We start from the raw sequence: 57,671 nt of genomic DNA, 5'->3' as shown, positions 1-57,671 counted from the left end.
GCTTTGCGCAAATACCTTTCCAACATCACGGATATTTTATTATATGAAAATATCCTGATCTGTTTCCTGATATTTGCGCAAAGTATTTAAAGCGGACTCTTAGAAATCCACTTTTTTCCGCCAGCGCCATACCAGCACCACCGCCAGCACTGCCGTAAGGAAATCCGAGATTGCCTGAGAAGCCAGAACGCCATAATACCCTGCCACCTTAAGAGCGATCATCAGTACAACCGCAAAGACCACTCCCTGTCTGCTCACTGATAACAGAAAAGCTCCCATAGCCTGTCCTGCAGACTGAAACGTACAGGTGCTGATCAGCACGATTCCCATACACAACATTCCCGCCAGCTGCAGCCGAAGCATCAGCGCGCCATTTTCCACAACGGAAGGATCGCTCATAAAGATCTTTACCATCTGCGGGGCAAAAAATCCAAGTACCGCCATCAGTACAAGCGCCATTCCTCCCTCAAGAAGATATGCAAACTTCAAAGTTGCTTTCAACCTTGTGCGGTTTCTCGCGCCGTAATTGTATCCGGTCAGCGGCTGTCCACCAAAGGCAAAACCAACCAGGACCAACGCAGCGATCATATTAATTTTCATAACGATTCCCATAGCTGCAACCTTATCGTCACCAAATCCCAGCAACGCGCGGTTTGTCAACGCAATTCCGATGCTCTGCATCAGATTAGTAACAGAAGCCGGAATACCAATGGCAAAAACCGCTCCTATCTCCGACCTGGAAATGTGAAATCCCCTGGGATCCACAGAAAGATTTTTGCTCTTTTTAATAAGAAACCATACAAAGAAAATATCGGTACAAACATTTCCGATCACGGTCGCTGTAGCTGCGCCGGCCGCACCCCAGCCCAGTACAAAGATCATGATCGGATCCAGAATAATGTTTACAACTGCGCCAAGTACAGAACCAACCATCGAAGCCGTCGCAAATCCTTCTGTTCGTAACTGATTGGACGGTGTCAGCGCAACAATGATAAACGGCGCCCCCAGTGCAATACAGGTATAATACTGTGACGCATACTCCCAGGTGGCCTCGCTTGCACCCAGAAGTCCCAATACCAGACTTCTGAAGATCATCAGTACAGCCGCAACTGCAACACCGCTGACGATCGCGCCATAAAAGCTGAATACGCTGATCCGCTTTGCGTCCTCGTATCTTTTTTCTCCAAAAAGCCTGGAAATAAAAGAACTGCCGCCAAGTCCGAAAATATCTCCCAGCGCGATCATCAGGGTAAAGATCGGTGATCCAAGGGCAACCCCCGCCACCAGATCCGTATTGCCGGTTCCTGCGATAAAATACGTATCTACCATATTATAAACAAGCGAGATAACCATACTGAACACAACCGGAAGTGCCAGCTTAAAATATGCCTTTGGTATAGGATACTTTTCAAAAATTTCTTCCTGCATCTTATTCCCTCTATTTCTGTCTGATCACCATTTTACAGATCGGATTTCCCATAGAAGAAAACTTCTCCTCATATTCCGTCATGACATTTCCCTTCACCAACTCCTCATCATGATGAAGATCAAAGGTACACACCTCCAGATTCCAATCGGAATCCCTAACCTCTTCCAGGGAAAACTCAAACAGACCACGGTTATCTGTCTTAAACTCTACAGTTCCTTCTTTTTTCAAAATCTTCTCATATCTTGCCAGAAATTCCCTGGACGTAAGTCTTCTCTTTGCATGACGCGCCTTCGGCCACGGATCCGAAAAATTCAGATAGATCCCATCAACCTCATCCTTCTCAAAAATCTCCGGCAGCAATCTTGCATCCACCCGGATAAAAACAAGATTGGAAAACTCCTCTCCTGCCGCTTCCAGTTCCTCTCTCTTCTGCAGCGCCCGAAGAAGCACACTGTCATACATCTCAATTCCCACAAAATTTCTCTCCGGATGAAGTCTTGCCATATCCATCAGAAAACGCCCCTTCCCCATACCAACTTCCAGAAAAAGCGGTCTCTTCACTCCAAAAACCTCATTCCACTTTCCTTTAAACCTCTCCGGCTCATCAATTACCCACTCACAATCCAAAATAGCATCCTTAGCACCCGGAATATTTCGTAATCTCATAAACAACCTCCAATAATCTTTCCATAATAATGTCTCAATGATTCTTATCAAACAACATTCCAATACTCAACTATACATGTAACCCCCACCCCGCCGCAAGCAAAAAATAAAAAAATCCTCAACCAAGCAACAGCAAAAACGCCTCGCCGTCCACCCCAACACCACCGCATCCTCTCAAACCCAACCAACCAGGCGACAGCAACGCGCCTCGCCGTCCACTTCCAACACCATCCGCATCCTCTCAAACCCAACCAACCAGGCGACAGCAACGCGCCTCGCCGTCCGCATCCACATACATCGGCTCAACCTCACACATCCAACACCGCAGCATACATACACAAGTCAACAACCTCACACCGCCACAACCAAGAACTCCTAAAAAAAGCCCGAGGGGTGTGCAGAGGGGCCGTGGCTTTACGGCCCCTTTGCGGTTTTCATTTTTTCCCAAAACTCAATCATCGTCTAATAAACAAATTTCTTTTTTTCGTCTCTTTTTGAACATATTTATTCAATAATTGCAAAAAATTTAACAATTTTTTAGTTGTTTTTACCATAAAAAAGGTGTATCATATAAAAATCAATTATAAACAATAAACAAACAAGGAGGGCGTTATGGAACAAATCCTAAATAAGCTTTCGGAAATCGAAGCTACAGCCAATGCCATCATGCAGGACGCTGCGCGACAGAAACAGGCTCTCTCGGAAGAAGCAGAAAAACAGACGAAGGAATTCGACGCTTCACTTGAAAAAGAAACCAGCGACGAGATCCGGAAGATCCGTGAAGATCTGGCCCGCGAGAAAGACGCCCGGATCAATGAGCTTCGTGCAGAAACCGAAGACCAGCTATCCAGGTTGGATGCCTATTACGAAGCCCATCACGAAAGTCTTTGCAGTGAGCTGTTTCAGAAAATAACAGGCATCACCGAAACCTGAAGGGAAAGGAAGTGATTCAATGGGCTCTGTCCTCTCATACAGCGGACTCTCCACCAAGATCCGCGCCATGCAGAGCAGGCTTGTGACAGATGAGCAGCTGGAAGAAATCGTTCAGCTTCCCAATGTCCCCCAGGTAACAGCCTACCTGAAACGGACTCCCGAATATCAGAATATCTGGTCCGGTCTCGATGAAAATGATCTTCACCGCGGACAGATAGAAAAACTCCTGAAGAAATCCATCTTCCTGAATTTTTCAAGGCTTTACCACTTTGCAAATCAGGAACAGCGAACGTTCCTGTCGCTTTACTCGAAGCGTTATGAGATCCGCGTCCTGAAAGAAATCATGACGAATCTCTTTGACCACCGGGACACCGATCCCGTGGATATTTCTCCCTACCGCGATTTTTTCAGACATCATTCCAAGCTGGACATTGACAGGCTTACCGCCTGCACCAATATGGATGAATTCATTGCGGCACTGAAGGGAAATGATTTTTTTATTCCGCTGTCTCAGGTCAACGAACGTGGAAATGCCACGCTTTTTGACTTCGGCATGGCACTTGACCTTTCGTATTTTTCACAGATCTGGAATGTGCGGAAGAAGCTTTTCAAAGGTAACGATCTGAAACAGATCACCAAGGCTTACGGTGAAAAATTCGATATGCTGAACCTGCAGTTCATCCAGCGCTCCAAACGCTGCTTTCAGATGGAACCGGCTGCTATTTACGCATTGCTGGTCCCCATGAACTACAAGCTCCGCAAAGAGGAGATCACCACCCTTGTGGAGGCCCCTACACCAGAAGAGTTCCGTCGTATCTTCAATGGAACTTATTATGGTAAGAAATACGAACAGCTGACCGTCGCCAGTCTGGAAGAATTTTATAACTATATTCTTCGCAGCATACTGGAACAGGAAGCACGCAAGGATCCCTATTCCGTAGCAGTCATCTATTCCTATTTATATCACAAAGAACATGAAGTCAACCGTCTGACCATTGCCCTTGAATGCGTGCGCTATGGCGTGGACCCAGAACAATCCCTGCGTTATATACGCAACGGTTAATAACCAGGAGGTAGCAACGTGATTGAAAAAATGAATTTTCTGAGCATCACCGGTCCCAAGGCAGATATCGACCGGGTTGTAAACACCTACCTGTGCAAGTACGAGATCCATCTGGAAAACGCTCTCTCAGAGCTGACCACAGTAGAAAGTCTGACGCCTTTCCTGGATGTCAACCCCTACAGAGATGCCTTAAATTCCATCAATACCATTTATGAGGAGCTGAAAACTCCTCCGTCCACTTCTAACAGAAGCCCGGGTATTGAAACAGCACTTTCCACAGTAAAGGAGATCCGCTCCCAGGCGGATCAGCTCCAGAAGGAACAGTCCGAACTGGAAGAAAAATGTTCCTCTCTGGAAGAATCACTGCGGATCATACGTCCCTTCCGAAATATTGATTATGATATTTCATCCATACTTCATTTGAAGTATATCCATTTTCATTTCGGACGTATCGAGAAACAGTATTATGAGAAATTCAAGAAATATATTTACGACAATCTGAACACGATCTTCCTTAAATGCGATGAAGATGACCAATACGTCTGGGGCGTTTACTTCGTACCGAAGCATGATGCGCACAAAATTGATGCCGCCTACTCTTCTATGCACTTTGAAAAGATCTTTGTGCCGGATAATTATACCGGAACTGCCCAGCAGGCATTTTCAAGCGTAAGCAAACAATACGAGGATGCTCTGAAGCATCTGGAAGCACAGAAACAGAAATACCAGAGATTTCTTGCGGATCAGGCAGAAACCATCGTTACCGCCAGAAACACACTTCTTCAGTTTTCCAGAAATTTCGATGTCCGGAAAGCGGCAGCCTGCACCGGAAAGCATGAGAATTTCTATATTCTCTGCGGATGGATGACAGAAGCCGACACCAGAGCTTTTCAAGCCGATATCTCATCCGACGAAAAAATCTTCTGCCTGGTAGACGGAGAAGATACCAATACGCCGGAGCACGACCAGAACCATCAGCCGCCGACCAAGCTGAAAAACCCGAAGCTTTTCAAGCCCTTTGAAATGTATGTAAAAATGTACGGACTTCCCGCCTATGGCGAGATGGACCCTACCTGGTTTGTTGCCATCACCTACTCCTTTATTTTCGGAGCCATGTTCGGTGATGCAGGACAGGGACTCCTGCTCTTTATCGGAGGATTGCTCCTGTACAAGCTGAAGCATATCGATCTTGCCGGAATCATCAGCTGCGCCGGAGTCTTTTCCACATTTTTCGGTCTGATGTTCGGAAGTATCTTTGGATTTGAGGATGTCATACCTGCTCTGTGGCTACGGCCTGTAGACAGTATGACGACCATACCTTTTATCGGAAAACTGAATACCGTATTTATCGTTGCCATCGGCTTCGGCATGGGAATCATCCTCCTGTGTATGGTTTTCAACATCATCAATTCCTTTAAGACGCATGATGTTGAAAAAACCTGGTTTGACACCAACGCTGTGGCAGGACTTGTATTTTATGGCTCCGCAGTTCTCTGCATCGGACTCTTTGTATCCGGGCATGCAGTTCCGGGTGGTGCAGTCCTTGCCATTATGTTTGGTTTACCGCTGCTTCTTATTTTCTTCAAGGAGCCTCTTACAAACCTGGTAGAAAAAAAGGCCGAGGTTATGCCAAAAGAAAAAGGCATGTTTATCGTACAGGGTATCTTTGAACTGTTCGAGGTTATCCTGAGCTACTTTTCCAATACACTCTCCTTCGTGCGTATCGGTGCTTTTGCAGTCAGCCACGCAGCTATGATGGAGGTTGTACTTATGCTTGCAGGCGCGGAGAACGGCAGTCCGAACTGGATCGTCATCATTCTCGGAAACCTGTTCGTATGCGCTATGGAGGGCCTGATCGTAGGTATCCAGGTACTCCGTCTGGAATATTACGAAATGTTCAGCCGTTTTTACAAGGGTAGCGGACGGAAATTCGAGCCGTTCTGTTCAAAAAACAAATAAAATGCCAGAGTCGGAACGCATTCTGATCCGGGCATTCAATTAAACGAATATTAAGGAGGTCATCATCATGACAGTCATTACACAGATCACAATCGCAGTTGCACTTGTACTCAGCATCATTCTTCCATTTGGTTATTATCTTCTCGGCGAAAAAAGCCGCGGCCGCTACAAAACAGCTCTTGGTGTCAACGCCTTTTTCTTCTTCGGGATCATGCTTGTTGCCATTGCAGTAACATTTGCAGGCGGAGCTTCCGTACAGGCTGCTACAGGCGCTGACGCAGGCCTTGCAACAGGTATGGGTTACATCGCAGCAGCACTTGTTACCGGACTTTCCTGTATCGGTGGTGGTATTGCCGTTGCCAGTGCGGCAAGCGCAGCACTTGGAGCAATCAGTGAGGATCAGAGCATCCTTGGTAAATCTCTTATCTTCGTAGGTCTTGCCGAAGGTGTTGCTCTTTATGGACTGATCATCTCCTTCATGATCCTGGGTAAACTTTGATATGAAAATGTATCTGATCAGTGACAATATTGATACTCTGACAGGAATGAGACTGGCCGGTGTAGAGGGTGTGATCGTTCATGAGCACGACGAGCTGAAGGAAGCTCTGGAGCGCACCATCGCAGACAAAGAGATCGGAATCATACTCCTGACCGAAAAATTCGGTCGGGAGTTTCCTGAGATCATTGATGATGTCAAGCTTCATCACAAAACACCTCTCATCATTGAAATTCCTGACAGACATGGTACCGGCCGCAGACCTGATTTCATTACATCTTATGTAAACGAGGCCATCGGATTAAAATTATAGGCAGGTGATATTATGACAATTGAAGAGAAGCTTAAACACTTCTATGACACCTCCGTGGACGAAGCACGCCATCAGGCGGAAAAAGATGTCCGGGAACACAAGGAAGCCCTGGATGCCGCACTGGAGGAACATAAAAAAATGTCTCTGGGAAATGCTGCCAGTTCCCGCAAAGCCGAGATCGCAAACGCAAAGCGTGAGATCAACAAGGCACTTTCCGCAGAGCAGCTTCACATCCGGCGAAACTGGACTGCCAGACAGAGCCGCTTAAAAGAAAAACTTTTTGCAGATGTCCGGGTACAGATCCTGAAATTCATGGAATCTCCCCGCTATGAAGAATATCTTTGTACAAAGATCGAGGAAGCTGTCTGCTTCGCGGAACACGATGAGATCCAGATCTATCTTTCAAAAGAAGATGAACCCCGTCTGAAATCTCTCACTGTAAAGACCGGTTTCCCGCTGAAGGTTTCCGATGAATCCTTTATCGGCGGGATCAAGGCGATAATCCCTGAAAAAAATATCCTCATCGACAATTCCTTTGAGGAAGGCTATCAAGCAGCTTACAGAGAATTCAAATTTGACGGAGGTCCAGCACATGAGTAAAACAGGTATTATCTACGGTGTTAACGGTCCTGTTATCTACCTCAAGGGCGACACCGGCTTCAAGATCTCCGAGATGGTCTATGTAGGCCCCGAAAAACTGGTTGGAGAAGTCATCGGTCTTAAGAAACATATGACGACCATACAGGTTTTTGAGGAAACTACAGGGCTGAAACCCGGAGAAACTGTTATCGGAACAGGAGACGCTATTTCCGTTCTCCTTGGTCCGGGAATCATCCACAATATTTTTGATGGTATCCAGAGACCTCTGGCAGAGATTGCCCAGGCCTCTGGAAAATATATTTCCCGTGGTGTCAGCGTTGACTCTCTTGACACAGAAAAAAAATGGGAAACCCACATTACCGTAAAGGAAGGTGACGTCATCGGTGCAGGCACGGTTATTGCCGAGACACAGGAAACCGCCTCCATCCTTCACAAATCCATGGTTCCGCCTACGATCACACACGGAACCGTTATCCATGCAGCTCCTGACGGTGCCTATACCGTTCTGGAGCCCATTGTTACCATCCGCCTTGATGACGGAACTGAAAAAGAACTGGCACTTGCCCAGAAATGGCCGATCCGTGTTCCACGACCGACCTACAAGCGTTTCCCGGCCAGCGTTCCGCTCCTTACCGGTCAGCGAATCCTGGATACCCTTTTCCCTATTGCCAAGGGAGGCACTGCCGCAGTTCCCGGCGGATTCGGAACAGGAAAAACCATGACACAGCACCAGATCGCCAAGTGGTCTGACGCAGATATCATCATCTATATCGGCTGCGGCGAGCGTGGAAACGAGATGACACAGGTTCTTGAGGACTTCAGCAAGCTGATCGACCCGAAATCCGGAAATCTGATGATGGACCGTACCACACTGATCGCCAACACCTCCAACATGCCGGTTGCAGCCCGTGAGGCTTCCATCTACACAGGTGTTACACTTGCGGAATATTACCGTGATATGGGTTATGATGTAGCGATCATGGCAGACTCCACATCCCGATGGGCCGAGGCTCTCCGTGAGCTTTCCGGACGTCTGGAGGAGATGCCTGCAGAGGAAGGCTTCCCTGCATATCTGGCAAGTAAGCTTTCCGCCTTCTATGAGCGCGCGGGAATGATGCAGAACCTGAACGGAACAGAGGGTTCCGTATCCATTATCGGTGCAGTTTCCCCTCAGGGTGGTGATTTCTCCGAGCCGGTCACACAGAATACCAAACGTTTTGTCCGCTGTTTCTGGGGACTGGACAAGGCTCTTGCCTATGCCCGTCACTTCCCTGCCATCCAGTGGCTGACCAGCTACAGCGAATATCTGGAGGACCTGACTCCCTGGTACAGAGAGCATGTCTCCCCGAAATTTGTCTACGACAGAAACCAGATCATGGCGATCCTCAATCAGGAAAGTTCTCTTATGGAAATCGTAAAACTGATCGGAAGCGACGTTCTTCCGGATGACCAGAAACTGACACTGGAGATTGCCAGGGTTATCCGTCTGGGCTTCCTGCAGCAGAACGCTTTTCACCAGGAGGACACCAGTGTCCCAATGGAAAAACAGTTCCTGATGATGGAAACCATCCTTTATCTCTACGAGAAATGCCGTGCCCTTGTAAACCGTGGCATGCCGGTTTCCGTACTGAAAGAGGATAATATCTTCGAACGTATCATCGCCATCAAATACGAAGTTCCAAACAAAGAACTGGAACGTTTTGATGAGTATCATAAAGATATCGACCGCTTCTACGACAACGTACTGGAAAGAAACGGTTAAAGGAGGGATCAGTTTATGGCAATCGAATATCTTGGCCTGAGTGAAATAAACGGCCCTCTTGTTGTCCTTGAGGGTGTCAAAAACGCATCTTACGAGGAGATCGTGGAATTCCACATGGAAGACGGCACACAGAAGATCGGCCGTATCGTGGAAATCTATGAGGACAAGGCTGTTATCCAGGTTTTTGAGGGAACTGATAATATGTCCCTCGGCAATACACACACACGTCTTACCGGACATCCTATGGAGATCGGGCTTTCCCCGGAGATCCTGGGACGTACCTTCAACGGTATCGGCCAGCCCATTGACGGACTTGGCGAGATCACACCGGAAGTCAGCCTGAATATCAACGGACTTCCGCTGAACCCGGTAACCCGTGAATATCCGCGAAACTATATCAACACCGGCATCTCCGCCATCGACGGACTGACCACCCTGATCCGCGGCCAGAAGCTGCCGATCTTTTCCGGAAACGGTCTTCCTCATGACAAGCTGGCTGCACAGATCGTTCAGCAGGCTTCCCTTGGCGCAGACTCCGATGAGAAATTCGCTATTGTTTTTGCAGCAATGGGCGTTAAATACGACGTAGCCGAATTCTTCCGCAGGACCTTCGAGGAAAGCGGTGCTTCCGACCACGTTGTAATGTTTCTGAACCTTGCCAACGATCCGGTTGTAGAGCGTCTTCTGACACCGAAGATCGCCCTCACAGCCGCTGAATATCTTGCTTTTGAAAAAGGCATGCACATCCTGGTTATCCTGACTGACATCACCTCCTTCTGCGAGGCTATGCGAGAGGTTTCCTCCTCAAAAGGTGAGATTCCTTCCCGAAAAGGTTATCCGGGATATCTGTACAGTGAACTGGCAACTCTTTACGAGCGTGCGGGAATCGTCCGTGGAGGCACCGGTTCTGTAACCCAGATCCCGATCCTGACCATGCCAAACGACGACATCACCCACCCGATTCCTGACCTTACCGGATATATCACCGAGGGCCAGATCGTACTGGACCGTCAGCTTCATGGACAGGCGATCTACCCGCCGATCAACGTTCTGCCGTCCCTGTCCCGTCTGATGAAGGACGGTATCGGTGAAGGCTTCACACGTGCCGATCATCAGGATGTTGCCAACCAGCTCTTCTCCTGCTACGCAAAGGTAGGCGATGCAAGAGCTCTGGCATCCGTTATCGGTGAGGATGAGCTTTCTCCGCTGGATAAGCAGTACCTTGTATTCGGAAAAGCCTTCGAGGCAGAGTTTGTAGGACAGTCAGAAACAGAGAATCGAAGCATCATCGAAACTCTGGATAAGGGCTGGGAGCTTCTTGGCCTTCTTCCAAGAGAAGAGCTCGACCGTATCGATACCAAAGTTCTGGATCAGTATTACAGAGAAACCGTCCGTTAGTGAGGTGATTTTATGGATCCGAATACCTTTCCCACCAAGGGAAATCTCATACTTGCAAAAAACTCTCTGGCTCTTTCCAAACAGGGCTATGAGCTTATGGACAAAAAGCGTAATATCCTGATCCGTGAAATGATGGAGCTGATCGACCAGGCAAAGGATATCCAGACCCAGATCGATGAGACTTTCCGCACTGCCTACGCTGCTTTGCAGAAAGCAAACATGGAGATCGGAATCGCTTTTGTAGATCAGATCTCCCATACCGTTCCTGTGGAAAATTCCATCCGGATCAAGACCAGGAGTGTCATGGGAACTGAGATCCCGCTTGTGGAATACGATAAAAAAGCCGGCAATACTCCTACCTACGCCTACTACAGCACCAAGCTGTCCCTGGACGAGGCCAAAGCCGCCTTCGAGCGTGTAAAGGAGCTGTCTATCCAGCTCTCCATGATCGAAAACGCCGCCATCCGTCTTGCCACCAACATCAAAAAAACCCAGAAGCGTGCCAATGCGCTGAAAAACATCACCATCCCCAGATACGAAACTCTCACCCGAGATATCACCAATGCTCTGGAAGAAAAAGAGCGTGAAGAGTTTACACGTCTGAAGGTGATCAAACGTATGAAACAAAATAGTTAAAAAAATCCTCCGCAGATCTTTCCGGTTCTGCGGAGGATTTTTTGGTTATCCACATTTATCCACACCTGAAAATGACTTTTCAACACCTTGCAGTGATCGTTTTAACTGGGCACTGTTCTTTTTTATCCTCATTTCCATACATCCGATAGTCCCCTTTTTAAATAGATTAGTTTTTCAAGAATTCATTTACTATTATCTGATTATTTGTTTTTATTCTTTTATATTATGTCTTTTTTGCAATAAATTTTATGATATTTAGAATTTAAAAATGTCAATAGTTTTAAAAACTTTTTTCCCATTTTTTACAATTTTATCATTTTACACAAAACATATGTTTAAATTTATTTATGTAAATCAGGTCATCCACATGGTTATCCTTGTGGATAATGTGGATAAATTTGTGCATAACTTGATTATTGGCGGATTTGCGGATTTTTGTCATGTGGAAAACTTTTTGGAAAGTTTTTCACTTATCCACCATGGTTCGACAAGTTTTGTGCATATTGCCAGAACGACCTTTTCAGGGCTGATATTGCCCGTATCCGCACGCACCTGTCTAATGTTGCCAATCCTCTCCGATTTTATATCAAGCCTTTCTTTTTGCAGCTTTTTATGGTGTTTCTCCTGCGTGCGGTCTTGACATCAGCACTGTTTTTTGTTAATGTGAAAACACTAAAACAACGTGTGGATTTTTCAGTTTTGAACTTTTTTCGCCACACAATCTGTCCGATTCGAGAAGACAGATTGTGTGGCTTTTATTATGCACAAAAAACACGCTCTGTTTTCCGCACCTGATATTCTTACGATTCTGATATAAAGGGGGATTTTTCATGAACAGCACATTTATGAAGGAAAAGCCTGTCGGCCCGCTGCTGGCATCCATGGCGCTGCCTATGGTCTTTTCCATGCTTGTAAACTCACTATACAACATTGTGGACAGCTTCTTCGTGGCACAGATCAGCGAGCAGGCCATGACCGCCCTGTCCCTTGTCTATCCGGTCCAGAACATGATCAACGCCATTGCCATTGGCTTCGGAATCGGAATCAACGCCAGAGTTTCCTATCACCTTGGCGCAGGCGACAAAAAAATGGCAGACACTGCCGCAACCCACGGATTTTTTCTGTCTGTGATCCACGGGATCCTGATGACCGTGATCAGCATCGCTGTTATGCCCGTATTCCTTCAGATGTTCACCCAGGATGAAACCGTGATCCGGATGGGGCTGGAGTATTCTACCATCGTTTTCCTGTTTTCCACAGTAATTGCCATCAGCCTTTTCTTCGAAAAACTTTTCCAGGCTGTAGGACGGATGAAAGTATCCATGCTCGCCCTGCTGGTGGGATGTATCAGCAACATCATCCTGGACCCGTTCCTGATCTGGGGAATCGGCTTTTTCCCGAAGCTGGGTATCCGGGGCGCAGCTCTGGCTACTGGCATCGGCCAGGTGCTCACCATTGCGGTCTATATGGTCTTTTATATCCTGAAGCCTATTCCTGTACGTGTAACGCCCAAAGCCCTGAAAACAAGCAAAGAAACGGATCTGAGCCTGTATGCCATCGGTGTTCCCGCGATCCTAAACCTGGCACTGCCATCGTTTCTGATCTCTTTTCTGAACTCCGTGCTGGCCGCTTACTCGGACAGCTATGTGGTGATCCTTGGCATTTATTACAAACTGCAGACCTTCCTGTATCTCCCGGCCAACGGAATCATCCAGGGAATGCGCCCGCTGATCGGTTATAACTTCGGTGCCCGCGAGATGAAGCGTGTGAAAAAAATCTTCCGGCTCACCCTGGAATCCAGCTGTGTGATCATGCTCTTTGGAACCGTTATCTGCCTCCTGGCATCCGGACAGCTTATGGGACTTTTCACAACTACCCCGGAAACCATTGTCGCTGGCTCCAGAGCACTGAAGATCATCAGCGCCGGCTTTCTTGTTTCTGCTGTATCCGTTACCACTTCCGGTGCCATGGAAGGCCTTGGAAAAGGCACGCAGTCCCTTGTAATTTCCCTTTTCCGCTATGTGGTCGTTATCATGCCCACCGCATATCTTCTGTCCCATTTTATGGGTCCTGATGGCGTATGGAACGCATTCTGGATCACAGAGGTGTTTACAGCCATCGTTTCTGTCATGATTTATCACAAAACGTTGAAAAAAGCCTGAGAATGCAAATGTCCGGCCCACCGGCCTGTTTGCAGCCACCTGCAGGTTTACGTCCCGAAAGCACAAAAAGCTTCGATCCACTCTCTGAGCACATCGCTCATCGATGAGAGTTAGATCGAAGCTTTCTTTATTAACCAAATCAGGAAAATCCCATGAGTGATCCCTGATATCCTCTTGACTCAAACGGATATCCGTGATCTGCGTTCATTTAATTCGCGGAAATTTCCTCTGTATCTCTTACAGCAGTCCCTTCTCACGGATCAGCTTTAAAGCGCCTTCATCGGCCACTACCGTCACATCCGGGTGAAGCTGCAGGATAGATGCCGGCACGTTGGGCGTAATCGGTCCGTAGAGAGATTTGTAAAGAGCATCTGCCTTTGCCTCTCCGGTAGCGACCAGAAGGATTTTCTTTGCAGTCATGATGTTTTTGATACCCATGGTATATGCCTGCTTCGGCACATCATCCATAGTCTCAAAGAATCTTGCATTTGCCTTGATGGTGCTCTCCGTAAGGTCTACGCAGTGAGTCTCCTTCTCAAATGCTGCACCCGGCTCGTTGAAGCCGATGTGACCGTTTCCGCCGATTCCAAGCAGCTGCATATCGATACCACCCACGCTGCGGATGATCTCATTGTAATCCGCACAGGCTTTCTCACTGTCCTCTTCCAGTCCGTTTGGCACATAGGTTCTTGCCTTATCGATATTTACATGGTCAAACAGATTTGTGTTCATAAAATAACGATAGCTCTGATCGTTATCTCCGGAAAGTCCTTTGTATTCATCAAGATTTACGGATGTGATCTGCGAAAAGTCCAGATCTCCTTTTTTGTACCACTCGATCAGCTGCTTGTACATTCCCACCGGTGTGGAGCCTGTAGCAAGTCCGAGAACGGCATTTGGCTTCATGATGATCTGTGCAGACATGATATTCGCTGCTTTTCTGCTTACGTCATAGTAATCTTTTCCTGTATAAATGATCATAATCTTTTCCCTTCTCCTTATGGTAAAAAAGAACAACCGGATAACTAAGATTCACATATCTCCTGCTTTTCCTGTTGTTCTTTTTTATTATTGATTCGTTTTTTTACTCAGCCATCTCTACTTCGAGAACATAATCTACCGGGTCCGGAAGTACCGGGTCAGGTCCCAGATCAACGAATGCGATATCCGGGTAATCGCTGTGCATCCATGCGTTGGAGATCGGCACCTCATGTCCGTCATCCAGCGCACGCACCTTCACGATCTTATCCTTATCAAATCCCAGAAGCGGAAGTGGTCCCAGTGTATTCTCATAAATATGCACATAGTATTTGTTTCCGTTTCTGGTGATACGTCCGTAATCCGGCTTCGGAATGTTTTCAGCCGGTACACAGCCGTAGATACTGTCATGATTCTTATCCATCCAGCGGCCGATCTCAGCCAGGATCGCAGATGATTCCTTCGGGAATTTACCTTTGGCATCCGGTCCTACGTTCAGGATCATATTTCCGCCCTTGGAAACACACTCTACCAGCTTCTTGATCAGCATGGAAGCCGGTTTGTAATAATGATCGTTTGCACAGTATCCCCAGTTGTTGTTCATGGTGAAGCATGCTTCCCAGACCATCGGGTTGCCTTCCTTATCGCAGATTCCTTCCGGCGGGATGATCTGCTCAGGGCTTACGAAATCGCCATGGTACGGTGTCGGATCACACTCATACAGGGATCCTCTTCCCTCTCCGCTGGCTTCCAGACGGTTATCGATGATAACCTGCGGCTGTAAGCTGCGCACCATGTTGATCAGCTTGGTTGCGCCCCATTTTTCCCCTCTCATATCGTCGTAGGAGAAATCAAACCAGATGATATCGATCTGTCCGTAGTTTGTACAGATCTCTTCTACCTGATTATACAGATATTCTGTATAACGTGAGAAATCACGGTTCTCATTTCCGCACTCTTTGTGGTTTCTCATCGGATGAATACGGTCTCCGTAATGCGGATAATCCGGATGATGCCAGTCAAGTAGTGTGAAATAGATTCCAACCTTAAGGCCTTCCTCACGAAGTGCCTCTACATACTCCTTGATCAGGTCTCTTCCTGCCGGTGTATTTGTTACCTTGTAATCTGTGTATTTACTGTCAAATAAGCAGAAGCCGTCGTGATGCTTCGCTGTCAGGACTACATATTTCATACCTGCAGCCTTGGCCTCTTTTGCCCACTGCTTCGGATTGTAGTCTCTTGCATCAAATTCTTTCATAAACGGAAGATATTCTTCCTCAGGTATTTCCTCTACGCTTCGTACCCACTCGCCTCTTGCAGGGATAGAATATAATCCCCAGTGGATAAACATTCCAAAGCGGGCATCCTGGTACCACTCCATACGTTTTTCATATTCTTTTCTGTCAAACTGATACATGATTTTTTCCTCCTGTTTAGATTAAAAGCATCAGCCTTTGATAGCTCCGGAAAGCATACCTTTTTCAATCTGTTTATGGAACACGATGTAAATGATAAGCATCGGAATTACGGACATTACTACATATGCAAACTGACTTCCGATCTCCTGTGTATGCGCGGAAGAGAAGTTCAGCATCGCACGTGAAACTGTGAAATATTTGGTATCTGTCATCAGGATCATGGAGAATACAAGTTCACTGTATCCATAGATGAATACGAAGATCGCCTCTGTTGCGATGATCGGCTTGCAAACAGGGAAAAGGATCTTCCACAGCAGCTGCCAGTTGTTACATCCATCAATGATCGCCGCCTCATCCAGGTTCCTGGAGATTCCATCCATGAATCCTGTATAAAGGAATATCGCCTGGGACATACCAAACGCAACATAGATCAGGATCAGGAAGAACAGGTTGTTCTTTGCATTTAATGCTGTTGCAATGTTGTTGATCGGGATCAGTGTACAGTGAACCGGAACCATTACTCCGATCATGAAGAATACATATACCCATTTCAGGAATTTGTAATCTTTTCTTGATAAGATGTATGCTGCCATCATTCCGACTACAGTATTAAATACAGTTGTCAGAGTCGCTACAACCAGGGAGTTCTTGATGGTATTCAATGCATCCGCTGTTTTGTTTGCGCTGATATAGTTCTGGAACATAATCTTCTTAGGGAAGCTTAACAGGTTCAGGTAAATCTCTGAGTTTGTTTTGAAGGAAGCCATTACGGTCACTACTACCGGAAACAGTGTAACAACTGTCCACAGGATCGCGATAATGTACAGCGCTATCTTTCCTCCATGCATTTTCTGTTTATTAGCTGTTTTTTCCATATCGTCTCTTCTCCTTCCGCCTACATTGCAAGATCTTTATCTTCACGGAACAAATGATTGGTCACAAGACTCAGCACAACACCCAGCACTAACAGAATAACGCCGTATGCACTGCTTCGTCCGAACAGCTTATAGGAGAATCCCTGTGTATAAAGCATGATTGAAGGTGTGGAGCTGATATCGTTCGGGCCTCCTCTTGTCATTGCCCAGATGATATCGAATACTTTCAGACATCCTGTAATACACAAAATAGAGAATACCTTGAAGGAGTTTTTCATCAGAGGAAGGATGATATAGCGGATCCTCTGCCATCCTGTAGCACCATCCAGCGCTGCAGCCTCATTTAACTCATCAGGGATCGCCACCAGACCAGCTGCAAAGATCAGCATGTTATATCCGGCATACATCCATTCGTTTACCAGAACAACGATCCAGACGTTTACAGTCTTTATCGTCAGCACATCAGGGATCGTACCATGAAGGCCGAAAATATTTTCAATGGTATTAAAGATACCAAAGTTCGGATTTAACATAAATGTCCACATCAGGGCTACTGCTGTTGTTCCTAACATATTCGGAAGGAAGTAGCAGGTTCTGAAGAATCCGGTTCCCTTGATCTTTGCAGTTACCAGCATTGCGAGACCAAATGAAAGCGGCATCAGGATAACGAAACCACCGATCATAAAGTACACACTGTTGAGCATTGCATTCCAGAACAGCTTATCTGAAAAAATCTTCTGATAGTTCTCAAGTCCTACCCATTGCTTTGCCGCACCAAACATACCGTTCCATTTACGGAATGATAAGCCTACGGTATCAAAAACAGGGTAGATGACAAAAATAACAGTTATTAAAATTGCCGGAAGAAGGAACGCTAAAGAAAGCGTAAGATCTTTTTTATCCAGCTTCTGTTTTACCTTTGGTACAGATTTACCTGCCATATGTATACCTCCGTAATAAACAAGGGGAAGCAGATGATGCTTCCCCCTGTTTCTCTTATCCACACATCATGCGTTCAGTCAAAATTCTCTTTATTCGTAAGCAGACATTTTGTCAACGATATCGTCTCCAACTTCCTGTGCACTTGCGCCTGTCGCTAATGCCTGAAGAGAATTACGGATTGTATCCATAGCTGCTGTGTTGCTGTCATATGTAGGAATCTCAAGTTTAGACTCTGTATTCTCAGCCATGATCGCATTTACATCGTCAAGCAGATAGTTACCTGTATCAATCGTAACCTTCTCAGCATATGTTGTCGGGCTGGATTTGCACATTTCGTTGATGGAATCTACACTTGTAAGGTATTTGATGAATTTAACAGTTGCTGCGATTTCCTCATCGCTCTTGTTTAATGTAGTGATGTAGTATGTATCAGAACCGCCGCCCATCTCTACAGTCTTGTTTGCTTCGTCGATATAAGGAATTCTTGTAACACCGATCTTCTGAGCATCGAAGAGAGTTGTATCGGAGTCATTCTGGAAGTTACCGCAGTTCCATGTTCCGTCAACTGTGAATGCAGCTTTTCCTGCCTCGAACATATTTCTCTCTGTGTTGAAGTCTGTGCTGAGGATTCCGTCTCCCCAGTATCCTGCATCGATCATATCTTTCATCTTCTGATAGATTGCAACCATCTTCTCGCCGTTGTAAGCTTCTTTGTCGCTTGCAAGATCATCTGCGATGCTTGTTCCGTAAGCTTTCAGAGCAAGAGCACTCATCAGATGCTCGAAGTGATAGTTATCTTTGTCAGAGTAGTTGAATGGCTGGATTCCTGCATCTTTTAATTTTGCGCAGGCATCAACAAGATCATCCCAGGACTCCGGAACATCTACGCCAACCTGATCAAGGTAATCTTTGTTGTAGTAGAGGCAGAGCTGATAAGCGGACCACGGAATACCATAGGTTCCTTCAATGCCGTCAAACTGTGTTGTCTCCCATGCAAAATCCTGAACTCCCTCTTTCCATTCCGGATACTGTTCAAAGTATGGTGTCAGATCCAGTATATATCCTGCATCTACATACTCTCTTGTACGGCTTCCGCCATACTGAAGGAATGCGTTCGGTACATTACCGGAAGCGAAATCTGTTGTAAGCTTCTCTTCGTAATCAGACTCTGTAGAAATACTCTCATCTGTTACATGGATCTTTCCTTCGTTCTCTTTGTTGAACTCATCAAGTGCTTTGTAATACCATTTAGCCTGTCCGTCTGTATCAGATCCGTTGTTAAATCTGAATGCTACACGAAGCTCAACGTTTTCAAAATCCATATTGTCTACATCGTAGTTTGTGTCACCCTTTGCAAATACGGCGCTTCCTGTTACGCCTACTGTTGACATTGCTGTTACACCGGCGAGACACAGTGTTGCAACTTTTTTCATTCGTTTCTTCATGAATAAATCCTCCCTTAATATGATTTTTTATTATATAGTTTTCCCATTGATGTTCATAAATTGATCAATCGATGATCGCCTCAAAGATCGGCTCTTCTTCCTCAAGCTCCAGGCATACACAGTAGTTCTTTGCCCCCTGAAGCTTCTCCGGAAGCTCTACCTCTATCATCGAGTTTCCTTCACAGCACTTTAATGCGCGGCACGGAAGCTTTTCTCCTGTGCTTACCACATATGCACCCTTTAACTGATTACCGATGTTCAGCAGTTCAACTCGATATCTCGGTGCAAGGACGTGTACGTAAAGCTTATGTGGTCTCTTTGTAAATTCAATGCTCGGGATCTCATACGGATAGATACCAACATTCTTGGTTCCGTAAATTGCTTCCGCATTCTCAGTCACGTATTTACCAACCTCATTCATAACCTCGACACAAGCTTCCGGAACAGTTCCGTCTGCCATTGGTCCTACGTTCAGCAGGTAATTTCCGCCTCTGCCGACGATCTTGAGAAGAAGGTTCAGGATATCATCCGGATTCTTCCAGTTTGTATCGTATTTATTATAACCCCATGTATCATTTACAGTTGCCGGTACTTCCCAGTCACCGTCGTATGGAAGACGTGGGATAAAGTTATCACCGGTGGTCATGTAATCGCCCTTCTGGTGTCCGATACGTCCGCTGATGATGCAATCAGGCTTAATACCCTTAACCCAGTCTCTTAATTCCTGAGCTTCGTCTGCGGTCATTCCCATCGGAGTATCAAACCAGATCAGGGAAATATTATCGTAATTCTCAAGAAGCTCTTTTAACTGCGGTTTGCATTTCTCATCGAAGTATGTACGGAATTCCGGCTTCCATTCGTTCTTGTCTTCGTAATCCTTCTTATAGGCATTGTCATCATCCCAGTCCTGAGCCTGTGAATAATAGATACCCATTGTCATGTCATATTTCTTACAAGCATCGGAAAGCTCTCTTAAGATATCTCTTCCTGCAGCCTTCACTACATTAAAATCACTGACCTTGGAATCGTACATTGCGAATCCCTCGTGATGCTTGGAAGTAAGAACGATATATTTAACACCCCACTGTTCTTTCGCTCTTTTCACAAACATGTCCGCGTCAAATTTGTCCGGATGGAACTCATCTTTCAGCTTTCTGTAATCTTCCTTGTCAATGTTGAGATTGTTCTCGATCCACTCTGCGATACGGTCTGTCTTGGTGACCTCACCGGTCTTCGGATCTTTCCACTCTCCTGCAAGGATGGAATAAAGTCCCCAATGGATGAATAATCCGTATTTGGCATCTTTATACCACTGCTGCTTTGTGTCTGCCATAACCTTCTCCTTGTTTCGTATAGCTGATTTTCTTGTTACGTAAAACGTTTCGTTTTTTGTTAAGACTATCTTACCGCATCCGAAGCAGCTTTTCAAGTAAAATCATAGGGCAAAATCATTTTTCCTATTTTTTACAATTATTCCGTCTTGTTTTTGTGTACTTTTTCGTATCAGGTTTTGTTAAACGTTTCATTTTTATCAATTTTATGTACAATACGCTCGTTTTTTCTGATACTTTATGTGTAAAAAATGCCTTGTGTGTTGAGGCATTTTCTTTTTCATGATATAATATGAAAATACTATATTATCTGTAAATGCATCAGAACCGGAGGCTTTACATGAACGTTACGATCAATGATATCGCCCGTGCGACAGGCCTGTCCACCGCAACGATCTCCAAATATATAAACCACAAAAAAATACGGGAAGAAAATCGTATCCTTATAGAAAAGGCAATTCAGGAGCTTGGATATACCCCAAACCGGAATGCCCAGCTTCTTCGTGCCAAAAACACACATACCATCGGTATCCTGATCTCAGATCTTGGTAATTATTTCTGGGGCGAGCTTGTCAATTCCATTATCAAGCATTTCACGGATCATGGCTATACAGTTATTGTCTGTTCTTTCTTTTTTGAACATCAGAAGGAGATCGATACGATACAGGATATTATCTCCCAGCACTTTGACGGAGTTATCATGCTCCCATCCTGCTGGCATGATGATCTGTACCAGCTTTTGCAAAATGCCGGCATACCGGTTGTAATGCTCGATCAGATTCCTGCTTCCATGAGACATTTTCCTGTAGACTGTGTTATTTCTGATAATTACAAAGGCGGTGCACTGCTGGCAGAGCACCTTTTGGAAAAAGGCCACACAAAGGTCTGGATCATGGAACAGTATCTGGACGCCTACACCATCGAGCAGCGGATTCAGGGCTTTGTGGATGTATACCAGAAAAATGGCATTGACCTTCTGAAACAGCAGGATTCTTTTCCCCCTGTTTCTTTTGGTTCCACTGCAGAAACCATCACCCAGAGCAACCTGCATTTCCAGAAGCTTATTGATTCTTCCGATCCCCCTACTGCTGTTTTTTTTGACTGCTATCTCTCCGCAATGGGTGGTTTAAGCGCTGCCAGCCAGGCACGGATTTCCGTTCCTCAGGATATTTCCTTTGTGTGCTTTGATGATGATCCGCTTTTCAAGACCATGAGTGCGACTATGACCTGTGTCTCACAGGATCTGACAAGCATGGGGAAACATGCTGTGGAATTACTTTTAAAAAGAATCCATGGAGACTATACGGATTTTCCAAAAATAGACATGCTGGATATTGTATTCCACCCGCGGCGCTCTGTAAAAGACCTGTCCGGGCACAACAGTACAGCATCCGGAAAGGATTGATTTATGAGTGCAACCATCAAGGACATTGCCAAAGAAACCGGTCTGGCACTGGCCACCATTTCAAAATATATCAACGGCGGAACTGTACGGCCGCAAAACAAAAAGCAGATCGACGAAGCGATCCGGAAACTGAATTACGTTCCACGAAACACGGCCCGGGGACTTCGTTCCTCCAAGACATACCGTATCGGTCTGATATCCGCTCCTCCCAATAATCCGCATAATGCTTTTCTTCTGAGCAAAATAGAAAACACCATGCGTGCTCACGGTTATTCTCTCACATTTATGAGCGGCGACAAATATAAGGATCATGTCAATAAATTTATCCCCCATATGCTCCACTCAGGGATCGACGGTCTTATCATTTCTTCTTTCTGTCTGAGCAAGGACATCTGTTCTGCCGTGGAACATACCAAGATCCCTGTTGTGGAGCTGGAAGAGCATAGTCATTTCCACCGTACAGACTGTGTACAGACCAGCTGTACCTCCGGAGCCTATGAGATCGTGGAGCATCTGATAAAAATGGGGCATCAGAAGATCGCCCTTGTCACCGGTCCTCCTGCATCCTATACTGCATGCGAACGAAAAAAAGGATATCTCCGGGCACTGGAAGACTACAATATTCCTGTTAACCCCGATTATATCATCGCTGGAAATTACGCAAACGACCTTGGATATCAGGCAATACAGAAATTATGGAATCTTCCGGAACGTCCGACTGCCGTATTTTCTGCGAACTATACACTATGCCTCGGTATTTATGAAGCGATCTACAGCCTTGGCATCCGTATCCCGGAAGACCTGTCTGTTGTCTCCTTTGATGATTTTGAACTGTCCATGCTGCTTTCTCCTCAGCTGACCGCTGTCCGTCAGCCGCTGGCAGATCTGGCAGAGCAGGCCTGTGATCTGCTGCTTCGCAGAATGAATGGAGACTACTGCGATTTTCCAAGGACGATCCGCCTGAAGCCGGAATGCATTTACCGGGATTCTGTGCGTAATCTCTATTCTGATGGTAAGTAATGCAAAACAACTTTTATTACGGCAATTTTGGGAAGCACAACAGGCATTCTCATTCCGATCTGCCTTCATATTCTGAGCATCTGAACCACTGCAATAATTTCACAGCTTTCCCAGGGGCACAGACCGTCACCGACACAGTCGATGATACGGTCTGTGTTCCTTCTGTATATATCCGATATATCTGTCACATCAGTCTCAACAGCATATCTCCGGTTCCCACATTGTATCCACTGGTTGCATAAATCCCATTCAGGCTTTTGTTTGTCACAATGATCAGCGGAAGCTTATCCGGATCTACGTACATTCTTCTTCCCAGTGTATTGATGATCTCTGAAAAATCATCATATAAGATCTGGACATTTCCAAGCTTGCCAAGTGCTCTTGAAAGGGTAGGTGTCTCCAGCGCTTTTTTGCTTTTTACTACAAAAATGATTCTCTTCGCATATCGGGAAAAGGCTTCTTCCTGCTCCATCATCTCATTTAAGATATGCTCCGTCGGTTCTTTCTCCTCTTCCAGAAACGCCAGGATATGCTTCCCATCTGCCGTCAGTTCTGACGCCTTCACGGTGCTTCCATCCTCTTTTCTGAGAGTAAATTCCGGTATGGAAATATTCTCCAGCATGTCTTCCAGGTTTGCATTTCGAAATGCCAGCTCCACCCTCTTCATTTCTCCGATCTGAACCTCAAAATAATACTCCGCTGCAAATATATTTCCATTTGGCAATCTGTTTGAGGTAAGGATCCTGTAATTTCCCGCTTCCAGCGGCAGCTTCATCACCTGATCTCTGAAATTTTCGGCTTCCAGCTTCCGTGTGATATATTTTCCGGCTTCCAGTTTTGCGATGCTCCAGTTCTGGAAATATTTCCACTGTGTATCCGCACTTGCCTTCAGAAGGATCGATGCCTTTTTCTCCGTTTCCGCAGATACCGGGATGAATTTTCCGTTTTTCATATACTCCATGGAACGGTCATGAGGGTTCAGGCGTGCCGGAATTCCCAGCGTTCTCGCCATTGCCACAAAAAGGATCTTCTTTGACAGAAGACTTCCTGTTCCCGTTTTCAGACATCCAGACGGCGTAGTGATCACACTGCTGCGTTCTTTCTCCGGGCTGGAAACGATCTTATCCTCAATCCACTTCCAGATCTTCGCCGGCTCCTTTTGTAGCATATTTTTTTCTTCTTCCGACAGCTGCTCAAGAATCGCTTTTCTGTATTTCTGCAAAACTTCATCGTCAACTCTCGGGTTCAGTACATATGGTACAAAAATATCTGCATCCATGTTTTTTTCATACGATAATGCAAATTTCAGGTGCTCCTCCAGAACCTGGCTGATACAGTCTGTTCTGTCTTTCTCTGTAAGGACTTCAAGGAGTTTTTTTCTCATTGAAGAATCTCCAGTTTCTTTTTCCAGGAATTTCCGACACTCCAGATTGCTCAGGTTTCTTACCTTCTGTTCCCTGTAAGCGTTTGCCTCTGCCAGACGTCTGCTACCTCTTTCCTTCTGCTCCGGTGTTGGCATATCTTTATTTACAGGTGCATCATGAGGTGCGATCATATCGATCTCCGTCCACTCCTCATAAAAAATACCCTTTTCCTTTCCTACGGGCATCAGACAGATCTCACAACAATCCTCTGTTTTTGTATCCATGCTGTTTTCTGCATGCAGCCATTCTCCCTCTGCATACATCCTTGCAGAAATATGGATACTTCCAAGCCCTGTTGTCAGGCGGACTTTTCCCAGGCTGTCGGTTTTCAGTTCTGCAATCGAGGAATATTCTGAATAATTCAGCACCTCAAAAGAAACTTCTGCACCTTCTGCCGGTTTTCCATGTGAATCCTTTACGGACACAGTGATCTCTTTTGTCAGTGCATATCGTTTCAGCTCGTTGAGCATAGTCACCATACCATCTTTGCCGATCACTTCTCCCTCCGGGATCATGGTATCAAAAACTCTTGAATGGACCATCATGGCCCTTGAGGAAGCGTTGGTAAACCATCCCTTATTCAAGATCTCCTCCGGCTCACAGGCTCCCAGAAAATACCAGCTTCCATCGCACCAGATTTCCACCCAGGCATGATTGTCATCACAATGAGACCACTTTGGTGCATATACCTGACGGGCAGGTACACCAACACTTCTCAGTGCATTAACGGTAAATACAGATTCCTCTCCGCATCTTCCGTTTCCTCTGCGGTATACGGCAAGTGCAGACAGGGTACGATCATCTGTACAATGATAGGTAGCCTCCTGTGCACACCAGTAGTTCACCTCCAGGGCAGCTTCCCGGAAACTCATTCCCTCAGTTCTCTCTCCGATCTCCCTGCGGAAAAATGTACGGCAGGGTGCGATCTCCTCCTCATTTACTCTGTGAAACAGCACATAATTCAAAAAGATTTCCTCCGGCAGCTCTGCCACCCCGGAGTTTTCCTTCCATAAATATACGCCATTCTCCGCATAATCCAGGAATACTTCAAACGCGTAATTTCCGATATCACTGTACGGCATGAACGCATATAAATATTTGCACGCCAGAGCCACTTCGTCTGTGCATTCCGCAAGCTTTTTATCAATCTCCGCAAAAACCTGCGGTAACCCCATCATCTGCTCCCGATATTTTTTTTCGATCCGATCACGGTTTTCTTTCAGAAAAATCTTCCCCTCAGCCATTATAATTCCTCCAGAACTTTCTTTGCAGCACGAACATTTTCAATATCTGTACGCCATATCTCATATTCACTGAATGTCGGAAGTCCCATATTGACACCTTCCTTGCGAAACTGCATCGCACTGTCCGTTACAACCTTGCCGCTCATATGATAAGCCTTGATCCCGGTAAGGGGATAAAGCTGGCGGATCACTTCCGCACCGACGCCACTCCCCGCCTGGATGGTGATACGTCCCTGACTCCTGGTTTCCAGTTCCTTCAGAAGCTCCGCACCCTGAAGGCAGGTATTCTTCTGTCCGGAGGTAAGGATCGTATCGATTCCCAGAGAGATCGCCTGTTCCATAGCCTCGATCGGATCTGCGCACACATCAAAAGCCCTGTGCAGCGTAACAGACATATCTCCCGCAGCATCCATCAGTTCTTTCATCTGTTCCATATTCAAGGTGCCATCCGGTTTCAGGATACCTACCACGACACCCTCCGCTCCCATTTTGCGAAAATCCTTTACGGCATTCCTTATCATAGAAAATTCCGCATCTGTATAACAGAAATCTCCAAACCGCGGACGGATCAGCGCATGGATCCTGATATCTGAACGCTTCCTTATTTCCTCAAAAAGCCATGGGCCGGGAGTTGTTCCCCCGATGATCAGATTGCTGCAAAGCTCCAATCTGTCCGCACCACCCTCGGCTGCTGCCATGGCGGATTCCACAGAATCCACACAGGTTTCCAGAATATAGTCTTTCATGTAAAAATCCCCCTTTGTTACTGTCTACTCAGAGTAATTTCACTCCGGTATTCCTCAGTATGTTCACAATGGTATCATCCGGAAATTCATCGGTAATGATCCCGCTGATATCATCAAAATGTGTATATTTATAAGATTCGTTAAAATAAAACTTCTCTCTCTCCATAACCACATATTTATGTCTGCTGCTCTGCACTGCCGCCTTCTTGGTCAATCCATCCTCCACTCCGGATGTAGTAACTGCAAAATCTGTCATATCCACGCCACAGCTTCCCAAAAATGCCCGGTCAAAGCTGTACTGCTTGATCACCTCAATGGCCGCAGCTCCCATAAATCCATTCACCGAACGGTACATAGTCCCCCCTGTGCCTATGGCCGTGATGGACGGATTCGCAGCAAGGATCTGCAAGATATCGATCATATTGCTGACAACCACAACATGCATGCCCGACGAAGCGATAAGCCTTGCCAGCTCTATATTTGTAGTGGAAACATCCAGAAAGATCGTTTCGTTATTTTTGATCAGCTTGAAGGCTTTCGCAGCGATCACTTTCTTCTTATCAAGATTGTACATACGCCTGTCTACTACGTTTCTCTCCAGAGGATACTCCTGTGACAGGATCGCTCCGCCGTAAGTCCTCTTTAATCTGCCTGCATTTTCAAGGATCTTGAGATCCTTGCGGATACAGTCCTCCGTAACCTGAAACATCTCGCTTAATTCTTTGACCCTGACTTTTCCTTTTTCGCGGAGACATTTCTCTATTGCATTCTGTCGTTCTTCTGTAAACATGGTCCTATCTCCTCATTCCTGATTTTTCTGTGATAAAAGTTCCAGAAATCAATACTCCGCAAAACAATATCCGGCGCATTGATCCCTGGAAAGCCTGTGATTTCAGTATAACAGTTTGATATCTTACTGTCAATTATTTTGTATTATTTTTTATTGTTTTATCGTATTTTGATCAAATCAAGTAATTCCACTGGTTCAATTGCGAATCTCCGCTTGCCCCCTGTTCCGGGAATCCCTTACAAAGCTGCAAATATCCCCCTGACTCAAAGCCACATGTTCCCTTGCGGAATTATAAAAGTCAATAAACATTGAAAATATTGAATAAATTATGAGGACTTGTCTGTACTCTTCCCGAAACAGACAAGTCCCCACAGTTCCATAACAAATATCCAGTTATGAGCAGATAAAATCAGATTTTTACTATCTGCACATATATTCATCCAGCTCTCCGATAAATTTCTCCGGCATCTTTCTCTCAAATGGGAAAACCTCCGCATTCCCCAGTTCATCTGCAATACATCCCAGAAGGATCGCACTTCTCTCCAACGACCAGGCAGACAGCAGATCAATCGTATCATAACGGGTATGCATGCCAAAACCATCCCGGTTCAGAGTCATGGCCGGAATTCCCTTCCATGCAAAAGAATTGGAATCACTTCCCCAGATCTGATTCTTCACAGACGCTCCGATCCCTGCTCCGTCAGCGATCTCAAGAAGCTTATCACAAACAGAAGCCTCTCCCGTCACTCCCAGAACATTTCCTCCGATCAGCTGCCCGGCCAGATCTACATTCATATTAAAACGATGCGCTCCAAGCTCACTCTCATGAACTCTGATATAATCCCGGCTGCCCAGCAAACCCTTCTCCTCAGCACCAAACCACACAAATTCCATAGTCCTGCGCGGTCTATACTGCTGAAAATATCTGCAAAGCTCCATGATGATCGCTGCCCCAGCCATATTATCATAGGCCCCCGGTCCCTCCGGTACCGAATCATAATGCGCCGTAAGCGTTAAAATCTCATCTTTCTTATCCGTACCTTCAATCCTCGCCACTACATTTCGGGATGTACAGGCCGTCACTTCCTGTTCTACAGCCAGACAAACCACAGCTGCACCCTCCGTCACCAGCTCCACCGCATCTTTATAATGAAGATTCGCACCCGGGATCCTACCACTATATTTTTCCTGCATCTCGTGAATATCCTCTGAAGACTCCGACAATCCTTCTATCTCTCCTTCTGCATTTCCCGGAAAGATCATCGGCAGGCTACGCTGACAGGGAACCCTGTCCACTCCTTCATCCAGCGGAGAACCCTCCACACTGATAAAACCAACAGCTCCGGCGCTCACCAGTCTCTGATACACATCACCACTCACCCGGCCATTCACCATAACGATCTTACCCTTCGCCCGGGAAAGACTGACAGCATCCCCATTCTCCACATACAAAAAATCCGCTTTCAGACCTTCTGCCCCAGTATTTCCACATCTTCCATACCCGGTCACCACATACTCCTTCTGATAAGGCTCCACAACCTTAAGCACCGCTCTATTGATCCGAAAACCCCAAAAATCAAACTCCTCCATCCGATTCTTCACTCCGAAGCTGTCCAAAGTATCCCGGATCATCTTCGCCGCCTTCACTTCCCCCGCAGTACCCGCTTCTCTGACAAAATCAAACCCCGTCAAAAACTCCATCTGCCGCCTGCCACTGATTTCCTTCGTATTCATAACCCCACAACCTTTCTGAATTTTTTTCGAGTCCCCACCCACTGCTTATTGCTTTTCGCAACCCGCAGGAGACTTACTTGATTCGGTTAAATTATACACTATTTTTCTGCAAAAAAACTGCCTGCAGCTATTTTTCAGCCAACCCAACCAAAAAATCTCCGCAGACAGTTTATATTTCATATCAGTAAATCATTTATATCTATATCCTAAGCCACAAACGAACCAACCGCAGCCGGAGCCCGGTAATCATAGTCGGAAACCTTAATCCCTGTAGCTGCTGTACTGGCGTGAACGATCTTGCCATCACCAATATAAAGAGCCACATGATCAATACCACCATCACCATAAAAAACCAGATCACCAGCCTCAATATCCGAAACATCCTTCTTCTCGGAAGCCGCACACTGAGCCGCAGCAACACGAGGAAGCTCATACCCAAACTCCGCAAACACTGACATCACAAACCCCGAACAATCCGCCCCGTTAGTCAGACTAGTACCACCATAAACATAAGGATTCCCCACAAACTGCAGCGCAAAATCCACAATCCCCTGCCGCATCTCCAGACGCGCCTCCTCAGCAGCCTTCCGCTCCTCTTCCGCCTTACGCGCAGCCTCAGCAGCCGCTTCAGCCTCAAGCCTCTCCTGTGCGATCACCTCAGCCTCAGCCTTCGCCTCCTGATACCCCTGAACCTCAGAAACCGTCTTATCCGCCAGAGCACTGGCAAAAGCAGAAATAGAATCCGCACCATCCGAAAAATCATCCTCAATAGAAAGCTCCTCCACATCTCCATCAGACACAGCACTGACACCATCCACATCCGCAAAAACAACAGAAGGAACCACACCCACAAGAACAGCACTCAGAACAACAGCAGCAAATTTCTTATAAAACATAAACAATAAAACTCCTCTCAGAAAACCACGCAGCAGCACCCACCCATTCAGGCAGACATTCACAATCCACTTCGCCACGCTCCTCATTCGCCATTTTGTTACATTTTTATTAAATTTGTTACGCAAGTGTGTATCCTACCATAAAAACCCCCACCTGTCAAACCCCTTTCACAAAACCTTCACACACCAATCAGCCATCCAACACAGCGACGATGCCCCAGCCATCACCTTCACCACAGGAAACTCAACCTTTCTCCCAGCCATCCAGCACAGCGACGATGGCTTCCACAAGAAACTCATCCCTTCCTCCCAGCCATCCAGCGCAGCGACGATGGCACATCCCTCACCTTCAGGCCACAGGAAACTCAGCCTTTCCTCCCAGCCATCCAGCGCAGCGCTGATGGCTCATCCAACTCCCGGGAATCCACTCAATCCTCCAGCCCTCATCAATCCCCACTTCCGCCAGTCGCCCCACACACCCATCACTACCTCCCGCCCGGAATCGAACAGCCGGGGAGACGGGTGCCGGTTGGCTACGACTCTGCAGGAGGGGAGCTGATTCTTGGCTGGCGGAAATCTGCGTTGTTTTTAAAAAGTCCGCTGTCTGAGCGGCAGCAAGCCGCGAGTTCGGACTTTTTAAAAACGGTTTTAGCAGAATTCCGGCAGCCTAGAAGCCAGCCCCCGACGAAGCCCGGAGCCAACCGGCACCCGTCTCCCCGGCGTCCGTCATCCGCCATCCGCCCTCCACCCTCCACCACAAAAAAAGAGCGCCCCGCAGCCCATCCAGACCACAAAGAACGCTCTCCTAATTCCATCAGCTTACAATCATACACAATCACCTACGATCAGCATACAATAATCCCATACGATTGCATCAAATATAACTCATAAACCCCTTCCCAACAACCTCACTACTCTTAGTAACCATCAAAAACGCCTGCGGATCCACCTCATCAATAAACCTCTGCAGCAACACCGCCTGCCTAACATCAACAACCGTCAAAATAATCTTCTTATCCTTATGCGAATAAACCCCCTCCCCATGATAAACCGTAGCACTCCGCTCCAACCCATTCATAATAAACTCACAGATCTCATCCGGCTTACTGGAAATGATCGTAAAATACTTATTCAGCTTCATCCTCTCAATAGACTTATCGATCATCAACGTCTTAGCCATAAGCCCCAGCACAGAACAAAGCCCCGTAGTAAGATCAAACACCATAAACGAAACAACAACGATCACACAATCCACCACAAACAACGCACCCGAAATATTCATCGTAGAATACTTCTTAATGATCATCGCCACAATATCCGTGCCACCACCCGAAGCATTCTCAAAAAACAGCAGCGCCGCAGCCAACGCCGGCAAAATGATCGCAAAACAAAGCTCCAGCATAATATTCCCCGTCAGCGCCCTGTCCATAGGAAAAGCCTTCTCAAACACATTCAGAAGCAAAGAAGAAACAACCGTAACATAAGCCGTCTTCACTCCAAAATCTCTGCCAAGAATAACAAACCCGATCACCAGCAAAATAAGATTGATCACCAGGTTGATCTGCGCAGACGTCATCGGAATAAAATGCGAAAACACAACCGCCATACCCGAAACACCACCAAAGGAAAAATTATTCGGAAACTTAAACACATAAATCCCCACATCCATCAGAACAACAGCAAATGTGATAATGATATACTCCATCACACGCTTCGGTATCAGATTTTTCATTAAAAAATATCCTCCTGATCTCCTCAAAAAATTTTCACTGGGAACTACCGGTCAAAGCCGACAATCCCCTCATCCTCTTCGTTTATCATACCTTATATCACAGAAAATGAAAATAAAAAAAGACAGAGAAAAATACATTTCCCTGTCTCTTATGTCAGCGATCACGATCGCCCACAGCTTACAGCCCGAAAAACCTCTCCAGAAATTCCGCCACACCATCATGATCATTATCTCCGGTCACCTCATTGGCGGCATCCTTTACATACTGTTTGGAGTTGCCCATGGCAACACCAATGCCCGCCCCCTCCAGCATTTCCAGATCATTCTCATTATCTCCGAAAGCGATCACATGCATCCGGTCAATACCAAGCTTTGTGCGAAGCATGGCAAGACCCACACCCTTATCCACGCCTGCTGCATTAAACTCCGCATTACCGCTGATAGAAGTAGTCACTGCCACATCATCCAGATCCTTCCATTTCTCACGAAGTGCCCTGCTGGTCTCCATATCATCAAAATAAATATTGATCTTCTCTGCCTGATCCAGAATATCTTTCTGATGATAAAAATCCTTAACATATACATGTCTGCTGAGAAAATAATCTACAAAAGTTTTTTCCAGCAGATCTTTATCCACTACAGATGCCACATAATCTCTGGCATCCGCATCAGAATAGGCAATTCCGTTTGCATAAGCCTCTGCGATCCAGCCTTTTGCGCCGCTGTTTTCCACATCCTTCAGAATTTTACTTACCATTCCTTTTGGCATGGTTTTTCGCCAGATCATCTCATTTTTATCGTAATCCCAGACAACACAGCCGTTTTCCACGATTCCCCATTTCACACCCCGGAGCACAGAAAACTCCCGGGGGATCAGCTCTCTGGTCCTTCCGGTTGCAGGCACCACATAATGTCCGTCATCGATCAGACGCTGCAGAACATTTCTGTTCCTTTCAGAAATCTTATTCTCACTGTTCAGAAGAGTTCCGTCCATATCCACTGCAATGATATATTTTTCCATAAATTCCTCCTGTTTGTCTTCTCCTCACAGGCAAAAAGCGCATCTGCACTGCACCCGGATATCCTTTGGCAGTACAGATACGCACAAATACTCATACCTGCTCTCTGTAAAGCGGAGACTTTTCTTCCACTTTACTACTACATATACAACAGCTCAGGAATTACCGGATCCTCATCATAAACGCCTCGTACGGTCTTAAGTCCGCTTTGATCCCTGTTCTGTCCTTATAGTTTGCAATCTTAATATCCTCTTTATCGGACACATATTTTGCAAGACCTTCTGTACTTACCGTATCCTCAGAAAGGTTTGCCACCACGATCCACTGCTCTTTGTCGGAAGTTCTTAAATATGCAAAGATCTTCTCGTCTTCCGGAAGAAGGAGCTGATAGTCACCTTCTGTAAGAAGTTCTTCCTCATGACGAAGACAGATCAGATCCTTATAATAATAAAACACGGAATCATTTTTTTCCAGAGCTTTTTTTACATTGATCTCCTGGTAACGATCAGAAAGGCGGAACCATGGCTTACCGGTTGTAAATCCTGCATTTTCGCTGTCATCCCACTGCATAGGAACCCTGGCATTGTCACGACTCTTGTTCCATACTGCCTTGCGGAAATCATCCTCAGAAATGGTTTTGTTCTTAACGACAAGATCCTGATATGCATTACGAACCTCGATATCCTCGTACTCCTCCAGCGGGAACTGCACGTTTGTCATACCGATCTCCTCTCCCTGATATACATAAGGAGTTCCCTGCATACCATGGAGAACGGTAGCATAAGCCTTTGCACATTCCTCGCGGTAAGTAGTGTCATTTCCCCATCTGGAGATCACACGTGGCTGGTCATGATTTTCAAAATACAGAGCATTCCAGCCCTTGTTATAAAGCTTGTTCTGCCACTCACTCATAACACGTTTCAGATCACGGAGATCAAAAGGCTTCAATTCCCACTTTCGGTTTACAGAGCCCGGAATACGGTCGATGTTCATATGCTCAAATGTGAAGATCATATTCAGTTCCTCACGCTCCGGATCTGTAAACAGTCTTGCAACCTCCGGTGTGGAGCCCGGCGCCTCACCTACCGTCATACAGTCATATTTTGAAAGCACCTCCCGGTTCATCTCATGGATAAACTCATGAAGTCTTGGTCCGTTGCTGTGATATTTTCCTGTATAATACTTGCGACCATCCGTTTTCGGGTAATCCGGGAAGGACTGATCCTTGGAGATAGATGCGATCACATCCATGCGCCATCCGTCAGCACCTTTGTCCATCCAGAATTTCATCAGATCATAGATTTCCTTACGGACGATTTCATTTTCCCAATTGAGATCCGGCTGTTTTCTGCTGTAAAAATGAAGGTAATACTGGCCGCGCTCTTCATCATATTCCCAGGCACTTCCACAGAAGCTGGAGCCCCAGTTGTTTGGCTCACTGCCGTCTGCTTTTGGATCCTTCCAGATATAATAATCACTGTATTTGCTGTCTTTTGATTTCCGGCTTTCCACAAACCATGCATGCTCATCGGAAGTATGGTTGACAACAAGATCCAGAATGATCTTGATACCATGCTCATGAGCTTTTCCGATCAGCTCATCCATGTCCTCGTTACTTCCGAAGCCCGCGTAGATCTTCCGATAATCACTGATATCGTAACCGTTGTCGTCCTGTGGGGAGTCAAAAACAGGGCTGAGCCAGATCACATCGATCCCAAGGTTCTGAAGGTAGGGGAGCTTTTCAATAATACCCTTGAGATCGCCGAAGCCGTCCCCGTTGGAGTCCTTAAAGCTTCTTGGATAAATCTGATATACAACGGAATTCTTCCACCAATCTTTCATTTCTTATGTCTCCTTTATTTTGCATTGAGCAGATATTTATAATCCGTATTTGCCGCTTATTTATATCCCGCCAGATACTCTTCAACTGCCCTTTTTGCAGTCAGTTATTTCAATATAACTTTTTTTCAGGTTTTTTATAGGCGGACCACCTGGGGTCCGCCTTTTCATAGTTCTGATCTTTATCCTTAAGGTTTATGCAATTCCAAGAAGAGAAAGAAGGATGCTCAGGATGATAACACCGATGATCAGAACTGTGATGCTGATATTTTTCTTTTTCAGCAGATAGTAACACAGAAGAGTCAGTCCAAGGGGAACAATGCCGATAAAGATCTGGTCCAACATGTTCTGTAGATTCAGAACAGATTCACCCTTCATGGTGAGTTCATAAGTGGAGTTAAAGGTTACCATGCTGGCAGTCATACCGCCGACCATGATCAGACCTACAATGCTGGCAGCCTTTGTCAGGATGTTCATAAGACCGCTTGCATAAACCTTCTGGATGTATTCGGAACCAAGCTTGTAGCCCAGGAATGTTCCGTAATATTTCACAAGAATAGACGGAATGTTGAAAAGAAGCAGGAACACGATCGGTGCCAGAACGTTTCCGGATGCACCAAGTCCTACTGCGATTCCGGCTGCGATTACACGGAGAACGCCCCAGAAAATGGAATCACCGATACCGGCCAGAGGTCCCATCAGGGAAGATTTCACCGCATTGATGGAGCTTGCATCAAAATCCTTCTGCTCGCTGTTTTTCTTCTCCATGGATGCCACAAGACCCATGATGAATGTAGATAAGGTGATGGTTGTATTGAAGTAAGACATACTTCTTGTGAGGGCAGCTTTTTTGCCTTCCTCATCGTTTTTGTAAAATTTATTGATAAAAGGCATCAGGGAATAGCAGAAGCCGGAAGCTCCCTGTTTTGCCGGGCTTACTGCCGCATACAGAGTAAAGGAACGCCAGAACGCTTTTCTCAGCATTTTTCTTTCATCTGCAGGAATGGATTTCGTTAAATTACTCATGAGAAAAATTCCTCCTCTTCTTCGTCAAGATATTCGTCAGCGCTACCGGCCGGTGAAACTGCTACTCTCTGTGCTGCAAGCTGATTCAGCTTGTAATCGTTCATACCAATGGAAATGGCAATGATCACACCGATCACGGCAAGGGCGATCAGCGGAAGGTTTAAGTATGCTGCAAGGACAAAGCCCAGGAAATAAAACATACAGATCTTGTTATCCCAGAGCATCTTCATCAACATTGCCATACCTACTGCCGGAAGAAGTCCGCCGCAAACTGTCAGACCATTCATAACAACATCCGGGATGGCATCCAGAAGTGCACTGACTGCATCAGATCCGAACAGGATCCCGAAAAATGCGAACAAGGAATATAAAAACCAGTTTACAGCCCAGAGTCCGTAATGAAGGGCGATAATCTGTTTCTCCTTGCCCTCTGCTGCCAGACGGTCGAAAGTTTTTGCAAACATACCTACAATAAAGATGTAGAGAACGGTCTTGATCTGAAGACCAAGGATACCAATTGGAAGTGCCAGTGTCAGGGCTACCTCAGAACCTTTGCCCAGCATGATGGCAAAAGCAGTTCCTACGGCTGTGGCGATTCCGGGTTCTGCCGCGGAAGCACCTCCGATGTTTACAACTCCCATAAATACAGCTTCCAATGAAGCTCCGATGATAACTCCTGTGTGAAGATCTCCAAGGAACAGACCTACCAGTGGCCCGATGACGATCGGACGGTTCAGCATAGTAAATCCGACCAGCTCTGCACCGCCGACACAGATAAATACAGCAAGTGCTACAAGAAATGCGTTTAACATTTTTTCTTTCCTCCCTTTTTTGTGCTACGTTTTATTTATTCAGTGGATGTCAGTCAAGCTTGTCCAGTATATCCTTCACAAGCTTCTGCTCATCATTGGGTACCTGCTGCATACAGGTCTTCGGATCAAGAGCCACCAGCTCTTTCAGTGCCTGCTGTTCTGCTTTTGTCAGCATGATAGTCGGGGTCAGGACAAGCTTCTCGGAAACATCGATCCCATCAAAACGTCCTGTATTTCCTACATTGAGGAATCCGATCTCACCAACACTTTGTCTTATCTTCAGAGCATCCTTTACCGTTCTTGTCAGAACCAGAATACGCATCCTGGATGCCTTCGGATTGTTTAAGATACGAATGACTTCATCCACCGGTTTGATCAGCGATTTGATTCCGCCCGGTACGGCCATTTTCAATGCCATCTTCTGGGTGTTATCGTTAGCTGCCTCGTCATTAGCTACCACGATTCCCTGTACAGCCAGCTGTTTGGTCCAGGTCATGGCAACCTGTCCGTGGATCAGACGGTCATCTACACGAAGTGCGGTGATCTTTGCTGTGGAATTGTCATAGGACTGGGGAGCCAGAGCTTTTTTCGGTGCGGATTTTTTTGCATACGATGCAGCACCTTCTGAAATCTGCGCAGTATTTTCGATACCCTGTGCATTATCTTCTTCAGCGTTTTTTTCAGATGTGGATTTCTTTCCACCGCCAAGGTCTACCATCTGAAGCTCTTCTCTGGCATCATCGATGAACTCCTGGATCTCCTCCTCTGTCACATCGTCATCTGCCATCATGACCTGCATCAGGACCGGAAGGTTGGTTCCTGTGATCAGTGTGACATTTTCTTTCTGGCTGTATCCCAGAAGCTTCTGATTTACGCTTCCTCCCATCAGATCTGTGAAAACGAAAATCCTGTCGTTTTCATGCTGTGCGAAATATTCTTCAAACTTTTTCTCCACATTGTCTTCCGGTGTCACATAAGCGTCGATGGTTGTGATCTCATCCATTTTTCCAACGATCAGCTCTGCTGTATAACGAATGCCGGAGGCCATTTTTCCATGTGTGGCGATCAGAATCTGTTTCATCTGGTATTCACTCCTTCTGTACTCTTTCCCTTTGGTTATGTACCTAACCTTTATGTTCACACTATAGCATCAAAATTAGGCTGTGTAAATAGGTTATGTACATAACCTATCATTGTAACAAGTTCAAAATCATGGTTTTGTGCAGGTTTCACATAGAACAGCAAATGCTTATTATCCACATCTTCAGCACAAACCCACACATGATAACTCTTTTACGATTTCAGGTAAATTTACAAAAAGCCGAAAATACTCTGACTGTCAGACACTGACAGTTCCCGTATATTTCGGCTTTTGATATCTTTATATCTCAGATTCTCTGTACTCTTTCTCTGTACTCTTACTATATTGAAAGTCCCGATTTTCTGTTTTTCACAGTTCTGCAGTGACTTCTCGTATCTACCCCCCTGATCAGATCAGGTACATTCTCTGCAGACTTACTTTTCCTCATGCTGCGGCTGTACAGATCTCCTGGGGATCAGCGTGACCGGAAGCATGATCTCATTTTCACGCTCTTTTTCCACTCCATTGATCCGTTCCATCAGAATTTCCACTGCAAGAGACGCCTTCTGCTCCACATTCTGGCTGATAGTAGTCAGACGAGGCACGGAAAATTCCGCATAGCTGATGTTATCGTATCCTGCAATTCCAATCTCCTCCGGAATCTTTACTCCACGACTGCTGAAAAAGCTGATAGCCTCCAATGCATAGAGGTCCGACAGGAAAAACAGTGCGGCCTTTGGTTTTTTCCGCTGGAGCAGCCACGCATAGCTTTCTTTTCGTTTGGCGTAGTTCATTCCAAGAGCAGTAAACTGCACCTTCTGCTTTTTCTTTGCAAAATCCTTCGCCGCCCGCTGAGCGCCCATGTAACGAAGATGGTCCACACCATTATCACGGCCTGCACAAACCTGGATATGCTCATAGCCGCATTCCAGAAGATATTTTGTCATAAGATAGCCGCCGCTTTCGTCGTCCAGTCCGATATTCAGGACATGTTTTTCCTGGCCTGCATCAAGCTCACCGTATGCATCAATGGAAACGATCGGTTTGTTGATCAGCTGATAGATCTTTTCACAGTTGCTTTTGCTGAAGGAGATGGCAATAACGCCATCTACATCCCAGCCCATGACCATCTGGAATATCTTATCTGTATCCTTTGCGAAATACAGCATCAGATAATATCCCAGCTCCTGCACGTATTTCTCGATAAAACCGATGATCTTTCCATAAAAAGGATCTCCGATGATAGAATCCCTGAAGTCTTTATGATAATTGATCACAACTGCGATCAGCTGGGATTTTTCTTTATTCAGAACTCTCAGTCCCATTTTCTGGACATATCCCATTTCCCGGATAAGATTCTCGATCTTCTGAATATTGGCAGGAGATACTTTTTTTGTTTTTCCATGTATGACATTGGAAACAGTTGTTGTACTCACGCCTGCTCTTTGTGCGATTTCCTTAATCGTTGCCATTATCTTTCCTCCAGAGATATTTCTGTGCGGAAGCCACTGCATTGGCTCCATCTGAAACAGCAGTTACTATCTGGCGAAGTGCCTTGGTACGAATATCCCCCGCTGCAAAAACCCCAGGTGCGCTGGTAACCCCCTCTTCTCCTGCACAGATATATCCATTTTCATCCAGCTTGAGCTGATCCTTTACAAGTGTCGTATTAGGAACGATCCCCACAGCAATGAAAACACCATCTGCGGTCAGCTCCCTCTCTTCATTTGTTTTTATATTACGGATCTTAAGACCGGTCACTTCGTCCTGTCCCAGGATCTCAAGGGGAACACTGTCCCACACCATTTCTATATTCTCACAGGCAAAAATTTTCTCCTGAAGTGTCTGATCTGCTCGAAGCGCATCACGGCGATGAACAAGATATACCCTTTCACAGAGGCCGGAAAGAAAAACTGCATCCTCTGCTGCCACGTTTCCTCCCCCCACTACCACTGCGGTCCGATCCTTATAAAAAGCTCCGTCACAGGTAGCGCAGTAGGAAACACCAAGGCCGCTCAGATCATCCTCTCCCGGGATATCCAGCTTCCGGTGCTCTGCCCCAAATGCAAGGATCAGGGCTTTCGCCTGATATTCATGCTTTTTTGTACGAATCGTCTTGATCTCTCCGGAAATATTTTCCAGGGAAAGAATCTTCTCTCGCTGCGGTTCCAATCCCAGCTTCCGGGCATGCGCCCCAAAGGCTTCTCCGAGATCCATGCCCGATATCCCCGGCATTCCCGGATAATTATCCACCGCATAGGTAGCTGTGACCTGACCGCCCGGTGCAAAGTTTTTATCGATCCATATGGTATTTAACCTGGCCCTGGACGCATAGATCGCTGCCGTGATCCCTGCCGGACCTCCGCCTAAAATTGCAAGATCATAAATATCACTCATGTTATTTCTCCATTTTTGTATATTTCCGCTCACATAATATCATAGATTCCGTAATTTTCCAATATGATAGAACAAAGCGCCACTCTGAAAGGACGTTACTGTTTGCTTCGAGACCATCAGCACTCTCCACATGGTATATGTCTGTAAACAGTAATGAAAGACTGTCTTATGTCTCTTAAAATCAGGAAAAATAAATTTTCTATTTTCATCACTCTGCTTCTTATCCTGGCACTTCTCACCGGCCTTACTGCCGGTTATTTTTCCACTCACGGGATCACAGAAAACGGAAAATTCGAAGCCTTTTCCGGAAAAGTTTTTCAAAATGAAGTTTCCGGCAGCACCCTTACCCTCCATTATACCCTGGCACATCCGGAAAAACAGGGTATCCGGCGAAAAAAAGCTTCTCTTGGCACTGTCCCCACAGATATGAAAAATACATACCAGATCTGCAGCCAGTACGAAAAAAAGCTGAAATCCTTCCGCTACAGCCGCCTTTCCACGGAAAATCAGCTGACGCTGGACTCCATGCTCCTCTATTACCACACAGAAAAATCACTGGGCGACAATTATCTGCTTCAGGAGCCTCTTGGCCCAAGTCTTGGTATTCAGGCTCAGCTTCCGGTTCTTCTGGCGGAATATGCCTTTTATGAAGATCGTGATATCACCGACTACCTCAATCTTCTCACCACCATCCGCCCATACTTTCAGAGCATCCTGAAATTTGAAAAAAAGAAATCCGAAGCTGGCTTCTTTATGAGCGATACTACCCTGGACCGGGTCCTTGCACAATGCAGTGCTTTTATCCAGAATCCCGACAACAATTATATGCTGGAAATTTTCCAGAAAAAGCTATCCGAATATGGAAAACTTCCTTCCTCAGAGCAGAACGCTCTGGTCCTGACCCACCAAAATCTTATGAAAACAGAAGTCATCCCAGCCTATCAGGAACTTATGACCGGTCTGGAAGCTTTGCGTGGCACAGGAAAAAACACTCGTGGCCTGACTTATTTCAAGGGAGGAAAAGCCTACTATCTCTATCTTCTTCAGAGTCAGACCGGCTCTTACGTTCCTGTAAAGCAAATGGAAAAACGACTCTCCGGACAGCTTTCCGACGAGATTGGCATCGCAGGAACCATACTTCGACAAAACCCGGAGCTTCTGACTACTCTCAGCCGGGGAATCACTTTCAGAGAAATAAAGCCTGCCCAGATGCTGAATGCCTTGCAGCAGAAGATCCAAACAGACTTCCCACCTCTCACAGATGTCACCTTTGAGCTCCGCACAGTCCACGATTCCATGAAAGAATATCTAAGCCCCGCCTTTTATCTCACCCCACCTATGGATACCGGAACCCCCAATGTGATCTACATAAATCCGGCTGCCAGCTACCAGGGCCTGGAGCTTTTTACCACACTGGCACATGAAGGATTCCCGGGGCATCTTTACCAGACTGTCACCTTCCAACGCCAAAAATCCTCCAACATCCGAAATCTTCTCTGCACCTCCGGCTTTGCAGAAGGATGGGCCACCTACATCGAACCCTATGCCTACCAGTACGCCGCCGATTATATTCAGGATCCTTCTGCCACAGAGCTTGCCAGGATCTCCTGGCTGAACCGAAGCATCAATTTATGCATGTACTCCCTTCTGGACATTGAGATCCATTACAACGGCTGGACTCAGGCCGAAGTCGCCAGCTTTCTAAAAGCCTTTGGTATCGAAGACAGCGCCGTTGTCTCCGAGATCTACCAGTATATCCTGGAAACCCCGGGAAATTATCTGAAATACTACTGGGGCTACTTAAGCCTTCTGGACTTACGCACTTCCGAACAGAACCGCCTTGGCCAGGACTTTGATCTGAAAGCTTTCCACAGCCAGATACTGAAGATTGGTGGTGTACAGTTCCCGGTGCTGGAGAAGTATATTGATGCGGAATTTTGAAACTATTTTTTCACTCCAACCCAGCAAAAAACAGTTCATAAAAATCATCCTCACCCTCAAGCATCGGAGAATTCTCTCCGCCGCCATTGGTACTCCTCTTCATCGCTGCATAAAATTCCTCACCAGCTGCGATCAGATCCATCTCATAAACCGGAACCCCAAGCTCCCGGCACTTCTTACAGAAAGCAGCCAGCGGCGCTTTCTCCCTGCGGGTAGCAAGCAACATCTCCCGAAGCGCCGGGTCCCTGCGGGCCTTTTCCTTCAGATTATCAAGCATCTCCACAACTTCCATCAGACTCAATCCCCCTTCACACAGCTTCTGAACAGCACATCCAGTTCCGGAATCTCTTTTTTCAGAGAAACCAGCTCCCCATTCCTGGTAAAACAATGCTTCGAGGAAGCCTCTGTACAAACCTCACTTCTGGTCACATTAAAAAACTCATAAGCCAGCTCCAGAACCACACCACTGTACTTCTTCACCGAAACCGAAATCCCAACTACATCATCAAAAAGCACCGGCTTCTTATAAGAAACTGAAACCCCTGCAACCGGAGAAACAATCCCCCTCTTCTCCACCTCACCATAACCAAAGCCCAACTCCTTCATGAAATCGATCCGGGCCTCTTCCATCCATTTCACATAATTGGAATGATGGATGATCCCCATCTGATCCGTCTCATGATACTGTGCCTTACGCCTGTAAACACCCATGTTTATATCCTCTCTTCTGTAAAAATCTGACATTTGTCACCAGTAACAAAATATCCTCTTTATTTCTCACAAACCATACTCTTTATACAACTCCCTGCAAGCCTCCGCACTGTCTATGATTTTCCCAATCTCATCCATTCGACCATCCGCGATCAAACGATTGATCAACATCCTCATCCTCGTTTCTCCAATAGCCTCGCCCTCTGCTTTTCCCTCTGCTTTTCCTTCTGCTTTTCCTTCTGCTTTTCCAATAATTTTCCCACGTGCTTCTCCCAGCTCAAACAAGCGTTCCGATTCCAACTGTAAAACCTTTCCACCTATAATTTCATCTACTCCTTTCTACTTGATTTTTTCTTCTTTTCGGAAAATGTAATCTGATATCCTTACAATTAATCTAGTGGATCTCACACGACTAAAGTCACATGCTCCTCAGTCGCTTTAAGCGACAAGGCTAAATATCGACGGATACGCCTGTAACTTAGGATATGCGCAGTCATGCGCTTTTTCCATGCCAGATATGGCAGGTTCCCACACTGCAGGTAATCCGCTGTATATCTGCCTGTGTTTATGCTACTCTTAAGAGTTCCATTTCTGAAAATAGTTCTCTTAAGTCCGCATATACACATGAGATCCTACGCTTTACTGAAGGGACTTTTGCCTCCAGCAAAGACCTTTCCGTTGCCGGAAGGGGTTTTAAGAGTTCCCGGATAAAATATCTTGCTCCAATATTATAGGACGCCGAAAGATCACAGTTATATCTTTTTCCATTCTGGAATGTACATAAACTATGATTGCCTGGATCACGGACAACTGTTCCCGACCCATCCCAGGCAAGCCTGCTGGTATTCCATGCACAGATCCTGGATATCCGCATCCCTCTGCGATGCGCCTGATGTTCACATCTTATCTGGATATCCCTTTTTCTCCACAAATGCAGCTTCTGTTTCTTTCTTCCGGATATCTTTCCTTTTGTTTCCAGATACTCAAACACGATCACATCCGCATGGTTTTCTTCCGCATATCCTGCAACTGCTCCTGCGATCTTTCTTCCAAGTTCTGTGTTAAGACGCTTCGCATAAGCCCATCTGCTTTTCACCTGTACAGAACCATGTTCCCGCTGGAACCTGCGTATCCGTCCCAGCACACGGTACATCCGGTCTTTTTCACTGGGAAAATCAATAAATTTTCTTCCCAGGACAGTTCCATCTGACCGCATAATAGTGCAGACTGCATCCGTATTGATTCCTAAATCCACACTGCAGATAATCTGTTCTTTTACAGGTGCCTTTGTAAGCGGCACCTCTTCTGTATAAGAAAAACGCAGGAAGTATTTACGATGCCTTTTTTCCAGCACGGGAGCTGCTGTTCTTTTTCCCGCCCAGTATTTCCTCAGATATTCCATATCTGTATGGCTGAAACCGACACGGAACCATTTCCAGTCATGGCCGTCATAAAGTTTCAGGTACGCTCCATCTTTTTCCTCAGTATCTTCACGGTACATCACATCACGGTAAAATACCGGCATAGCATGATTACCACACACCAGCTTCGGCGTGCCGCCTTTCTTATCCATTTTTTTCCACAGTTCCAGCCTCGTCTTATATGAGGATACGCTTCCCAGGGCATGCTGGATAGCTGCCCTTCTGAGATAAGAAGGCATCTTTGGAAATCGCAGGTCAAAATCAAACCTTGCCTGATTCTTTTTTGTGGTATGCACCAGATGTTCTGCAGTATTGAAACGTTTTTTAGGTTCCGTGATCACTGCCAGTTCATCCCATGCCTGGGCATAGATCTCAATCAGACAACTGACCGCAGAACGATAAATATCCAGTGTCTGGCGGATCGGGATATTCTGTTTTCGCAGTTCTACGCCATAACTGGATACTGTCCTCATCTTTTTTCCTCTTTCTTACAAATATAAAAAACGAGTTCTTTCAGATTACTGTTTTTCTTTTTGCCCTTCGATATAAGAACATACCTGTTCCCTGCTCCTGTCACTCACAGTTACTGCACAATAAGATGGATTCCACAGATGCCCTCCCCAAAGTTCCTTCTTCAGTTCTGGATGCACAAGAAACATCTGCCTGGCAATGTTCCCCTTCATGATCTTGATCATATCCGAGATATAAAACTGTGGTCTGCAATCTACAAGCAGATGGATATGATCCGGCATAACCTCCATTGCCAGAATCTGAAATTTATATTCTTCTGCAAGGTCACAGAGCATTTCTTTGCATTCTGCATCAATACCATCTTTTAAAACTTTTTTCCGATATTTTGTACACCATACCAGATGGTACTGCAGTGAATACACATATCCTCTACCATATGAAAGTCCATTATTATTGATATTAAATATATTTTTCTCCATGTTTTTATTATACCATACGCAAGAAGAGTTTACAAACATTTGTTCTGTTCATTTTCAAAAATAGTGCGTCTAACTCATCACTACTGAAGTAACGAGAATGCGACGCACAGTTATTCAATAATCTTCGTAGTTTCTCAGAATCCTCACCTATTATATGCGCCGACTCCTCGTATCTCATTACATAAAACGGAAGTAACATCAGTAAATTCTTCTCAAAAATGCTATCCTTTGTATAACGCTCCACCTTCACCGTCGGAACACGATATACACACACCTGCCCATCCGGAAGAAGCTCCACTTCCTCAACATCCGGCGTATTCTTCGTAGATCTTAAATAAATTACACATGATCTCGGAAACTCCACATAAAACTTCCGTCCTACTCTCCGCCTACTCTCCAAAGCAATCGCAAAATCATACTCAAACATTCGGATCGCCATCGTAATATCATCCGTACTCTGACACTCAATATGATACACCTTATCCCCGATCAAAAGCTGGGCATCCGTGATCAGTTCCCCGTCCTCCAGCTGATGCTCATTCCGAAGATGCACGATCTTCACATCCTTCGGATATAAGGTATGAAACACCTCGTTGATAAGCGGAGCGAGCAGGTAAGTCATCTTCTCCACCATTGTCCGGAAAACATCGTCAAATATAGTATTGTTATTCATTAACACTCCTACTGATATATAAATTATACCATACAAAGAAAACATAAAAACCCCATAAAACGGATTTTCAGAACCTTCACAGTAACAAAAAATGGAAAACGCTTCAGAACCCGAAGCTCCAAGAATGTCCATACAGACAAAAGATCTTATAAGATATACCAACCATACCATACACCAGAGAAAAAATCACGCAAAACCCATCCAAAAATTCCACCACAATTCGACACACTCCCAGCCGACAACGAAGCACCTCGACACACTCCCAGCCGACAGCGAAGCACCTCGGCCCCCCCCCCCTTCCCATCAAACCACAAGGAAACTCAGCCTTTCCTCCACGCCGTCCAGCGCAGCGCTGACGGCTCATCCAACTCCCGCCCAGCCACCCTAGCCCTACCGCCTTGAACCTCACAGCCCGAGCCGGGGATGCTGTCTGGTCTGCCTCTGCAGGAGGGGAGCTGATTCTTGGCTGGCGGAAATCTGCGTTGTTTTTCAAAAGTCCGCTGTCTGAGCGGCTGCAAGACGCGAGTTCGGACTTTTGGAAAACGCTTTTAGCAGATTCCCGGCAGCCTAGAAGCCAGCCCCCGACGAAGCCGCAGACCAGACAGCATCCCCGGCTCGGGCGTACGTTCACCCCCACCACCCTCTTCCCACAAAAATAAAAATCTGCTATAATACAACCACACAACAAAAATCAAAAATAACAAAGCGAACAATCACCAATCAATCGCATTCAAAATCCAAAGAAAGACAAGGTAAAACATAAATGAAATTTCCACCCAACATCAAAATCCCCGGCTCCCTCAAAGGAGTCTTCAAAAAAAGCTCCACCCCGGAGCCCCTCAGAGAAACCCGGCGCAACCCCAAGGACAACATCCCCCTGAACTTCCGCGAACGCAGCAATGCCCGTGTAAGTCTTATGGCATCCGTCATCGTCCTTGCGATCCTGGTCCTCTTCTTCAATCAACTGGACTACCGCCTCATCCGCAAACCAGCCATAGACGCCCAGAAAAAAGCCGCGGCAGTCAAAGCCAAGGCTGATCAGGAAGCAGCCGACACCACTGCCGAAACTACCACTGCCTCCGTCATCGCAGTAGGCGACAACCTCTATCACCAGAGTCTCATCGACGCAGGCGCATCCTCTGACGGAAACTGGAACTACGACAAGATCTACACCCACATCCAGGACGCCATCAAGGACGCAGACATCAAAATGATCGATCAGGAAACCGTCTTCACAACCGACCATGACAGCGTAAGCTCCTACCCATCCTTTGCAACACCCACAGAAGTAGGAGATGCCATTATAAAAGCAGGATTCAACGTAGTAGAATCCGCCAACAACCACATCGATGACTTCGGAGAAGGCTTCCTCACAGACACACTGAACTTCTGGAAAACCAAATATCCGGATGTCACACTTCTGGGGATCCACGACTCCCAGGAAGATGCCGACACCGTCAAGATCCGTGAAGTAAACGGTATCAAGATCGCATTTCTGGATTACACCTACGGCACAAACGTAGGCGGCATTGAAGGAAAAGACTACATGATCGACATGATCCGCAAAGACAAGATCACAGCCATGATCCAGAAAGCAAAACAGCAGGCCGACTGCATCATCTTTGTAGCACACTGGGGTACCGAAGACGAAACCATGCCAAACGAATACGAAAAACAGTGGGCAGCCTACCTTATGGAGCAGGGCGTAAATGTCATCATCGGCGGACATCCACATGTACTTCAGCCATATGGCCGCCTTACTGATGACAAAGGCAATGAAACTGTAGTCTTCTACTCTCTGGGAAATTTCGTATCCACCCAGCAGAAGCTGGAAGAACTTCTCGGCGGAATGGCAAAATTCACCATTCAGAAAACCGTACAGGACGGCAAGACCTCAATTGAGATCCTGACCCCTACAGTGGAACCTCTGGTCATGCATTACAACAGCGATGCCGGTGAATTCGGACCATATATGCTTTCCGATTACACAGAAGAACTTGCATCTCAGAACGGTGTACAGTCATACATTGGTTCCGGTGTATTCACTCTTGACAACCTGAAAAAGAAGTTCAACGAGATCATGTCCATGAATGTCACTCCATCCACAGGAACCAACCTCCTGGATGTGACCATTGACACAGACCTGAACATGATCGATGCATCCGGAAATGTCGTAGAAGATACCGACTCTATCACAGCAGAAAAATATTACGCAGATAAAGGCATTGACATCACTTCCGAAGACTTTAACTCTGCTGATAATAACTCAGGCAGCACAGACGACTCCTCGGATGACGGTTCCTACGACGACAGTTACTCTGACGATGGTTCCTACGACGACGGTTCCTACGATGATGGTTCCTACGACGACGGTTCCTACGATGATGGTTCCTACGATGATGGTTCCTACGATGATGGTTCCTACGATGATGGTTCCTACGATGATAGCGAAGAATAGCGATAACTCGTAACCAGTTTATACCCCGATCCATAAAATACCGGAGATCCGGCACCTCTGAAGCCAACACTTCAAAGGTACACAGATCTCCGGTATTTTTATTTTATCTTTTATATTTTCTTTCAAAGATTTCGCTATACAGAATATCAGTATGTAAATATACCAACTCCATAAGCTTCCAAAGGATATGCAAAAGAAAATTCCCGGTTGTCACAATTTTTCTTTTCGGCTTTAAATACCTTGCCCTTCGGAAGAAGCCCCTGCTCATCCATGATCAGCTTGTACTGTTTTTTCTTCGGAACGCCTACACGGTAATCCGGACGTGCTACCGGTGTAAAGTTGCATACTATCAGGATATTATTACGTCTTGTAGGAGATTTTCTCACAAAGCTGAAGATACTTCTGTCGCCATCGTTGGCATTGATCCACTCAAATGCAGATGGATCATTATCTGCACCGTAAAGTGCCGGATATTTGCGGTAGATATGCAGAAGATCACTGACATACTGCTGCAGCTTCTGATGATTTTCCTCGCCAAGAAGATACCAGTCAAGCTCTCTGGCCTCACTCCACTCACGCAGCTGTCCGAAATCCTGTCCCATAAACAGAAGCTTCTTACCCGGATGCCCGAACATAAAAGTATATCCGGCCTTCAGGTTCTTGAATTTATCATCCAGCTCTCCTGGCATCTTCTCCAGCATAGAACACTTCAGATGTACTACTTCATCATGAGACAGAACCAGAACATATTTCTCACTGTATGCATAAGTCATAGAAAATGTCATCTTATTATGATTAAATTTACGGAAATATGGATCCAACTTCATGTATTCCAGGAAGTCGTTCATCCAGCCCATATTCCACTTCAGAGAGAATCCAAGCCCGTCGTCTTCTGCCTTACCTGTTACCATCGGCCATGCGGTAGATTCCTCTGCGATCATGACAGTTCCATGATTTCTTCCGAGAACAACGGTATTCAGATGCTTAAAAAATTCAATAGCCTCCAGATTCTTGTTTCCGCCGTATTTATTGGCGATCCACTCACCGTCTTTCTTACCGTAATCCAGGTAGAGCATGGATGCAACCGCATCTACACGAAGACCATCAACGTGGCATTCCTCTACCCAGTAAAGAGCGTTTGCGATCAGGAAATTCTTCACCTCCGGACGTCCGTAATTGTAGATCTTGGTTCCCCAATCCGGATGCTCACCCTGTCTCGGATCTGCATGCTCATATACAGCAGTTCCGTCAAAGTTAACCAGTCCGTGTGCATCCTTCGGAAAATGTGCCGGTACCCAGTCAAGAATGATACCGATTTTCTGACGGTGAAGATAATCCACCAGATATTTGAAATCCTGCGGTGTTCCGTAGCGGGAAGTCGGTGCGTAATAGCCGGTTACCTGATAGCCCCAGGAACCGTCAAAAGGATGCTCTGCGATACCCATAAGCTCCACATGGGTGTATCCCATTTTTTTGACATACTGTGCAAGCTTCGGCGCCAGTTCTCTGTAGGAATAGAAACCATCCTCATCCTCTGCTGTCTGCGGATGCTTCATCCAGGAACCCGGATGCACCTCATAGATAGACATGGCACTTGTGTCCGGATCAAAGTTCTCGCGATTTTTCATCCAGGTATCATCTTTCCATTTATAGTTGGTGATATCTGTAATACGAGAGGCTGTTCCGGGACGCATTTCAGCGGCATTGGCATATGGATCTGCCTTGTAAAGCTCCTCACCATGTGCACCTGTAATGTAAAATTTATACAGCTGTCCGATCTTCGCTCCCGGTACAAATGTCTCATAAACGCCAATGGGTCCAACTTTTTTCATGGGATTCTTCTCCGTATCCCATTCGTTGAATTCACCTATAACAGAAACCGCCTGTGCATTAGGTGCCCACACTGCAAAATAAACCCCTTTTTTCCGGTTCTGCGTATCTGGATGTGCTCCCAGCTTCCTGTAAATATCATAATTCGTGCCCTGACCAAACAGATACTGGTCAAGCTCCGTAAATTGTAATTTTTTTCCCATTTTCAGGTACCTCCCTTTATAGTTCTGCCACCGTCCATTCCCCAATTTTAAGTGGAATTTTTTATTCTATAATTATACCAATCCCCATATTTTCAGTCAAGGAAAAACCCTCTCCGGCTAATATGTGTCTATTATCCGACAATGTCAGATAAAGTCAAAAAAGAGACCTGAATGACGCACATTTTGTCATTCAGGTCTCTCCTGTCATTTTTTAGTATTCTTCGCTTCCATCGTCATAAGATTCGTCGTAGGAACCATCATCATAGCTTCCATCATCGGAAGATCCATCCGAATAATCACTTTCGTCAGAGCCATCGGAATAGTCCCCTTCATCGGAAGATCCGTCACTGACATCCGATCCGTCAGAAGAATCGCTTCCATCGGAGCCATCCTCAGAGGAATCCTCTGAATCACTGGAATTTCCTGCATATCCTGCAACACGACCAGCCTGAAGAGAGCTGTCCCAGAAGTCAGAATAGGAAGCACTCTGTAACGTAACATCCTTCGCTTCTGCAAGCTCGCTGACTGTTACAAGCTTATATCCCTGGTCGATCAGTGCCGGGATCAGCTTCTCTGTGGCACACTTCACAGATGGTTCATGAATATCATGCATCAGGATGATAGAACCATCTCCCAAGGAAGAATCATTCATGATCTGATTATAATCTGCATCCGCATCCATCAGCTTCCAGTCCAGAGAATCTGTAGACCACATGAAGAAAGGCTTGCCAACTGCACTCATCTGCTCATCTGTGATCGCGCCATACGGTGCACGACATACCGTTGATGCCTGCCCACAGGCTTTTACCAGTGCATCATCCGTCTTCTGGAACTCCTGCATAACAGAATCCAGATCCATATTCGGCAGCGTCTGTTCCGGATGATCCCAAGTATGGTTACCGATCTCGCAGCCAAGCTTTACCATTCGCTGTATGGTAGATTCACGGCCCTCCACATTCTGTCCCAGCATAAAGAACGTAACATGGATATTATATTTCTCAACAGTATCAAGAAGTGTCTCTGTATACTCTCCAGGACCATCATCAAAAGTCAGAGCGATCATCGGGCGCTTCTTGGAAGGATCATAAGAGCCATCCTCATTAAAATAATAGTCCTTCACACCTTTCTCCACCCATCCGGTCTGCATGTATCCCTTTTTATCAAAGCTATATGTTGTTCCGTCAATATCCGCAAAACCATTTACATAATATGTACCATCCGGATTCTGATACCACTTTCCTGTAGAATCCTCATGCCATCCCGGAGTCATAACAGAAAGCCTTTCGCCTGCTGCACTGCCCTTTACCGGCATCACCGTTGCATCCGTACCGGAATCCGCGCTGTCTGTATCCGAAGCAGCCGTATCCGTCGATGCCGTACCGTCCTTCGTACTGCTGTCTGTGGAAGCTCCGGCGGTATTTGCCTGAACATTTACTGTCTCCGCATCCTTATTGCTTCCGCCGCCTGCATGGTTGACGATGGGAAGAATTACCCCTCGAACAACAAAAACCAGCAGAAGAATCGCCGCAACTACACAGGTTATCCGCTTCATCATCCGCCGCCGTCTTAACTGTTGCTGTTTTCTGCGCATCCTCTCACGCAAAACTCTTTTGTCCATTTTTTACATCCCCGTTTATATACTCATATCTTTCTTTGATATTTAATGTCTGTCTTTAATCATACCGCATTTAACGCTTAAATACAATGGAAATTCCCGAAAGAATCTCTTAATTTGTTACTGTTCACTCCGTTCTCAGTAACACACTTCGCGATGCACATGTAAAAAAAATGGCACCCGGAACACATTCCGGGCACCACACTTTTTTAGCTGCTGATACTGTCAGATCACTCCTGACCCGCTGCATCCGATGTGCTGCTGTCTGCATCCTGATCCGCCTCGCCGTCTTCCGGCACCATATCTGTAGCCTCTGCCGCTTCCAGCTCTTCATCCACGGTACCTTCCGCACTGCTTCCGTCCGAGGAAGGATCATCTCCGTTTACTCCCTGGGTATCACCGGCAGAAACCTTCTCCTCAACCGTTGCATTGTCCAGGATAAAATCTTCCACTCTGAGAAGTCCGATGGATTCATCCACGGCTGCCTGTCCGTATTTATCTACCAGCGCAGCCAGATCCTTCACACTGTATGCTTTGATCAGTTCATCCTGGATACTGAGAGATTTTTTATCTTCAAGTGTCATATTCTCCTTATCCATGATCCCCTGTACGATCAGGTTCTGCTTTACTTTAAACTCCGCATACTGACCGCTCTGCTCCTCAAAATCATCCATGGAGATTCCCTGAGCTTTTACAAAATCCTCCAGCGTCATATCACCCTGTTTTGCATAATTCTCATACAGACTGCGAAACTCTGTCTTGGCTGTATCCAGATCCTCCTGTGGATATTCCTTCACTTCAGATGCTGAAAGCACTGTGTTCCATGCAGTTTCACGCAATGTGTTCTGTGCACTTGTCTTCGCTTCATCCTCCAGTGTAGTACGGATTTCCTTCTTGTAATCATCCACACTCTTGCAGTCTGTATTCTTGGCTACCCAGGTATCGGTAAGCTCAGGTGCACGCTTAAAGCTCTGCAGAGTGACCTTAAATACCACTTCCTGTCCGGCCAGCTCTTCCGAAGAGTATTCCTTCGGGAAAGTCAGATCGAGATCCTTAGTCTCACCTTTTTTCATTCCGATGATCCCGTCCTCAAATCCGTCGATAAACGTTCCGGAGCCTATGGTCAGCTCATAATTATTTGCAGTACCGCCGTCAAAAGCCACTCCGTCCTTGGTTCCCACATAATTAATGGTAACCACATCTCCGTTCTGAACACTGCCTTCCGTTACTTCCTCAGCCTTGTTCTGAAGCTCTTCCTTGATCCTTCCGTCAACCATATCATCGGTTACGGCTTCTACTGTGTTATCAAGAGTCAGCCCCTTATATTCTCCGATGGTCACATATTTGCTCACATCATCCACGGAAATAAGCCTTGTGTCTCCGGAGGCTGCCTCTTCGCTGTCTTTATTGGAAGCCGTTTCTTCTGACTCTTTGGAATCTGCAGATCCGGAATCTTCTTTATCTGTTGTATCCTGCGCTTCTGCTGCAGGTTTTTTGTCATCTTTCTGGTCTGTTGATGTGCCACATGCAGTGATCGCCAGTGCCGCACACAGTGCAAGAACCATGAGATATGCTTTTTTCTTCATAACCTACTCCCTTCATCAAGTACTGTCGGTTCGATTATAATCTTTTTTTATACAGATTTGTAAAGTGTGTTTGCTGTCTTACATTTCCGGTACCGGTGTCGGTCTGGAAGAATCCCACACCTCCGATACATCAAACAGGTCACTGAGCATATCCGGATTGTAATACATTCTGTATCCATCCAGATTCCGTCTTCCCTGACGGAAATATTCACTTGTGATCTGCACAAAATACTGACTGGAATCTACATTGCAGAAATAGCGGTAGCCACGGCTTTTGTAATACTCATACTTCTCATTATCCGAAGTGTATCCTTCCCAGTCGCCGATATCCGCACCAAAGGCAAAAATGATCATATCGGTTTTTCCGAGGATGGGTGCCACATATTTTTCCCATTTTTTATTATCGGTCTTCAACTCCGCTGCTGTGGAGCTTGTAGCGTTTCTGTGACCCCAGGTATGGCTTGCAAATTCCCACCCGTCCTTTTTCATGGCCTTCGCCACTTTTTTGGCTGCTTTTACTTCTTTATCATAGTCAAAATCCGGATTGGCCTTGAGAAAAGCCTTCTGGTCATCCTGAAGATTCTTCTTGGTCTTATATGCCCCATCTGTACGGTAGCCCAGAACACCATTATAACCGGTCATTGCCAGGATACCCTTTCTTCCATGATAGGAAAAATCCGGATGTTCTTTGATAAAGGAATCCAGGATCGGCACCACATCGTAATCTCCGGTCACAACTGTACCGTCTGCCTTCTTATACTCGCATTTGATATCTCCGTTGTCGTCGATCACCAGCTTTGTGGCAAATCCGTCTCCGTCCATATAATGATAGTAGCTGACGTCATCCTCTGAAAGAACAAAAGGAATCTTGCCTTCCGGCAGCATGATCTTTCCCCTGCTCATGGTTCCGTCATCATTGATCACAGCCATATCATGAGGACTCACCAGTACGTAACCCTTATCATACATGATCTGGAGCATTTTTTTGAACTCGCTGACTGTGGTCATCATCTGATTATATCCGGCCTCATCGGAATCTCCGTCAAAGGCCAGTGAGGTATTCACGATCAGGGAATGAAAAAATACATGGGTGATATTCTCAAGTGGATATTCCACACAGGCATCTCTTTTTTTCATGTAGGCTGCTGCTGCTTCCTGCATCTTGTCACTGGTGGCAAATTTCCAGTTGTTTTTCAACACGGAGATCGCGCCGGTGTAATCATACTGCTGTGCCAGTTTTTTGGCTTTTTTGAGAAGTGTTTTTTCGTCTGAGGAAGTACTGTCGGAGCTGTTCTCGGCAGCTTCCCTTTTCTGTGTTTCTTTTTCTGCCTTTTTTTCTTCCTTCGGTGTCTCGGTAGCTGCCGGCTGGTCCTCCGGATCCGCTGCTACTTTGGCTTCTTCGGACTGTTCTTCTTCGGCTTCCGCAGCTTCTGCTTCCGCTTCATCAGACTGTGTATCCTCGTCATCCTGTGTCCCGGAGATCATATTGTCCACCTGAACAGTGACCGGATGGTTTCCGCCCACAAGAAGTGACGCCGCAAGCACTGTTGTCAGTACACCTGCAATTTTTTTCTTCATAATAATATATATGCCCCTTTCTAAAAGTCCCCTCGTATCTCCGGATATGACCGTTACATCGGCGGTACCGGTGTCGGTCTTGCCGGATCAAAAACATCTTTTACGTCAAAAAGATCGGATAACAGTTCCGGGTTATAATACATACGGTATCCATCCAGATTTCGTCTTCCCTGACGGAAGTACCGATCCCGGATCTGTACATAATACTGGCTGGAATCCACGTTGCAGTAATAATTATATCCCTGCCCCTTCAGATATTCGAATTTATCCCCGGAATACTCCTGGTCATTGGTAATGTCGGTTCCAAAAGCAAAAATGATAACATCCGTTCCCCCGATCAGCGGATCTACATTTTTCTTGAAACGTTCGGTATCTGCCTGAAGCTTCTCCAGTGTGACCTGTCCCACATTCTGATGTCCCCAGGTATGGCTCGCAAATTCCCAGCCTTCTGCCTTCATGGCATCGGCAACCTTTTTTGCGGCTGCCCGTTCTTTTTCCAGGCTGAAATCCGGATGTACATCCAGCCACTGTACTTTATTTTCATCCAGATCTGCCGGACGGGTCTCATAGCTTTCGTCGGTCCGGTATCCCAGGATCCCGTTGTATCCGGTAAGTGCCAGGATTCCTTTTGCACCGCGGTATGAAAAATCCGGATGCTTTTCCACAAAACGGTCGATCAGCGGAACCATGTCGTAATCTCCCACGGAGACACTTCCGTCATCTTCCACATATTCATTGCGGATCTTTCCTTTATCATCCACGATCAGCTTCGTGGCATAGCCGTCACCGTCCATGTAATGATAATAGCATACATCATCCTGTGAGAGGACAAACGGCGTTTTCCCAGGCGGAAGAAGGATCTCTCCCTCTGTGATGTTCCCGTTGTCGTCTGCCTTTGCCATGTCCTTGATGCTTACCATCACATAGCCCTTGTCATACATGGTCTGCGTGATCTTGTTAAACTCATCAATGGTTGTCATGACCTGATTATAATCTGCTTCTTTGTAGTCTCCGTCAAACGCTTTGGATGGATCCTTGATCAGAATATGATAAAAGACATGTGTCACCTTTTCAAGGGGCCATGCCGTACAGGTTGCTTTTATGTCTTCGTATTTTTTTGCAGCTGCCTGCATCTTCTTATCCGAATCATAGGACGGAGCCTTTTTCAGAAGATCGATAGCTTTGTCATAGTTATACTGACTGGCCAGAAGCTCTGCCTCTGCGAGAGTATCTTTGGAAGCGGTCTCTGTATTTTTAGTACCTGCTTCTAAAGCTTTTTCTCCGGAAACAGTCTGTTCTTTCTGTTTGTCAGAAGAAACCATCTTCTCTTTTGAAGCCTTCTCACTTCTGCCCTTCAGCGCACCGACTCCTACTGATGCCCCGACTGCGACGATCATTGCCGCTGTTATGATGGCCAGACGTTTTCTGCGTTCCTTCAGCTGGCGCTTTCTGCGGCGTTTCAATACCTCTTTCCGCCATTCTTCGTACTCAGGAGTCCCCATTTCCGGTCGGGTTCCCCCGGGCTTTTTCTCTTTCATATAATATTTCCTCCATCTCTGGTTTATCCATTACATATGTTAGCTCAAAGATAGTTATGTCCTGTATTCTCTGCAGCATACACAGATGAACTGCATCGTAATCATTATAACTGGTAACTGCTGAAATTTCCACCGTTCCACCTGTCTTTTTCACTTTTTTAATTGCCTTTTTGACGAAACAATGCTAAAATGTTGTTTGCGTAATGTAACCGATTGCGAAACAAATATATATACAGGGGGATTCTCAAATGAGTACAGTTACCATCGTTCTTCTGGTCATCCTCGTTATTCTGATCGCAGCAGTGATCGCACTCTATTTCTTCGGAAAAAAAGCTCAGAAAAAACAGGACGAACAGCAGGCTCAGATCCAGGCTAACAAGCAGACAGTTTCCATGCTGGTCATCGATAAAAAACGGATGCCGCTGAAAGATTCCGGACTTCCACAGATGGTCATCGACCAGACACCTAAGCTTATGCGCCGGTCCAAGCTTCCGATCGTAAAAGCCAAAGTCGGTCCGAAGATCAACATCCTTATTGCAGATGAAAAAGTTTTTGATCTGATCCCGGTCAAAAAAGAGATCAAAGCTGAAGTCAGCGGCCTTTACATCGTTGGCGTAAAAGGAATCCGTGGTTCTCTCGAAGCACCACAGAAGAAGAAAAAAGGCTTCCTCGCAAGATTCCGTAAATGATCAGAATCCAAAACAGCCGCCATGCTTTCAGGAATTCCCCTGATGCATGGCGGCTGTTCTTATGTAGTGTAATTATATATCTTTTATTTTCTGCAGGATCTATAAAACAAAATCCTTGCAGTCTCTTGGCTGTACCTGGATCGCCAGATAGCAGTCTGCCACATGTTCTTCATTCATATCCAGCGCATAATCTGCTTTAATCTGAAGGTTCTCTTCGCTTTCCGTCAGCTCCAGATTCGTAGCTGAGATTCCCATCTGAAGTGTTCCGTAAGGGGTAGTATAATAGGTCATGTTTTTTTTGCCCTGTTCAAATACCATGTGTACATTGACCAGTCCCTTCTTGCTGACCTCCAGACCCTTTCCGGATACTTTTATGTAATTGATGGTGGGTTCTGCTGTTTCATCCAGCAGTTCCTCATATCTGAGATAATGAGAACCATTGCGGAAATAATACTGTCCCGGAACAATGATCTCTATAGGTTCCTGATCCCCCTGTGCATCCATCATCTGAAGCCCTCTTACATGGATCAAAACTTCTTTCTGCATTCTTTTCTCCTATCATTTATGTACAGATCTGTTTAATATTTTTCGATATCGATCTTCTGTGTTTTTTCTACGTTATACGGCAGGATGGAATTGGCAAAATCCTTAAACTTCTCTGCAAGATCACTTACATAAAAGCGATACGGGAATTCCTCCTGTGCTACCTCATTGCTGGCAAGATCCAGTCTGGAGAGCAGCTTTTTAAGCTCCAGCGCCGTCTCATATGCAGGATTCACAAGGCAGACCTCCTCACCCATGATCTTGCGGATGGTAGATCTTAAAAGAGGATAGTGCGTACATCCGAGGATCAGTGTATCGATCTCCTGCTCCTGCAACTCCTTCAGATATCTTCTGGCAACTTCCT

At 46.0% G+C, this 57,671-nt stretch carries 50 protein-coding genes (1 of these 50 only partly in view); 15 read left to right on the top strand and 35 right to left on the bottom strand.

What is annotated here, in order from left to right; translation table 11 throughout:
* Window positions 1–99 precede the first annotated feature (99 nt).
* Together NQ489_RS01470 and trmB are read right to left on the bottom strand one after the other, a co-directional pair.
* The gene (locus NQ489_RS01470) at window positions 100–1,428 is read right to left on the bottom strand and encodes an MATE family efflux transporter (protein WP_021652380.1); all 1,329 of its coding nucleotides are present in this window, start codon (window positions 1,426–1,428) and stop codon (window positions 100–102) included.
* Between the two features lie 10 nt (window positions 1,429–1,438).
* Window positions 1,439–2,095, bottom strand: coding sequence for a tRNA (guanosine(46)-N7)-methyltransferase TrmB (trmB, locus tag NQ489_RS01465; RefSeq protein ID WP_021652379.1), 657 nt, complete (start codon window positions 2,093–2,095; stop codon window positions 1,439–1,441).
* 612 nt (window positions 2,096–2,707) lie between these two features.
* Between trmB and NQ489_RS01460 the strand changes: the two genes are divergently transcribed.
* The 10 genes from NQ489_RS01460 (at window position 2,708) to NQ489_RS01415 (ending at window position 13,417) form a co-directional block, all read left to right on the top strand.
* Entirely contained in the window at window positions 2,708–3,028 is a 321-nt protein-coding gene (locus tag NQ489_RS01460) for a hypothetical protein (protein ID WP_021653134.1), read from the top strand.
* Window positions 3,029–3,047: 19 nt separating this feature from the next.
* Complete coding sequence (locus tag NQ489_RS01455) at window positions 3,048–4,091, top strand: V0D/AC39 family V-type ATPase subunit (RefSeq protein WP_021653135.1); 1,044 nt, start codon at window positions 3,048–3,050, stop codon at window positions 4,089–4,091.
* Between the two features lie 18 nt (window positions 4,092–4,109).
* Window positions 4,110–6,050: a V-type ATP synthase subunit I gene (locus NQ489_RS01450; RefSeq protein WP_044962505.1), complete on the top strand. Its 1,941-nt coding sequence runs from the start codon at window positions 4,110–4,112 to the stop codon at window positions 6,048–6,050.
* 67 nt (window positions 6,051–6,117) lie between these two features.
* A complete protein-coding gene (locus tag NQ489_RS01445; protein WP_015525392.1) occupies window positions 6,118–6,549 on the top strand; it encodes an ATP synthase subunit C in 432 nt (143 codons plus the stop codon).
* Between the two features lies 1 nt (window position 6,550).
* Window positions 6,551–6,859, top strand: a complete 309-nt coding sequence (locus NQ489_RS01440) for a V-type ATP synthase subunit F (protein ID WP_021653137.1) — start codon at window positions 6,551–6,553, stop codon at window positions 6,857–6,859.
* A gap of 12 nt (window positions 6,860–6,871) precedes the next feature.
* The gene (locus NQ489_RS01435) at window positions 6,872–7,459 is read left to right on the top strand and encodes a V-type ATP synthase subunit E (RefSeq protein WP_021653138.1); all 588 of its coding nucleotides are present in this window, start codon (window positions 6,872–6,874) and stop codon (window positions 7,457–7,459) included.
* Window positions 7,452–9,221 carry a V-type ATP synthase subunit A gene (locus tag NQ489_RS01430; protein ID WP_021653139.1) on the top strand — a complete coding sequence of 590 codons (1,770 nt, stop codon included), beginning with the start codon at window positions 7,452–7,454 and terminating at the stop codon, window positions 9,219–9,221. The genes NQ489_RS01435 and NQ489_RS01430 overlap by 8 nt, the downstream gene beginning before the upstream one ends.
* A 15-nt stretch (window positions 9,222–9,236) precedes the next feature.
* A complete protein-coding gene (locus tag NQ489_RS01425; protein ID WP_015525388.1) occupies window positions 9,237–10,619 on the top strand; it encodes a V-type ATP synthase subunit B in 1,383 nt (460 codons plus the stop codon).
* A gap of 12 nt (window positions 10,620–10,631) precedes the next feature.
* Window positions 10,632–11,255, top strand: coding sequence for a V-type ATP synthase subunit D (locus tag NQ489_RS01420; protein WP_021653140.1), 624 nt, complete (start codon window positions 10,632–10,634; stop codon window positions 11,253–11,255).
* An 830-nt stretch (window positions 11,256–12,085) separates the two neighbouring features.
* Window positions 12,086–13,417, top strand: a complete 1,332-nt coding sequence (locus tag NQ489_RS01415; RefSeq protein WP_021653143.1) for an MATE family efflux transporter — start codon at window positions 12,086–12,088, stop codon at window positions 13,415–13,417.
* A gap of 237 nt (window positions 13,418–13,654) precedes the next feature.
* On the opposite strand, the gene nagB is transcribed toward NQ489_RS01415, so the two are convergent.
* The 6 genes from nagB to NQ489_RS01385 all read right to left on the bottom strand — a co-directional run bounded on the left by nagB (window position 13,655) and on the right by NQ489_RS01385 (window position 20,408).
* The gene (nagB, locus tag NQ489_RS01410) at window positions 13,655–14,398 is read right to left on the bottom strand and encodes a glucosamine-6-phosphate deaminase (protein WP_015525385.1); all 744 of its coding nucleotides are present in this window, start codon (window positions 14,396–14,398) and stop codon (window positions 13,655–13,657) included.
* Between the two features lie 103 nt (window positions 14,399–14,501).
* The gene (locus tag NQ489_RS01405; protein WP_021653144.1) at window positions 14,502–15,812 is read right to left on the bottom strand and encodes an alpha-L-fucosidase; all 1,311 of its coding nucleotides are present in this window, start codon (window positions 15,810–15,812) and stop codon (window positions 14,502–14,504) included.
* A 30-nt stretch (window positions 15,813–15,842) separates the two neighbouring features.
* Window positions 15,843–16,688, bottom strand: a complete 846-nt coding sequence (locus tag NQ489_RS01400) for a carbohydrate ABC transporter permease (RefSeq protein WP_021653145.1) — start codon at window positions 16,686–16,688, stop codon at window positions 15,843–15,845.
* A 20-nt stretch (window positions 16,689–16,708) separates the two neighbouring features.
* Complete coding sequence (locus NQ489_RS01395) at window positions 16,709–17,629, bottom strand: carbohydrate ABC transporter permease (RefSeq protein ID WP_044962507.1); 921 nt, start codon at window positions 17,627–17,629, stop codon at window positions 16,709–16,711.
* A gap of 90 nt (window positions 17,630–17,719) precedes the next feature.
* The gene (locus NQ489_RS01390; protein WP_021653147.1) at window positions 17,720–19,075 is read right to left on the bottom strand and encodes an ABC transporter substrate-binding protein; all 1,356 of its coding nucleotides are present in this window, start codon (window positions 19,073–19,075) and stop codon (window positions 17,720–17,722) included.
* A 64-nt stretch (window positions 19,076–19,139) separates the two neighbouring features.
* The gene (locus NQ489_RS01385) at window positions 19,140–20,408 is read right to left on the bottom strand and encodes an alpha-L-fucosidase (RefSeq protein ID WP_021653148.1); all 1,269 of its coding nucleotides are present in this window, start codon (window positions 20,406–20,408) and stop codon (window positions 19,140–19,142) included.
* A 338-nt stretch (window positions 20,409–20,746) separates the two neighbouring features.
* Here NQ489_RS01385 and NQ489_RS01380 point away from each other — a divergent pair, with 338 nt between their 5' ends.
* A complete protein-coding gene (locus tag NQ489_RS01380) occupies window positions 20,747–21,811 on the top strand; it encodes a LacI family DNA-binding transcriptional regulator (RefSeq protein ID WP_021653150.1) in 1,065 nt (354 codons plus the stop codon).
* Window positions 21,812–21,814: 3 nt separating this feature from the next.
* Window positions 21,815–22,831 (top strand): LacI family DNA-binding transcriptional regulator, encoded by a 1,017-nt coding sequence (locus NQ489_RS01375; protein WP_021653151.1) that lies wholly within the window; start codon window positions 21,815–21,817, stop codon window positions 22,829–22,831.
* Between the two features lie 184 nt (window positions 22,832–23,015).
* On the opposite strand, the gene NQ489_RS01370 is transcribed toward NQ489_RS01375, so the two are convergent.
* From NQ489_RS01370 to trxB, 13 genes are all read right to left on the bottom strand, one after another.
* Complete coding sequence (locus tag NQ489_RS01370; protein ID WP_021653153.1) at window positions 23,016–25,499, bottom strand: transglutaminase domain-containing protein; 2,484 nt, start codon at window positions 25,497–25,499, stop codon at window positions 23,016–23,018.
* Window positions 25,499–26,245 (bottom strand): copper homeostasis protein CutC, encoded by a 747-nt coding sequence (locus tag NQ489_RS01365; RefSeq protein WP_015525380.1) that lies wholly within the window; start codon window positions 26,243–26,245, stop codon window positions 25,499–25,501. The genes NQ489_RS01370 and NQ489_RS01365 overlap by 1 nt, the downstream gene beginning before the upstream one ends.
* A gap of 28 nt (window positions 26,246–26,273) precedes the next feature.
* Window positions 26,274–27,035 (bottom strand): DeoR/GlpR family DNA-binding transcription regulator, encoded by a 762-nt coding sequence (locus tag NQ489_RS01360; protein WP_015525379.1) that lies wholly within the window; start codon window positions 27,033–27,035, stop codon window positions 26,274–26,276.
* A 420-nt stretch (window positions 27,036–27,455) separates the two neighbouring features.
* Window positions 27,456–28,769 (bottom strand): M28 family metallopeptidase, encoded by a 1,314-nt coding sequence (locus NQ489_RS01355; RefSeq protein ID WP_044962509.1) that lies wholly within the window; start codon window positions 28,767–28,769, stop codon window positions 27,456–27,458.
* Between the two features lie 206 nt (window positions 28,770–28,975).
* Complete coding sequence (locus NQ489_RS01350) at window positions 28,976–29,665, bottom strand: C40 family peptidase (protein ID WP_044962510.1); 690 nt, start codon at window positions 29,663–29,665, stop codon at window positions 28,976–28,978.
* 874 nt (window positions 29,666–30,539) lie between these two features.
* The gene (locus NQ489_RS01345) at window positions 30,540–31,397 is read right to left on the bottom strand and encodes a YitT family protein (RefSeq protein WP_021651178.1); all 858 of its coding nucleotides are present in this window, start codon (window positions 31,395–31,397) and stop codon (window positions 30,540–30,542) included.
* Between the two features lie 178 nt (window positions 31,398–31,575).
* On the bottom strand, window positions 31,576–32,418 hold the full coding sequence (locus tag NQ489_RS01340) for a Cof-type HAD-IIB family hydrolase (protein ID WP_021651179.1): 843 nt from the start codon (window positions 32,416–32,418) through the stop codon (window positions 31,576–31,578).
* A 160-nt stretch (window positions 32,419–32,578) separates the two neighbouring features.
* A complete protein-coding gene (locus tag NQ489_RS01335; RefSeq protein ID WP_021651180.1) occupies window positions 32,579–34,258 on the bottom strand; it encodes a glycoside hydrolase family 13 protein in 1,680 nt (559 codons plus the stop codon).
* A gap of 192 nt (window positions 34,259–34,450) precedes the next feature.
* The gene (locus tag NQ489_RS01330; RefSeq protein ID WP_021651182.1) at window positions 34,451–35,281 is read right to left on the bottom strand and encodes a PTS system mannose/fructose/sorbose family transporter subunit IID; all 831 of its coding nucleotides are present in this window, start codon (window positions 35,279–35,281) and stop codon (window positions 34,451–34,453) included.
* Window positions 35,278–36,093, bottom strand: coding sequence for a PTS mannose/fructose/sorbose/N-acetylgalactosamine transporter subunit IIC (locus NQ489_RS01325; RefSeq protein ID WP_021651183.1), 816 nt, complete (start codon window positions 36,091–36,093; stop codon window positions 35,278–35,280). The genes NQ489_RS01330 and NQ489_RS01325 overlap by 4 nt, the downstream gene beginning before the upstream one ends.
* 49 nt (window positions 36,094–36,142) lie before the next feature.
* The gene (locus NQ489_RS01320; RefSeq protein ID WP_084449143.1) at window positions 36,143–37,174 is read right to left on the bottom strand and encodes a PTS mannose/fructose/sorbose transporter subunit IIAB; all 1,032 of its coding nucleotides are present in this window, start codon (window positions 37,172–37,174) and stop codon (window positions 36,143–36,145) included.
* Window positions 37,175–37,608: 434 nt separating this feature from the next.
* Window positions 37,609–38,646 carry a LacI family DNA-binding transcriptional regulator gene (locus NQ489_RS01315; protein ID WP_021651186.1) on the bottom strand — a complete coding sequence of 346 codons (1,038 nt, stop codon included), beginning with the start codon at window positions 38,644–38,646 and terminating at the stop codon, window positions 37,609–37,611.
* The gene (gene trxB / locus NQ489_RS01310; RefSeq protein ID WP_021651187.1) at window positions 38,633–39,571 is read right to left on the bottom strand and encodes a thioredoxin-disulfide reductase; all 939 of its coding nucleotides are present in this window, start codon (window positions 39,569–39,571) and stop codon (window positions 38,633–38,635) included. The genes NQ489_RS01315 and trxB overlap by 14 nt, the downstream gene beginning before the upstream one ends.
* A gap of 168 nt (window positions 39,572–39,739) precedes the next feature.
* On the opposite strand from trxB, the gene NQ489_RS01305 reads away from it, so the two are divergent.
* Window positions 39,740–41,512: a DUF885 domain-containing protein gene (locus NQ489_RS01305; RefSeq protein ID WP_227945570.1), complete on the top strand. Its 1,773-nt coding sequence runs from the start codon at window positions 39,740–39,742 to the stop codon at window positions 41,510–41,512.
* A gap of 10 nt (window positions 41,513–41,522) precedes the next feature.
* Here NQ489_RS01305 and NQ489_RS01300 read toward each other — a convergent pair whose 3' ends face one another.
* From NQ489_RS01300 to NQ489_RS01275, 6 genes are all read right to left on the bottom strand, one after another.
* The gene (locus NQ489_RS01300) at window positions 41,523–41,804 is read right to left on the bottom strand and encodes a hypothetical protein (protein WP_021651190.1); all 282 of its coding nucleotides are present in this window, start codon (window positions 41,802–41,804) and stop codon (window positions 41,523–41,525) included.
* Between the two features lie 5 nt (window positions 41,805–41,809).
* Window positions 41,810–42,223, bottom strand: a complete 414-nt coding sequence (locus NQ489_RS01295) for an acyl-CoA thioesterase (RefSeq protein WP_227945569.1) — start codon at window positions 42,221–42,223, stop codon at window positions 41,810–41,812.
* 66 nt (window positions 42,224–42,289) lie between these two features.
* Complete coding sequence (locus tag NQ489_RS01290; RefSeq protein WP_021651192.1) at window positions 42,290–42,523, bottom strand: hypothetical protein; 234 nt, start codon at window positions 42,521–42,523, stop codon at window positions 42,290–42,292.
* Between the two features lie 265 nt (window positions 42,524–42,788).
* Window positions 42,789–44,117, bottom strand: coding sequence for a transposase (locus NQ489_RS01285; protein WP_021651193.1), 1,329 nt, complete (start codon window positions 44,115–44,117; stop codon window positions 42,789–42,791).
* A 45-nt stretch (window positions 44,118–44,162) separates the two neighbouring features.
* Window positions 44,163–44,594 (bottom strand): IS200/IS605 family transposase, encoded by a 432-nt coding sequence (gene tnpA, locus NQ489_RS01280; protein ID WP_021651194.1) that lies wholly within the window; start codon window positions 44,592–44,594, stop codon window positions 44,163–44,165.
* Between the two features lie 7 nt (window positions 44,595–44,601).
* Entirely contained in the window at window positions 44,602–45,267 is a 666-nt protein-coding gene (locus NQ489_RS01275) for a hypothetical protein (protein WP_156906916.1), read from the bottom strand.
* 763 nt (window positions 45,268–46,030) lie between these two features.
* On the opposite strand from NQ489_RS01275, the gene NQ489_RS01270 reads away from it, so the two are divergent.
* A complete protein-coding gene (locus NQ489_RS01270; RefSeq protein WP_227945568.1) occupies window positions 46,031–47,725 on the top strand; it encodes a CapA family protein in 1,695 nt (564 codons plus the stop codon).
* A gap of 146 nt (window positions 47,726–47,871) precedes the next feature.
* On the opposite strand, the gene glgB is transcribed toward NQ489_RS01270, so the two are convergent.
* The 6 genes from glgB to NQ489_RS01240 all read right to left on the bottom strand — a co-directional run bounded on the left by glgB (window position 47,872) and on the right by NQ489_RS01240 (window position 56,229).
* The gene (glgB, locus tag NQ489_RS01265; protein WP_021653063.1) at window positions 47,872–49,758 is read right to left on the bottom strand and encodes a 1,4-alpha-glucan branching protein GlgB; all 1,887 of its coding nucleotides are present in this window, start codon (window positions 49,756–49,758) and stop codon (window positions 47,872–47,874) included.
* A gap of 211 nt (window positions 49,759–49,969) precedes the next feature.
* Window positions 49,970–51,376, bottom strand: coding sequence for a polysaccharide deacetylase family protein (locus NQ489_RS01260; RefSeq protein ID WP_021653064.1), 1,407 nt, complete (start codon window positions 51,374–51,376; stop codon window positions 49,970–49,972).
* Between the two features lie 227 nt (window positions 51,377–51,603).
* On the bottom strand, window positions 51,604–52,959 hold the full coding sequence (gene tig, locus NQ489_RS01255; protein WP_021653066.1) for a trigger factor: 1,356 nt from the start codon (window positions 52,957–52,959) through the stop codon (window positions 51,604–51,606).
* Window positions 52,960–53,037: 78 nt separating this feature from the next.
* Complete coding sequence (locus NQ489_RS01250) at window positions 53,038–54,537, bottom strand: polysaccharide deacetylase family protein (protein WP_021653067.1); 1,500 nt, start codon at window positions 54,535–54,537, stop codon at window positions 53,038–53,040.
* A gap of 53 nt (window positions 54,538–54,590) precedes the next feature.
* A complete protein-coding gene (locus tag NQ489_RS01245) occupies window positions 54,591–56,075 on the bottom strand; it encodes a polysaccharide deacetylase family protein (RefSeq protein WP_044962465.1) in 1,485 nt (494 codons plus the stop codon).
* A complete protein-coding gene (locus NQ489_RS01240; RefSeq protein WP_021653069.1) occupies window positions 56,026–56,229 on the bottom strand; it encodes a hypothetical protein in 204 nt (67 codons plus the stop codon). The genes NQ489_RS01245 and NQ489_RS01240 overlap by 50 nt, the downstream gene beginning before the upstream one ends.
* 94 nt (window positions 56,230–56,323) lie before the next feature.
* On the opposite strand from NQ489_RS01240, the gene NQ489_RS01235 reads away from it, so the two are divergent.
* Window positions 56,324–56,764 carry a type IV pilin gene (locus NQ489_RS01235; protein WP_021653070.1) on the top strand — a complete coding sequence of 147 codons (441 nt, stop codon included), beginning with the start codon at window positions 56,324–56,326 and terminating at the stop codon, window positions 56,762–56,764.
* A gap of 99 nt (window positions 56,765–56,863) precedes the next feature.
* On the opposite strand, the gene NQ489_RS01230 is transcribed toward NQ489_RS01235, so the two are convergent.
* Window positions 56,864–57,310 (bottom strand): DUF1934 domain-containing protein, encoded by a 447-nt coding sequence (locus NQ489_RS01230; protein WP_021653071.1) that lies wholly within the window; start codon window positions 57,308–57,310, stop codon window positions 56,864–56,866.
* Window positions 57,311–57,342: 32 nt separating this feature from the next.
* On the bottom strand, window positions 57,343–57,671 hold the 3' portion of the coding sequence (murI, locus tag NQ489_RS01225; RefSeq protein ID WP_021653072.1) for a glutamate racemase. Its footprint extends 493 nt past the window's final position; only the last 329 of its 822 coding nucleotides appear in the window; the start codon falls outside the window, past its right edge — the gene reads right to left on this strand; its stop codon occupies window positions 57,343–57,345.

Source organism: Blautia sp. KLE_1732_HM_1032 (assembly GCF_025147905.1).
Lineage (GTDB): Bacteria > Bacillota > Clostridia > Lachnospirales > Lachnospiraceae > Blautia_A > Blautia_A fusiformis.
The sequence above is the reverse complement of the archived record's forward strand: the minus strand, read 5'-3'. Positions and strand labels throughout refer to the sequence as shown.

Bases quoted from the DNA above. Each gene is read 5' to 3' on its own strand.
- NQ489_RS01470 (WP_021652380.1), bottom strand. From the start codon at position 1,428: ATGCAGGAAGAAATTTTTGAAAAGTATCCTATACCAAAGGCATATTTT.
- trmB (WP_021652379.1), bottom strand. From the start codon at position 2,095: ATGAGATTACGAAATATTCCGGGTGCTAAGGATGCTATTTTGGATTGT.
- NQ489_RS01460 (WP_021653134.1), top strand. From the start codon at position 2,708: ATGGAACAAATCCTAAATAAGCTTTCGGAAATCGAAGCTACAGCCAAT.
- NQ489_RS01455 (WP_021653135.1), top strand. From the start codon at position 3,048: ATGGGCTCTGTCCTCTCATACAGCGGACTCTCCACCAAGATCCGCGCC.
- NQ489_RS01445 (WP_015525392.1), top strand. From the start codon at position 6,118: ATGACAGTCATTACACAGATCACAATCGCAGTTGCACTTGTACTCAGC.
- NQ489_RS01440 (WP_021653137.1), top strand. From the start codon at position 6,551: ATGAAAATGTATCTGATCAGTGACAATATTGATACTCTGACAGGAATG.
- NQ489_RS01435 (WP_021653138.1), top strand. From the start codon at position 6,872: ATGACAATTGAAGAGAAGCTTAAACACTTCTATGACACCTCCGTGGAC.
- NQ489_RS01430 (WP_021653139.1), top strand. From the start codon at position 7,452: ATGAGTAAAACAGGTATTATCTACGGTGTTAACGGTCCTGTTATCTAC.
- NQ489_RS01425 (WP_015525388.1), top strand. From the start codon at position 9,237: ATGGCAATCGAATATCTTGGCCTGAGTGAAATAAACGGCCCTCTTGTT.
- NQ489_RS01420 (WP_021653140.1), top strand. From the start codon at position 10,632: ATGGATCCGAATACCTTTCCCACCAAGGGAAATCTCATACTTGCAAAA.
- NQ489_RS01415 (WP_021653143.1), top strand. From the start codon at position 12,086: ATGAACAGCACATTTATGAAGGAAAAGCCTGTCGGCCCGCTGCTGGCA.
- nagB (WP_015525385.1), bottom strand. From the start codon at position 14,398: ATGATCATTTATACAGGAAAAGATTACTATGACGTAAGCAGAAAAGCA.
- NQ489_RS01405 (WP_021653144.1), bottom strand. From the start codon at position 15,812: ATGTATCAGTTTGACAGAAAAGAATATGAAAAACGTATGGAGTGGTAC.
- NQ489_RS01400 (WP_021653145.1), bottom strand. From the start codon at position 16,688: ATGGAAAAAACAGCTAATAAACAGAAAATGCATGGAGGAAAGATAGCG.
- NQ489_RS01395 (WP_044962507.1), bottom strand. From the start codon at position 17,629: ATGGCAGGTAAATCTGTACCAAAGGTAAAACAGAAGCTGGATAAAAAA.
- NQ489_RS01390 (WP_021653147.1), bottom strand. From the start codon at position 19,075: ATGAAGAAACGAATGAAAAAAGTTGCAACACTGTGTCTCGCCGGTGTA.
- NQ489_RS01385 (WP_021653148.1), bottom strand. From the start codon at position 20,408: ATGGCAGACACAAAGCAGCAGTGGTATAAAGATGCCAAATACGGATTA.
- NQ489_RS01380 (WP_021653150.1), top strand. From the start codon at position 20,747: ATGAACGTTACGATCAATGATATCGCCCGTGCGACAGGCCTGTCCACC.
- NQ489_RS01375 (WP_021653151.1), top strand. From the start codon at position 21,815: ATGAGTGCAACCATCAAGGACATTGCCAAAGAAACCGGTCTGGCACTG.
- NQ489_RS01370 (WP_021653153.1), bottom strand. From the start codon at position 25,499: ATGGCTGAGGGGAAGATTTTTCTGAAAGAAAACCGTGATCGGATCGAA.
- NQ489_RS01365 (WP_015525380.1), bottom strand. From the start codon at position 26,245: ATGAAAGACTATATTCTGGAAACCTGTGTGGATTCTGTGGAATCCGCC.
- NQ489_RS01360 (WP_015525379.1), bottom strand. From the start codon at position 27,035: ATGTTTACAGAAGAACGACAGAATGCAATAGAGAAATGTCTCCGCGAA.
- NQ489_RS01355 (WP_044962509.1), bottom strand. From the start codon at position 28,769: ATGAATACGAAGGAAATCAGTGGCAGGCGGCAGATGGAGTTTTTGACG.
- NQ489_RS01350 (WP_044962510.1), bottom strand. From the start codon at position 29,665: ATGTTTTATAAGAAATTTGCTGCTGTTGTTCTGAGTGCTGTTCTTGTG.
- NQ489_RS01345 (WP_021651178.1), bottom strand. From the start codon at position 31,397: ATGAAAAATCTGATACCGAAGCGTGTGATGGAGTATATCATTATCACA.
- NQ489_RS01340 (WP_021651179.1), bottom strand. From the start codon at position 32,418: ATGGAAAAATATATCATTGCAGTGGATATGGACGGAACTCTTCTGAAC.
- NQ489_RS01335 (WP_021651180.1), bottom strand. From the start codon at position 34,258: ATGAAAGATTGGTGGAAGAATTCCGTTGTATATCAGATTTATCCAAGA.
- NQ489_RS01330 (WP_021651182.1), bottom strand. From the start codon at position 35,281: ATGAGTAATTTAACGAAATCCATTCCTGCAGATGAAAGAAAAATGCTG.
- NQ489_RS01325 (WP_021651183.1), bottom strand. From the start codon at position 36,093: ATGTTAAACGCATTTCTTGTAGCACTTGCTGTATTTATCTGTGTCGGC.
- NQ489_RS01320 (WP_084449143.1), bottom strand. From the start codon at position 37,174: ATGAAACAGATTCTGATCGCCACACATGGAAAAATGGCCTCCGGCATT.
- NQ489_RS01315 (WP_021651186.1), bottom strand. From the start codon at position 38,646: ATGGCAACGATTAAGGAAATCGCACAAAGAGCAGGCGTGAGTACAACA.
- trxB (WP_021651187.1), bottom strand. From the start codon at position 39,571: ATGAGTGATATTTATGATCTTGCAATTTTAGGCGGAGGTCCGGCAGGG.
- NQ489_RS01305 (WP_227945570.1), top strand. From the start codon at position 39,740: ATGTCTCTTAAAATCAGGAAAAATAAATTTTCTATTTTCATCACTCTG.
- NQ489_RS01300 (WP_021651190.1), bottom strand. From the start codon at position 41,804: ATGGAAGTTGTGGAGATGCTTGATAATCTGAAGGAAAAGGCCCGCAGG.
- NQ489_RS01295 (WP_227945569.1), bottom strand. From the start codon at position 42,223: ATGGGTGTTTACAGGCGTAAGGCACAGTATCATGAGACGGATCAGATG.
- NQ489_RS01285 (WP_021651193.1), bottom strand. From the start codon at position 44,117: ATGAGGACAGTATCCAGTTATGGCGTAGAACTGCGAAAACAGAATATC.
- tnpA (WP_021651194.1), bottom strand. From the start codon at position 44,594: ATGGAGAAAAATATATTTAATATCAATAATAATGGACTTTCATATGGT.
- NQ489_RS01275 (WP_156906916.1), bottom strand. From the start codon at position 45,267: ATGAATAACAATACTATATTTGACGATGTTTTCCGGACAATGGTGGAG.
- NQ489_RS01270 (WP_227945568.1), top strand. From the start codon at position 46,031: ATGAAATTTCCACCCAACATCAAAATCCCCGGCTCCCTCAAAGGAGTC.
- glgB (WP_021653063.1), bottom strand. From the start codon at position 49,758: ATGGGAAAAAAATTACAATTTACGGAGCTTGACCAGTATCTGTTTGGT.
- NQ489_RS01260 (WP_021653064.1), bottom strand. From the start codon at position 51,376: ATGGACAAAAGAGTTTTGCGTGAGAGGATGCGCAGAAAACAGCAACAG.
- tig (WP_021653066.1), bottom strand. From the start codon at position 52,959: ATGAAGAAAAAAGCATATCTCATGGTTCTTGCACTGTGTGCGGCACTG.
- NQ489_RS01250 (WP_021653067.1), bottom strand. From the start codon at position 54,537: ATGAAGAAAAAAATTGCAGGTGTACTGACAACAGTGCTTGCGGCGTCA.
- NQ489_RS01245 (WP_044962465.1), bottom strand. From the start codon at position 56,075: ATGAAAGAGAAAAAGCCCGGGGGAACCCGACCGGAAATGGGGACTCCT.
- NQ489_RS01235 (WP_021653070.1), top strand. From the start codon at position 56,324: ATGAGTACAGTTACCATCGTTCTTCTGGTCATCCTCGTTATTCTGATC.
- NQ489_RS01230 (WP_021653071.1), bottom strand. From the start codon at position 57,310: ATGCAGAAAGAAGTTTTGATCCATGTAAGAGGGCTTCAGATGATGGAT.